The following is a 57,671-nucleotide window of genomic DNA, read 5'->3' as shown; positions in this document are numbered from 1 at the left end:
GAATTCATTCTGGGAAGAATTTTATCGTAAGAGAAATCTGAATATCCCTGAAGGAGAGCTGGGTTGCAATCCCAATGGCCTTGCAGGTTCGGATAAACTGGAAAGGATAGGAAAACTTTAAAATACCGGAAGAAGCTGAAGAGGCTTCTTTTTTTTATGTTAAATTTTTAAAAATATTAGTCTACTAATTTGGTGGACTAATATTTTTTTATATTTTTGTCACAGATTTAAATGCAAAGCGCAATATGATCTGAAAATGTCTAACCCAAAAATGTTTAGCGATGATTACACCTAATCCCGGCCTTCAGGTTTTACAAAATAAAGTGAACCTGCCTAAAAAAGAATTGTTACTGGAAATAGAGTTGAATGGCAAAATGAAATTTGAACATTTAATGAACACCATCTACAATCAACTGGGCATCTGTCATAGAGTGTTATCTGCTAATGTAGAGTACGTGAACGGGTATAGTTTTGGATCTGTACAGTTATATATAAATGTCAATTCAGATGATTATCAGCAGCTTGAAATCTATCTGAATAAAAATAAACTTATCAATACGACGGTAGAATATACCTGCAGAACATATTTTTAAGTGAGATTCATATAGTTTTAATTACTCAAAGTGTCCGGTATTGTACCGGGCACTTTTTATTTTGTATTAAAACCCATGATGACAAAATTCTCTTTTTTGGAGAGATGGCGAAAAATTCAAAGAATTTTTGACGGGGTGGTTAAAAAAGGCGGGTGGTAAAACAAAAAAAGCGTTCAGAACCTTCTGAACGCTTTTTAGTAGAATTATTGACTTATTCCTTTAATTAATACCCGAGATTAATAATTAAAAAAGGTTTTCTTATTGATAACCCTTCGACAGGCTCAGGGTGACAGCTCGAATATTAACCGAAATTTTTAAGCGTTGTCAGGCTGAGCCTGTCGAAGCTATTATTAAAAGGATTAGGTCAGTAAATAATTTAAATTCTTTCGATATCAGCACCGATTGCTCTTAATCTTCCATCAATATTCTCATATCCTCTGTCGATCTGTTCGATATTGTGGATTATAGATTTTCCTTCTGCAGAAAGTGCTGCAATAAGAAGTGCGTTTCCTGCTCTGATATCCGGGGAAACCATCGTTGTTCCTCTTAACGGAGCTTCCTGGTTCAATCCGATTACCGTAGCTCTGTGTGGATCGCATAAAATGATCTGAGCTCCCATATCAATCAATTTATCCACAAAGAATAACCTGGATTCAAACATTTTCTGATGCACCAGAATACTTCCTTTGGCCTGAGTGGCAACGACTAAAATAATAGATAATAAATCCGGTGTAAATCCTGGCCATGGCGCATCTGAAATGGTAAGAATAGAACCGTCAATGAATTTCTGGATTTTATAATGTTCCTGAGCCGGAATATAAATATCATCATTGCTCTGCTCAAGCTGGATTCCTAATTTTCTGAATGTATTCGGGATCACACCAAGCTGGTTCCAGTTTACATTTTTGATGGTAATTTCAGATTTTGTCATCGCTGCAAGACCAATCCATGATCCGATTTCTACCATGTCCGGAAGCATAGTGTGTTCTGTTCCTCTCAGGTAATCTACTCCTTCAATGGTAAGAAGGTTAGAACCGATTCCCGAGATATTGGCTCCCATTCTGTTCAGCATTTTGCATAACTGCTGAAGATAGGGCTCACAGGCAGCATTGTAGATTCTTGTTTTGCCTTTTGCCAATGCTGCAGCCATTACAATATTAGCCGTACCGGTTACAGAAGCTTCTTCCAGCAGGATGAATTTTCCTCTCAGTTCTTTCGCTTTTAAGGAATAAAAATATTCTTCTTCATCATAATTGAATTCAGCGCCTAATTCAACAAGTCCCTGAAAGTGAGTGTCCAGCCTTCTTCTCCCGATTTTGTCACCTCCCGGAGTTGGCATATAAGCTTCTCCATAACGGGCCAGCATGGGACCCATCAGCATAATAGATCCGCGTAATTTTGCTCCGTCCTTTTTGAATTCGTTGGATTTTATATAATCGAAATTTACCTGATCTGCCTTGAAAGTATAATCTCCCTGTCCGTTTTTCGTAATTTTTACCCCAAAATCTCCAAGAATTTCAATCAGTCTGTTCACATCATGAATGTCCGGAATATTTTTGATTCTTACTTCTTCGTCCGTCAGGAGAACCGCACATAAAATTTGTAGGGCCTCATTCTTGGCCCCTTGTGGAGTTATTTCACCCTGCAGTCTTTTTCCTCCTCTTATTTGAAATGTTCCACTCATTATTTTCTGTTTTTATGATTGTTGTTATGCCTTCTCTTGTTGGGCTGGTTTTTATTATTGTTGTTATTGCTGCTGTTCTTGTTGTTTCTGTTGTTATTATTGGTATAATAAATCTTACTTTTTTCAAGAGAATCAATTCCGGTAAGATCCAACCTGTTTTCAGACAGTTCTTTCAGATGTCGGAAAATTACATCATCTGTGACATGTTCTTTATTATAGACATTGTAAGACTTCTTCATATTATTGGCAATGACTTCAATAAGAGCTTCTTTTTCATCTCCGGGTTCCAGTTCAATTGCTTTTTCTATTAATTGAAGAATACTTTTTCCGTAAAATTTAAAATCACCCTGAAGTTTAGGGTATTCCATCTTTTTAGGCCTTTCCGCCAATTGCTCTCTTGTAGGGAATGGATACGGAGATTCTACATCCAGATCATAATCTGCAAGAATAAAAAGATGATCCCAAAGTTTATGTTTATAATTTTCTTCGTCACGAAGTTGTGGGTTTCTCTGACCCATAAAATCGATGATTGCCATAGCCATCTCATTCCTTTCCTCTTTGGTAGGAAGTTCTTTGCAGCGCTCAACCAACTGTTGTATTATTCTGCCATATTCCGGCATATGAAGCTGAGTTTTTTGGGTATTGTATTCCATAGTATGCAAATATATGGATTAAAAGAAAAATTGCTTCGAGAATCTGAAAAATTTATGATTTTTTAATGAAAAATTTAAAAGCTTATATTCTTGATTTATTAGTAATAATTAAAATATTTCCCATTCATTTGAATTTGTTTTTAATAAAATTGTATCTTGGTTAATAGATTGATAATTAGTTATTACGATGAGAAAAACATATTTTTTCCTTTCCCTACTGGCTTTAGCAGTAGCTTATTCATGCCAGAACAGTGATGAATTGATTATGGAGCCTGCCCAACAGCAGGAAGTTCATAATAAAACAGTGAATGTGACACACCACGACGGCCGTCCTTTCAGTACAGGAAAAAGTCAGGAATCCACGCAGGGTAAATTTGTTGCCGGCCCGGGAGGAGGTGTACTAATGCAGGGTTTTTACTGGGATGTTCCTGATGGTGGTAACTGGTGGAATACGGTTAAAGATAAACTGACCTCATGGTCTGATGCAGGAATTGGTGCAGTGTGGCTTCCCCCGGCATCGAAAGCACAGAACGGGGCATATTCTATGGGGTATGATCCAACCGACTATTATGATTTTGGAAATTTTAATCAGAATGGCAGTGTAGAAACACGTTTTGGTTCAAGAACAGAGCTGGAAGCACTGATTACAAAAGCTCATGCAGAAAATATGCAGGTATATGCAGATATTGTTATCAATCATAACAGTGGTGGACAGTCGGAAGCCAACCCTTTTACCGGAACCAATACGTGGACAGATTTCTCGGGGGTGGCTTCCGGAAAATTCCAGAGAAACTATAATGATTTTTATAAAAATGCCTATGGTAATAATGATGAGGGAGCTTTTGGCGGTTTCCCGGATCTGTGTCATGCCAATCCACATGTTCAGGACTGGCTTTGGGGAAGAGATGATTCTGTAGCAAAATATTATAAAAATGTGATGAAATTTGATGGCTGGAGATTTGATTACGTAAAAGGATTTGGCCCTTGGGTGGTCAATACCTGGAACGCAAAAGTGGGAGGGTTTTCTGTGGGTGAGCTATGGGATTCCAATGTAAATACGCTGGAGTGGTGGGCCAATAATGCCAACAGTTCCGTATTTGATTTCGCTGCTTATTATAAAATGGATGAAGCTTTTGATAATGGAAATTTGAATGTTCTGAATGATGATATGATGTGGAAAAGAAACCCATACAAAGCCGTTACTTTTGTGGCCAATCATGATACAGATATTATTTACAATAAGATGCCCGCATACGCTTATATTTTAACCCATGAAGGGTATCCTACTATTTTTTACAGGGATTATGAAGAATGGCTGAATAAAGAAAGACTGAACAATCTGATATGGATTCATAATAATAAAGCTACCGGAACCACTTCTATTCTCTATACGGATAATGATGAATATATTGCGAGACGAAACGGCTATAATGGCAACCCGGGACTTGTTGTTTATATCAACACTTCATCAAGCTGGCAGGAGAGATGGGTGGAAACCAATTGGAGCAGTCAGCAGATTAAAGATTTCACCGGGCATTCAGGCTGGTATCCGACAACACAGGGAGATAAATGGGTGAAAATCCAGTGTCCCCCGAATTCATATTCTGTATGGTCGCTTAATTTATAAGTAATGAGTATTTAATTATCCATCAGGCTTGTCATTCCGTAGGAGCTTCTATGGTGTATTGTTTTTACGCTAACTTGTCGGAGGCTCTTACGGACTGATATTTTTTATCTATGATAAAGCTATACCTGAATAAACTTCCTTCTCTGGTGCTGATCCGGCAGGTAACATTTCTGATTGGCAAGTTTCATTCTGTTTCTGGAAACAATATCATAGGCTTTGTCACTAAGGAATCCTGGTATGATTTTGCCTATAAAGGAGAGTGAATAGATTCCTCCTAAAAGTTTGGCAATCTGTAATATTGCTTTTGATTTAATCAGGTAATACTTTCCAGGTTTCCATAAATATATCGTATTGAAAACTTTTGTTTCCAGCCCTCTTTCTGACAGAAATTTCTGTCCGAAACCGGACTGAAGTGAAGCAAACATGAATTGGTCTTTCCTGTCCCGCTCCAGAATCCACTGTACCCAGAAATTGCAGACTCCGCAATCTCCATCAAAAAATACAATATATTTATCTTCCCAGTTTTCCACGACTTTATTTATTAAACATGATTCCTCTTTCTGTGTCTTCTTTTATCATTTTGAAGTATTGAACAAGATCTGCACGTTGTTCATCTGAAAGTTTGGCTGCCTGATGACCTAAATAATAAGACTCAAGCGGCATTTCTTTTTTTTCAACCATCTCAATACATTCTTCCAGTTTATGAAGTTGCCTTTGAGGTTCATATACTGCAAAGGTAGAAAAATTAAGACTTTTTCTGCCTTCATCAATGTGATTTTTTACCCACCAAGATGCAGGAGAAATATTGGCATACCATGGATATGTTGTTTCATTGGAATGACAGTCGTAACATGAAGTCCTGATGGTGCGGGCAATTTTCTCAGGAGTTTTTTTTACCTTCAGAAAATCCATTCCCGGGGTAAGCGGTGGATTTGTTTTATCAATAGGAAAAAACTGAATAATGATAAAGATAACGAGAATGACAACAATTATTTTTTTCATAAGGATTCATGTTTGGTACCTATAAAGATAGTTAATTTATTTTTACTTTGACAAAGCTGGAAGTTTGCAGTTCCAGATTGTATTATTGAAATTTTCTTTTTTCTGTTCATTTAACTTCCTGCTTCCTGATACCCTGTTCCCCCTCATCTCTTACATTGAGTTATTCTAAATAGAGAACAGCTGGCTGGACGAATTTAAAAAATTATTAACTTAATACCACATTTATGTCTCGGCTTTTGTACTGGTTGGAAATTTCTATAAATAGTTTTTAACTATCATTGAAATAAAAATTAATAGATTGTATTTATTGAATAAACGTTGTAGGTTTGTCATATTCTACAACAAGGAATTTAAACTGTATTAATCAATATAAAAATAAAATAAACGACAATGGAAAAAGATTTGAATGACATCAGTAAATGTCCGTTTCATAACGGAACAATGAAGAAGAATAATGTAGCGGGCGGTGGAACCCAGAATTCAGACTGGTGGCCGGATCAGCTCAGGGTAGATCTTCTGCGCCAGCATTCTTCCCTTTCTGATCCTATGGACAAGGATTTTGATTATGCCAAGGCATTTGAAAGCCTTGACCTGGAGGCGGTAAAAAAAGATCTTCATGCATTAATGACAGATTCACAGGATTGGTGGCCGGCGGATTTCGGGCATTATGGCCCTTTGTTTATCCGTATGGCCTGGCACAGTGCCGGAACGTATCGTGTAGGTGACGGAAGAGGTGGAGCAGGAGCAGGGCAGCAGCGTTTTGCCCCGTTAAACAGTTGGCCGGATAATGTAAGTCTTGATAAAGCAAGAAGATTATTATGGCCAATCAAGCAGAAATATGGCAGGAATATCTCATGGGCAGACCTTTTGATTCTTACCGGAAATATTGCTTTGGAATCAATGGGCTTTAAAACATTCGGATTTGCCGGAGGACGTGCCGATGTATGGGAACCGGATGCCGATGTATACTGGGGATCAGAAAAAACATGGCTGGGAGGAGACCTGCGTTATGCTCATGGCTCAGAAGGAGTGGTGGAAGGACATTCAGCGGTTCTTCCTACTGATGACAATGCAGATGGAGATATTCATTCTAGAAATCTTGAAAATCCATTAGCTGCCGTACAGATGGGGCTTATTTATGTAAACCCGGAAGGTCCGGACGGAAACCCGGATCCGATTGCAGCCGCTAAAGATATCCGTGATACTTTCGGGCGTATGGCGATGAATGATGAAGAAACCGTTGCTTTGATTGCCGGCGGACATACTTTTGGTAAAACACACGGAGCGGGTCCTGCAGATCATGTAGGAAAAGAGCCTGAAGCAGCCGGAATTGAACAGCAGGGGCTTGGATGGGCAAGTACTTATAAATCAGGAAGCGGAAGAGATGCTATTTCCAGCGGTTTGGAAGTAACCTGGACTGAAACTCCAACTCAATGGAGTAATTATTTCTTTAAAAATCTTTTTGAAAATGAATGGGAACTGACAAAGAGCCCTGCCGGAGCTCACCAATGGGTAGCTAAAGATGGAGCAGATATTATTCCTGATGCATTTGATTCTTCCAAAAAGCATAAGCCAACAATGCTTACGACAGATCTTTCTTTAAGATTTGATCCTGTTTATGAAAAAATTTCAAGACATTTTTATGAAAATCCTGAGGCGTTTGCTGATGCATTTGCAAGAGCTTGGTTTAAGCTGACGCACAGAGATATGGGACCACGTGCCCGCTATTTGGGGCCGGATGTACCACAGGAAGAGCTTATCTGGCAGGATCCTATTCCTAAAGTGGATCATGAATTGGTTGACGGAAACGATGTGGAAGCATTAAAATCAAAAATTTTGAATTCCGGATTAAGTATTTCTGAACTGGTATCTACAGCCTGGGCTTCTGCCTCTACTTTCAGAGGAAGCGACAAACGTGGCGGTGCCAACGGAGCCAGAATCAGACTGGAGCCTCAGAGAAACTGGGAAGTAAATAATCCTTCACAGTTGAATAAAGTATTAAGTGTACTGGAAGGCATTCAAAAAGAGTTCAACGATTCTCAGAACGGGGGTAGAAAAATATCACTAGCAGACTTAATTGTATTAGCAGGTAATGCTGCAGTTGAAGTGGCCGCAAGAAACGCAGGTCAGGATGTAAAAGTTCCTTTTACACCTGGAAGAATGGATGCTTCGCAGGAGCAGACGGATGTAGAATCAATGGGATATCTGGAGCCTGCCGCTGACGGATTCCGTAATTATCTGAAAAGAAAATACACGGTATCTACAGAATCTTTACTCATTGATAAAGCACAGTTGTTAACGCTTACTGCCCCGGAACTGACTGTCCTGATCGGAGGAATGCGTGCTTTGGATACGAATTTTGACGGGTCAAAACATGGAGTATTTACCAGCCGTCCGGGCGTTCTTACTAATGATTTCTTCGTAAACCTTTTGGACATGGGAACGCAATGGAAAGCAATGTCAGATGATAAAGAACTGTATATGGGAAGTGACCGCTCAACCGGTCAGCCAAAATGGACCGCGACCCGTGCAGATCTCGTCTTTGGATCCAATTCTGAATTAAGAGCCGTTGCCGAGGTGTACGGAAGCGCCGATGCACAAAGTAAATTTGTAAAAGATTTTGTAGCTGCATGGACGAAGGTGATGAATCTGGATAGGTTTGATATATAGAAAATAATTTTTTAGAGAGTAAAATCGGCTGCCCGAAGGGCAGCCGATTTTAATTTATGAGTATGAGTTAAGTTTTATTGATTTTACAAAATATTCTGGTAAAACAATTAAATAATTAGTGCAAATATCAAAAACAATCAAAATATTTGACTGAAAAATATTACAGAAAATGAATTCGATTGAGAATAAATTAAATCTATTAAGGGTTAGAAATGAGATATTTAAGTAGTGTAAAAAAAATCATAACTAAAAAATTGTAGTTGATCAGAAACTATTTTACTTTCGTAATTATAATCAGATATAAAAAGACTTATCAAGAAATATCCTTGGATCAGGTTGATGAATATTCTGAAGTGGCTGATATTCTCAATATAAAGTTGAAAAAATTAGGATCATTAATCAGATGCTACGAATTCAATAGTATTGAAGCAGTTTTTTTGAAGTTTTTCTATATAGAAAAATAACACGACAAGCTTTGTCGTTCTACAGGCATATCTTTGTTTTGTTAAAGAAAGTTAATGAATTTTCTTTGAGATAAAGATTAAAAAGTCCTAATTTTGAACGCGTTAAAAACATAACTATGAAACAATAATTTTACTCTATAATTTGGGTATTTCTATATACACAATAAATACAATCAACATTTAGTTAACATTAATAACACAAGTATGAAAAAATTCTACATGTGTGCATTGTTTCTATGCACTATTACGGGCATATTTGCTCAAGAGGTACTCTGGCAGAAAGATATAAAATCCAATTTTCAAGATTTTTTAAGCCAAGTCACCACAACAATTGATCAACAATATTTGATCACAGGGAGCTCAATTCAAAGCAACAAATTACAACAAGGAAACAAGCAAAGCAATGGCTATGATTTTCACTTAGTAAAACTCAATCAACAAGGAGAAGAAGTTTGGGAAAGATACTTCTCAGGACAAAACCATGATTATTTATCAGCTACAGTCACAACACAGGATGGCGGATTTCTTTTAGCAGGCACTTCTTATTCAGGGAAAGGGCTGGATAAAAAAGGGGATTCCAAAGGAGGATCCGATATCTGGCTCATTAGAATCAATGAATTTGGAGATGAATTATGGCAGAAAACCTTAGGCAGCTCTTCTGATGAAGAAGCCAGAGCGGTTATCCAGACTACAGATTTGGGATTCTTTGTAGCCGGAAATATACAGGGTTCTTCAAAAGGCTACGGTTCTAAAGATGTCTTTATCACAAAACTGGACAAAGATGGAAAAGAGCTCTCACAGCTTATTTTGGGAGGAAAAGGTTTAGATGAGGTAGAGAAAATGATTCCAACGAGAGATGGAGGAGCATTACTTGGAATGTATTCAAGAAGTTCAGCTGTACAAAGTAAAATGTATAATGTACAAAGTCCTCAAAATACATCCGACACCCGACATCTGACAACGGTACAAAAACAAAGCGACAACTTTGGCGAAGGCGATTACTGGATCGTAAAGCTGGATAAAAACGGAAAAATTGAATGGGAAAAGAACTTCGGAGGGAAAGGTGATGATCATTTGAGAACCCTTGCATTGACCTCAACCGGATTCATTATCGGTGGAGAATCCAGATCAGAAAGGTCAGGAAATAAAACGGTAGGACTGGAAGAAGGAACGGACCTTTGGCTCATTGCTTTAAATGACAGAGGCGATGAACAGTGGCAGAAATCTTATAATTTCAAAAATAGAGATATTCTTATGGGAATGAGTGTTCTTCACTCTGCAGATGACAAATTTTCCAAAGGAATCTTACTGGGTGGCTATACCCAGGCAGAAGGAAGAATAGAAAATGATGATGAAACCTTCTGGATGCTCTATCTTGACCAGAATGGAAATGAGCAGTGGAGAAAACATGTAAAGGGAGAATCCAGAAAGAAGGAAGAAAGGCTTTCCGATTTAAAGCTGAACAGAGACGGCTCTATTATTCTTGCAGGGACCAGTGCTGAAGAACTCGGTAAAGAAAACTGGAAAATTGTGAAACTGGGAGACAAACAGGTTGACCAGTTAATTGAGAAATACGATATCAAAATCTATCCAAATCCTGTTTCGGATTATGCTTATGTAGAAATCGGTTTTGATTTCAAGAATGCAGAGATTCTGTTGTATGATATGAGCGGAAGACAGCTGCAGAGTATTAAAACAAAGAACAAAGTGACTAAGATCAATACCCAGGCTTTGGTACAAGGAGCTTACCTGATCACGATAAAAACGGATACCAATAAAACGGCAAGCGCCAAACTAATTAAGAAATAACACGATGAAAAAAACTTTAACATTGTCAGGGATTATTCTTTCTGCTTTAATGTATAGCCAAAGTAATACTCCACAAGATTATACTACCAATACGAATGATGCTGGTAAGCACATTCCTAAGATATCTCCAACCAGCCCTGAATCATTTAAATTCAGCCAATATGGAAATGTTCCTATAGGAATGTTTACAGGTGCTCCCAATATTAATATACCAATTACAGAACTTTCAGTTGATGGAACCAGTATTCCCATTTCTCTAAATTATGCTTCCAACGGTATTAATGTGGATGAGATGAATGGCTCAGTTGGATTAGGCTGGACATTTATTTCAGGTGGAGTAATCACCAGAACCATACGGGATAGACCCGATGAAGAAAGTAGTTTTAATAGCGGGGATGTACCACTAACTGAAAATTTTGCTACACAACTGAATACGTACCTGACATTTTGTGAAAATGATGATTTCGATTCTGAACCTGATCTGTATACTGCCAACTTTGCTGGTTATAATGTGAAATTTGTGATCAATAAGGCAGGTAATATTATTATGATTGATCAGAAAGATTACCAAATTAAAAGAAATGATAATGGGAACTTATTTTCAATTATCCTGGATAATGGAGTACGATATAATTTCAATGCCGTAGAATATATACAAAACAGGACACTTAATACTGGAGTACACCAGCTTCCACAACAATATATACAATCATGGTATTTGAGCTCTATTGTTACTACTAATGGCCATACACTTACCTTTGAATATCAGGATGTGAATTATACGACCATTCTTTCACAGTCTCAAACGATGGCTTATACCAAAGATCAACAGTATAAGTTTGGAGGGCTAGAAAATGACCCTCTTATGAATACTCCTTTCTGCCCCCTTGAAACGTATACAATATCCCCTGATTTAGGACTTATTGTTGATTCAGAACAGTATGTAGTGGGTAAACAGCTCAAGAAAATATTTGATGCCAACAATAACTCTATTGTTTTCTCTTATGCAGTTCAGAATGGAGATTATTCAAGGCTCACTAATATAAAAAAGTATCATAATAATGTAGTCATAGATGATATTAGCTTTAATTATTTGACAACGAATTCTTCAAGAGTATTTTTAACAGAAATACAAAATAATAAAACGAATTCATCACATAAATTCACCTACAATAATCCTCAAAGCTTTCCTTCAAGATTGAGCTTCTCCAGAGATATGTGGGGATATTATAATGGAGCAAGTAATACTAGTCTTGTACCAAAATTGTTTGCAAGTACCGATGTATTAGCACCTCAATATGATGGAGCTGACCAGAGTGTAAATCCCTCTTATGGTCAATATGGACTATTAAAAACGATTACTTATCCAACAGGAGGAAACACATTATTCAATTACGAGAATCACGTCAGAAAAGAAAATGTTTTAATTTATGCGCCTGAAGTTTTTCTGGGAGCTTCGACAGTAAATAATTCAAATACTTATGATTCAACGCAGGAAATAACTATTACCCCAGCGAAAGCAGGTTATGTTCGTATTGGGCTATCCAATTACCTTAATCCATATGGCGATTGTAAAGACAGTCCTGATTTGGAAACGGATAAGCAAAAAGGCGAGGTATGGGTAAAAAATCAGGCAGGAAATTATATGCCTTTATATGAAAAAATACCCAATATAGGATTTTCACCTCTGGGAAACACAGCGGAATCTTCATTGAGTACCAGCCAAACTGCTTATGTGTATGTTGAGAAAAATCAGACTGTTAAAATTACCGTAAAAGCTTGGTTTGTTTGTTGTCAGGCACATATTCAAGTATATTATTATGATCAGGAAGATAAAAAAGTTTTACAAGATGTGCTAAAAGGAGGCTATAGAGTGAGTTCAACGGTTGACACCCCTGTTGACGGGCTTCCTGTGACCAGAAAATATAAATATATCAAGGATAACGGCGAGCATTCTATCAACATTACTAGGGACCCTGTATTTATTGAAGACAGGTCGGTAGGTTCTGTATGTTTAGGCTCTTTAAATTCACAGCCTACAATGTCCACCTATACGGCCATTACTTCATCCAATATAGGCAGGTTATTTTCCTTTAATCCTAATATTTTCTATGACACTGTGGAAGAACAAATAGAAGGGAAAGGAAAAACCATCCATCACTTCAGTTCCGAAACCGATTACTGGGGTAATCCTATTAAAGGAGGTTCTATTATCTCTGCTCCCTGGACGAACTCAGGCTGGAAGAATGGGAAAGAGTTATTAACCGTTTATAAAGACAATGGAGGGACGATCTTAAAAACTGTTGAAAATCTGTATGCTGAAGATCCCGCCAGAACATCTTATCTGGGAGGCATCAGCAGACGTAAAATTTATGAGCCTCTTGCCAATAATGGCATCTGGGATGCTGATTATCCACATATGGATGTTGTATATTATAAAAATATCAGTCGTTTTACCTATTTACAGTCTCAGAAAACAACGGATTACTTTAATGGTACACCTGTTGAAACTAAGGCAGAGTATTTTTATGGTAGCCCTTCTCATCGTCAATTAAAGAAACAGAAAAACATTATGCCTGATGGAGTAATTAATGAGACTGAGTATAATTATGCTTATGAAAAAGGCAACCAAAAACTTATCAATGCTAATATGATAGGAATTCCTTTGGAAACAACTGTGGTGAAAAAGATCAATGTAAATGATAATACAGGAAAAATTATTTCTAAAACAGAAACTAAGTATGATAATCCATTGAACTTACTTCCAAGCTCTGTTGTATCTACAGACTTACAAAACATTGTATCCACCGAAGTTACTTACGATAAATATGACAGTAAAGGAAACTTACAGCAGTACACTACAAAAGATGGTACTTCTACTGTAATCATTTGGGGCTACAACCAGACTCAACCTATTGCAAAGATAGAAGGAGCTAAATTAACAGATATTTCACAGTCGCTGATTGATTCCATTGTTACAGCTTCCAATACAGATGCTTCTGCTGTGGCTAATAATGATGAGTCTGCATTTTTATCAGTGTTGAATACCTTTAAAAACGCTCTGCCAAACTATCAGATTACTACTTATACCTATGATCCTTTAATTGGAGTAAGAAGCATTACCCCACCGTCAGGAATCAGAGAAAACTACATTTATGATTCTGCAGGCAGACTTCAGAAAGTAGTAGATGTAAACGGACAGGTGCTAAAGGAAATGAAGTATAACTATAAAAACTAAACACAATGAGAAAAATAATAATACCGATAAGTGCTTTGCTTATAACAGGCACTCTGCAGGCACAGCTTACTACGCTTCCTAATACAGAAAACTATATCCAGAGTAAAACATATCTTGATTATAATGGCACCACCGCTACAAAATCAATGGAAACTGTCCAGTATTTTGACGGGCTGGGAAGAGCTAAACAAATAGTCAATGTAAAAGCATCACCTCTGGGACGTGATGTAGTGACCCATATCGAGTATGACCAGTTTGGAAGGCAGGTGAAAGATTACCTTCCTGTTCCCCAGGGGAATACTTTAAATGGTGCCATTATTCCTAATCCTTTGAGCAATACAGCAGGCACTCCCTATGGTCCGGAAAAGATCTATTCAGAAAAGATCCTTGAGAACTCTCCTCTGGACAGGATTCAGCAGCAGATCCAGGTGGGGAATGACTGGAGTAATAAACCTGTTAAGTTTGAATATGCAGCCAATATAGGAAATGATGCCTACAAGTTTGTTCCTACAACAATATGGGAAAACGGAGCTACAAAAACGACGTTAACCGTATCTGCATATAGCAGTGCCAATCAGCTTTACAGGAATATGGTCACAGATGAAGACGGAAACAGGACCTATGAATATAAAAATGGACAGGGGCAAACCGTTCTGTTAAGAAAAATGATTTCTGATACAGAGTATGCAGACACTTATTATGTATATAATGAATATAACCAGCTGGCATTTGTTATTCCTCCAAAGGCTTTTAATCAGAGTCTGACAGAGGATCTGCTCAATACCTTGTGTTATCAGTACCGTTATGATGGAAAGGGAAGACTGGTTGAAAAGAAAGTGCCTGGTAAAGGTTGGGAATTTATGGTGTATGATAAGGCGGACAGGCTTGTTGGAACTCAGGACGCTGAATTAAGAGCAAAAGGACAATGGCTGTATACCAAGTATGATCAGTTTGGAAGAGTTGCTATTACGGGAATATGTACTGGAGGGGAAAGATACCAGGAGCAGGATATTGTTAATGGATATGCTTCTAACAATGTCAATAGAACAGATACTTCCTTTTTTGAAAGACAGGGAATGAATGTGTACTATAACAATCCTGACACTACCTATCCCAATGCGAGTAAATGGGTTACCTTACTGTCTTTAAACTATTACGATTCTTACCCTGCCTACAGCTTTAATCCTGCATTTCCTTCAACTATTCAGGGAGAACCTACACTATCTGACTCGCCTACTTCTGATGGAAGGAGCACTAAAGGGATGCCTGTCATGAGCTTTGTAAAGAACATTGAAGATGACAGCTGGACAAAAAACTACACCTATTATGACAGGAAAGGAAGAGCTATTGGAAGCCATTCTATCAATCATTTGGGTGGATATACCCGCACAGAATCCAAACTTGATTTTGCAGGATTAACACTACAAACCATTACCACTCATTTACGAAAGGCAGGGGAAACAGGAATCACTGTAAAAGAACGTTTTGTATATGATAACGGAAACAGGCTAAAAGAACATTACCATCAGGTAGACAGCAACCCTGAAGAGCTACTGGCTAAAAACAGCTATAATGAACTCTCCCAGCTGGTCAACAAAGAGGTAGGAAACAACCTTCAGAGTATTGATTATGCCTACAATATCAGAGGATGGATGACTGATATTAACAAAGCCCAGATGAGTCTTACGGATTTAGGAGGCAGGCTTTTTTCTTATAAAATTAAGTATACCCAGAAAGATGGTATCAGCAATCCTGATCCTGCACAATTTTCAGGTAAGGATGTACTGCCAAGGTATAATGGTAATATAGCAGAAGTAGACTGGAGATCTGTTGAAACATTGGGCGCAAACCCTTCATTAACCCCAAAAAGATACGGCTATGCCTATGATCCTTTAAACAGGCTGACGGCTGGATATTACCAGAATCCTAATAATCCGTACAGTAAAGAAAATATAGAGTCTTTACAGTATGATATGAACGGTAATATTACCTCCCTTTACAGAACTTCTGTGATGGAGAATGGAAGTACTACAGCTACCGTTATTGATAATCTTGCTTATACATATATTGGAAATCGGGCTGTCAAAATCAAGGATAATAGTAATAACAAAACGGGTTATGAAGGAACAGCAGGCTATCCGATTGAATATGATGCGAACGGGAACATGAAAAACATGCTTGATAAACAGATTTCAGAGATTAAATACAATCATTTGAATCTGCCTCAGGAAATGAGCATTGATTTTGGAACTTCTGGCACTGTTATCAATACCATGTATAGAGCAGATGGTACAAAGCTGGAAAAAACCTCTGTAAGTAATGTCGCAGGCTATAATAATGTTACGACCACTACAGAAAAGACAGATTATCTGGATGGCTTCCAATATTACAAAAAAGAGATCGTTACTTCAGGAGGAGATCCGGGAGGAGGTGGAATTGAAATGATGACAGCAAGAGCAATGGAACCTCAAGCTTTCTCATTGGAAAATAATATCGTTTCTCCCCCGCCAGCCAAAACTCCCGATTTACAGTTTTTCCCAACTTCTGAAGGATTTTATGATTATCAGAAAAATCAATACATTTACCAATATAAAGATCACTTAGGAAATGTCCGAGTGAGTTTTGGAAGAAACAGCACAGGTGCTCTTGAGATAACAGATGCTAATGATTATTACCCATTTGGTATGAACCATTTAAAGACGGGTAATGCTTATTTTGGGCAAGGAACTTATAAGAATTATAAGTACAACGGAAAAGAGCTTCAGGAAAGTGGAATGTATGATTTTGGAGCAAGGATGTATATGAGTGACCTTGGTAGATGGGGAGTTATTGATCCATTGGCAGAGAAAATGACAAGACATAGCCCTTATAACTATGCTTTTAACAATCCTTTGAGATTTATTGATCCTGATGGAAGAGAACCATTTAATGAGTATGATAAGAATGGCAAGATGATTAGTAATTTAGGTGGAAATAAAATAGATTTTTACCATCAAAGAAATGGAGACACTAAAGTAGTTAGTCGACAAACTGGAGCTTCAAATATTATTAAAGACGGAGAATCTATTATTAGAGGTTATACTCATAGAGGAAAAGATGTAGGATGGGACACTATAGCACTTGAATATTTTGGAGGAAGTGGACCTGCTCGCAGTCTATTTAGTGATTTTAATGATTCTAATGATGGACCTTTTGCTTCTCTAGATAAGGCATCGTCTCCATATTCTTCTTTAGCAAGAAAGGATGCAATGAATTCAAAAGAACCAAAAGGAGTTGTTAGAATGGATTATCTTCAAGCTAACCCCATCACAGCAAATTTTGATTGGTATGAGCAGATGTGGGGAAGATCAAATGTGTCTTGGTATAAATTAGGAGATGAAACACTTTTTTTAATGACTGATTCTAAGTCACAAGAGTCATTGTTTTATAGATTACCAGTAAATAATTTTGAAAGAACCGAAGGAAAGCTAAAAAGCTTTGGAAATACATATCAGACTTATATATGGACTGAAAGCAACTCCGAAATTCAAAAAAAAGTAATTAACCCAACCTCAAAGAACGTTTTTAAACAAGCTATAACACCACCATCTATACTAACAAGACCTAGATTTTAAATCGAACAACTTAAATTAATAAATATGAAGAAAAGTATAAGTTTAATTTTATTACCTTTTTTATTTTCGTGCCAAAATATTAGTAATGAAGATATATATGGAAAATATTCACCCATATCATACAAAAATACATATGACACTTTAACGATTAACAAGGATGGGGTTTATAACAGAGTAATTTACAATATAAAAGGGAAGAAAGTGTTGAATTACAATTCGAAATACAAATTAGAAGGTAACACAATAAAGTTTAATGATTTTTATTTAAATTTTGATAAAGATTTAATTGCCTTTCCAGAAGATGTGAATGATACTGATATGACTTATACTACTTTTTTTGAGAAAAAAGATAAGAATATTGTACTTTGCTTTGGCTACCATGATGGGGAGAATTGTTATAAAAAGATTATAGAATAAAAAAACACTGAGCAAAGTCCCCACTAGTGCGAATGTCTCGTTCGTTCTCAGATAATAAACAAAGAGGCTGTCCAAACTTTTCGGACAGCCTCAATTTTTGTTGATTTTATTCGTACCCCCTATACAAGAGGAGTATATGAATATTTGATTCTCAGACGGTATATCTGACTTTTCGGATACTCCCTTTTTTTATCTAATCTGAGATATAGATAATTGGTTTTTGTTACTGATCAATTGACCATTTATAAACTAATCATTGAAATTACTAAATTTATGGTGTATGGTAGAGCCCATACGTACTGCTATACCGAAAACAACTGTCTATTTATTATTAAATTTTGAGATTTCAATTTCCAAAACTTTTAGAAATTTAAAGTATTATAATAACTTTTAATTCCTACATTTCATTTTACTTACCTTTGCCCAACTCATCCAATAAATGAACAACCAATGCTATATATTGTATCTTATATTTGTAAAGAAAGACAATGGTAAATCCCCTCCCACAAAAATATCCCCACCCAATTTCTCTCAATAGTTCAATCATTCCTTTATAGAAGAATTTGTGACAATTTAACACCAAAAAATCTTTAATGAGTGTACGGACAGAAGTATCTATAGATAAACCAGAGGGTATAAGAGTTGTTTTCTTTGCTACCCCTCCCAACTATCAAACATGTTCTCATACAGTTCTTTTGTTATATGCGGTTTTTCCAGATCTAATTTTATTTTCCACTTACTATTTTGTACTGATGATATTTTTCAAACTGTATGTTTTTATTGACAGTTTTTGTTTGTGTGGCCTGTAGTTAAAAATATTTTAAAAACTTTAATTTTAAAGTTAAAATCTCTGTCAATTGGCATGAATATTGACTTTGTTAATGTGTCAAAGAACTGTTTCAAGTTCTTTTTTCTATATAGACTCTCACAATAATATATAAAAATGCCTAAAGTGCTACGAACACGATAGGCAACATCAATAAATTTTAATTACACTAAAAATTATCAACATGACAAATTTACAAAATTGTCTTGATTCTTGCAGTATCTATGTAGGAACGTATGCAAAGTACAACAACGGAAGTCTTTATGGTAAATGGCTCAATCTTTCTGATTATTCAGACTATGACGAACTACTTACAGCAATGTATAAACTACATTCTGATGAGCCTGACCCAGAATTTATGTTTCAGGACTACGAACACTGTGAACTGTTTGAAAAACTAGGATTGATTAGTGAGTGTCATTTATCTTCTGGAATTTACGAAATAGCCCAGCAAATAAACGATTCTGGGTATGATTTAGAAGTTTTTGAAGCTTATATTGATTGTGTTGGAAAAATCGATTTTCAGAGTATTTATGACGGTATAATAAACTATTATATGGGTGAGTTTTCAGACGATGAAACATTTACTCAGTACATATTAGAAGAAAGTATTCCTGAAAGCTTACCAAATTATATTTATATTGATTGGGAAGCTACAGCAAGAAATTTAATGTATAATTATTTTGAAAGTGATGGACATTATTTCAGTAGCTAAAATACAATTAGATTCAAATAGATTTAATGAAGTTCACTCTAAGCGTTTTTTAGAAAAACAGTGACCAAAATCGTGACCAAGTGACCAAAAGTGACTAAAATAAAAAAAGCAACTTGCTGTAAATTAGCGAGTTGCTTTTATTTGGTTTGTAGACCCACAGGGATTCGAACCCCAGATGACTGAACCAAAATCAGTAGTGTTACCGCTACACCATGGGTCTCTGTTTCTATGCCGCGAAATTATAGAATTTATTTTAAATATGAAAATCAAAATTAAAGATTCATTAACATAATTATTAAGATGGCGGCTTTATGTATTGATATCCAAAGAATTATTTTTCAGTAAAAATTTAAAAAAAATTACTTCTACTCGAAAATGATACATTCTCCGATGGATAATAACTTCCCGTCTCCTTCTTCCAGCTTCCATCCTTCAAAGTTCAGTTAAATAATAAAACCTTATCTTTGCAAAAAAATTGGGCTCCAAAAGTTGGAGTAACCCATTAATAACATATCCTGAGCATAGCAAAAAGGATTATTAAACATTTTTTTATGTCAAATATTGTCGCAATCGTTGGGCGTCCCAACGTAGGAAAATCCACGCTTTTTAACCGTTTATTAGAAAGAAGAGAGGCTATTGTAGATTCTACAGCCGGTGTTACCAGAGACCGTCACTACGGAAAATCTGACTGGAACGGAGTAGACTTTACCGTAATTGATACCGGAGGGTATGATGTAGGTACAGATGATATCTTCGAAGAAGAAATCCGTAAGCAGGTACAGTTAGCAGTAGATGAAGCCACTTCTATTATCTTTATGATGAACGTAGAGGAAGGGCTTACTGATACGGACCACGAAATTTACAGACTTCTCAGAAGATCCAACAAACCGATTTATATTGTTATCAACAAAGTAGATTCTGCGAAAGAAGAACTTCCTGCAACAGAATTTTACCAGTTAGGAATCGATAAATACTATACACTTTCTTCAGCCACAGGTTCCGGAACAGGAGATCTGCTGGATGATATCGTTAGAGACTTCCCGACCACAGAATATAAAGACCCATTTGAAGGGCTTCCTAAAATTACCATTGCAGGCCGTCCGAATGTAGGAAAATCTACCTTGACAAACGCTTTACTGGATGTTGAAAGAAATATCGTAACTGATATTGCGGGAACAACAAGAGACAGTATCCAGACTTTATATAACAAATTTGGACACGAGTTTGTATTGGTGGATACGGCAGGGATGAGAAGAAAATCTAAGGTAAATGAAGACCTTGAGTTCTATTCTGTAATGAGATCTATCCGTTCTATCGAGTATTCTGACGTAGTGATCATTATGGTTGATGCTACCCAGGGATGGGAATCTCAGGATATGAATATCTTCGGACTGGCTCAGAAAAACAGAAAAGGAATTGTGATCCTTGTGAACAAATGGGATTTGATTGAAGATAAGCAGACCAACACGATGCGTGATTTTGAAAAATCAATCAAAGATAAAATCGGTCAGTTCCAGGATATTCCAATCTTATTTGTTTCAGCTTTAACGAAGCAGAGAATCTTAAAAGCTGTAGAGGTAGCCATGCAGGTATATGAAGACCGTAAGAAGAAGATTAAAACTTCAAAACTGAACGAAGTAATGCTTCCGATCTTTGAAAACACACCGCCGCCGGCATTAAAAGGGAAATATATTAAAATCAAATACTGTGTTCAGCTTCCTACACCATCACCACAGTTTGTATTCTTCTGTAACCTTCCACAGTATGTGAAAGAACCTTATAAGAGATTTACTGAAAATCAGCTGAGAAAAGAATTCGGATTTACCGGAGTTCCTATTGAAGTATATTTCAGACAGAAATAATAAGAACAACTGTTCATAAAAACTCCGGCAAGCGAAGCTTGCCGGAGTTTTTATTTGAAATAACTTTTCATTTAGGGCTCTTTTTCATGGCAGCCATTTTTCATACACCAGTCTTACAGGACGATATCCCTGCGAAGCAAGCCACCGCTGCATTGTATCATTATTGCATAATGTATAACGGTAAATTTTCCGGATTTTATAGTCTGCATACCTTTCTTCAAATGCTTTATTGAGGGCAGAATAGATCCCCTGTTTTCTAAACTCTTTTTTTACATATCCTTCTGAGACATACAGATCATCTCCTTCTCCAAGTTCAAAATTACTGTCATCTTGTTCTTCAAGATAACCGAAAAGAAAACCTATTGCTTTTCCATCGGCTTCAGCAATAAGAAAAGTGCCATCATTTTCTTCCTCACATGTTGACATAAACCTGAGATAACTTTCTCTGATCTGGCTCCAGTCAGCGGTATTGTTATTCATTTCCTTTTCTGAAATATGGAGTTCACCTACCAGCTCATCGACAACAGCGAGGCTTTCGGCGATTTTTATTTTTCTGATGGAATAATTCATAATGATGTTTTTTATTTGTTGGAAGCCGGAAGAGGGAAGTTAGAGCTTCTGTTATGCAATCATAATCCTTGTTATTGATGAATAAAATAATTTTAATTGGAAAGATATTTATTTCTTTTCTGAGCCTGAATTACTTCCATCTTCCGGCCTTATGCTGCCAGTTCTATCACTTTCCTCTTAACGGACTGCCATACCAGGAGGTACTATCCGAAAGAACTTCTCCTTTCATGACCAGGGAAAGAGGATCAATATTAACATTGTTGCCAATTTCACTGTCATATAAAATAATTGTTCTTGAATTGATCGTGGTCTGCTTTCCGATTTTTACACTTCCGATTTTCATAATCCTGTCTTCAAAAAGATGAGTCTGGGGACCGCAGTCTTCATTCAGCATGGTTTCATCTCCGATTGAAACCATATCAAATTCCGTAATATCGGTGGTATTGAGCCATACTTTTTTCCCAATCTTTACCCCCAAAAATCTCATAAAGAATGGCAGCCAGAAAGTTCCACGCAGGAAATCAAGGAAAAACTGTACCGGAAGAGCTTCATAGACTGTTGTAATCCCTTCACTCAGCCATACTTTCATGCTGTACATAGGCATTTCAGTTTTTTTATATTTTCCTACTAAGATCCATTTCAGAAGTACAGTGAAGAAAAATGAAGGTAAGGCAACGATTCCCAGATAATAAAACGGAGACATTAAGATGAGATAGTGAATGTTTCCTTCCAGATAAGTACTTGTATAGGCAATGAAAAGTACACTGCAGATGATCACCACAGTCTGTGGAAGAATAATTCTGATTCCTTCCACTATGGCTCTTGCAAGCTTAAGTCTGAACGGCGGATTATAGGTGAGAGTATCCTGAAAAACATCAGATTTCTGTCTGGATGGCAGGCCAATAGGAGGAGAGCCGAACCAGTCTTTTTCAGTAGAGTTTTTCAGTTGTTCTTCGGACGGAGCTTTACTCAATACCCCGATCAGCATATTATCTTTCAGTTCATATCCCTGTGGGATCAGACCGCTGTTTCCTACAAAGCTGTTATTTCCTATCGTAGTTTTTGATAATATTAATTTTTCATTTCTTACATCATGTTCTCCAAGGATAACAGCATCTGCAATAAAAGAACCTTCCCCTATCTCTAAAAGATGATGGGAAACATCACTTGCTGTCGATATCTCTGAGTTTTTCCCCACTTTGGCTCCCATCATTCTGTAAAATTTACTGATATAAATAGAAGCAAAAAGAGGGTGTACAATAATAAGGGAGAGGTTAAAAATCTGATCCTTTATCCATTTTTTATAATACATAAAACTGTACACGGGATAGATGCCTGGTTTCATATTATACTGTAAAATCCTGGTCAGCACACTTACCACTCCGATAAACAATAAAATATAAACTGTAGAAAGTATCGGAGCCTGCCACAGATAATAGAAATTATAATCAGCTGAACGGTCATCCAGATAATACAGGGTATAGAGGGTTGGGGCTAAAGGTAAAACAATCAGCAGGGGAAAGAAGAATAAAGAGCATGCATACAATAAAGCAAAACGGTTTCTTTTTCGCGCAGAAGCTAGCTGGGGAATTTGAACTTCTTCACCGGATTTTATTCTTACTTTTTCTGCGGGGCTTCCGTTCCATACTTCTCCAAAACCAATTTTTCCCCCTTCATTAAGGCAGCTTAAATCCTGAAGTTCCCCGAATTCCTCAATAACGGTATCTCCACATACAATCACTGAAGACCCAAGATAGGCATGAGCCTTAATATGTACTTTTCTTATCCTTAAAATGCCATTTTCGACAGAAGCATTGTCAATACTGCAGCCGGAGCTGGTATTCACATTTTTATCAATCGTTACAAGATCTTCGGCTGCAATAGGCAGAAGGCTCAGCTGTGCGCTTGGATCTACCTTTACTCCAAGAAGCTTTAAGTATTTCGGATATAATGGAGTTTCTACAATGAATTCTGAAGGCATTAGCCGTTTAATGGTTTTCCAAAGCCACCATCTGAAATAATACCATCCCCATAGCGGATAATCTCCTTCTTTTATTTTTCCGATCACCAGCCATTTGGTAAGCACTATAATGATCGAATATACAGGTGGAATCAGTGTATAGAGTAAAACAGCACTCAGTAAGGCATAATGCAGTCCGTATCCGTTAAGCTGAAAATAATAATAGCTCAGATAAGGGAAGAAAATCTGAATACTTAATAAAGCAAATACAACCAGTAAACTAACTGTCTGGGCAATATTACAGACAATATACTGCCATGTTGAAACCCTGTGAAACGGTTCCTGACGGGATGTCGCCTGAGTATGCTTGTTTTTGAGAAACTCAGAATAAACTGACAAAGGACGGTTTTCATAAATCTCTTTCAGTGAAGCAGTAGGAATACCTGCTTTTTGACGAAGATGGGAAACGAGTGTGGCCGCAAGCAGGGAATGTCCACCCAGATCAGTGAAAAAATCCTGGGTAAGATTGATTTCTTTTCCTGGAAATACCCATTTCAGGGTCTGAATAAGTTTTTCTTCTATCGGCGCTTCAGAATCAATATTGATTTCTTCGTTTTTCTGATGACTTGAGAAACTTTCAGGAAGGGGAAGCCGTTTTCTGTCGATTTTACCACTTGGCATTCTCGGCATTTCTTTCATCAAAACAATAGAGATCGGAACCATGTATGGAGCCAGAAATCTGGCCAGTTCTTTGCGCATTTCATTTTCATCGAAAGAAGATTCGTCGCTCATGACTGCGTATCCCACAAGTTGCCCTTGCCCGTTAGAATCTTCTTTTACGGCTACTGCAGCCGAGGAAACATCATGAAGCCGGTTGAGCCGGGATTCGATCTCCCCAAGTTCAATTCTGTATCCTCGTAATTTGATCTGATCATCTATTCTTCCCTGAAAATCAATAAATCCATCTTCGCGGATGATAACGGCATCACCGGTTTTGTATATTCTGTCTCCGGGAAGATCTTCCGGAAATGGGTTGGCTAAAAACTTCTGTTCAGTAAGCTCAGGAAGATTAAAATATCCGTTGCTGACTCCCGGTCCTGAAATGACCATCTCCCCACGCTCTCCCCGTGGAACGATATTCATGTTTTCATCAATTACAGCAACATGATAATTGGGCAGAGGAGGGCCGATTGTCAGTTCCTGCTGCTCATTCAGTTGGGCCATATTGGATGAGACTGTTGTTTCTGTAGGACCATAGCTATTGATGAATATTCTGTATGGCTTGGCCCATTTTTCCTGCACCTGCTTTGTACAGGCTTCCCCTCCGGTATTGATAAATCTGACAGCAGGAACCTCATCAATAATGGCCAGAATACTGGGAACCGCATGAAGTACAGTAATCTTATTTTGGGTTAAAACATCACTGAGTTCATCAATTGCTTTTACAGTGGTGGCGTCGGCAATCCATATGGTAGCTCCTGCAAAAAGACTGATCCACACTTCTTCACACCACATATCAAAAGAAACAGAAAACCCCTGATACACCATATCAGTATCTCTGATTTCTATAAAATCCTGCTCAGAACGGATTAAATGACAAATGTTCCGGTGAGAGATCGGAATTCCCTTAGGGTTTCCGGTACTGCCTGAGGTAAATAATACATAGGCCCAGTTGTCTGGTGTATAATTGATAACAGGTGAAGGAACTGAATGCTGAGGCTGCGGTGCAATTTCTAAAGGCTGGCAGTGAATATGGGCATCCGTGTCAGAAAAATAAATCTTGACATTAATATCTGTAAATACCCTTTTTATCCTGTCTTCGGGCATTTCACGGTCTAACGGAATGTACGTCGCACCGGCTTTAAGAATTCCTAGTATGGCTACAGGAAGCTCAAGACTTCTCGGATACCATACCCCGACACGGTCGCCAGGCTGCACGCCGTGATCCTGAAGCTGCAGTGCGATGGCATTACTCCAGCTGTCCAGTTCAGCATAGGATATTTTTTTATCTTTAAATATAAAGGCTGTTTTATCTTTATATTTCTCAAAGGTGGGAATCAATAATTCAGGCAGAGTCTCTTCTCTGATAAACTCCGGACTGATCTTTCCTAAAATCAGGCTTTTCATCATTTAAAAAATTACTAAATAGAGTAGTGGGAATATTTTCATAAATATACATATTTCTCCTCAGGCTCAATCTTTCAATTCGTTTTTTAGTTGTAATTTTGCAGGAATTAATATCAATTAACTGAAATTAAAAAAAAATAAAATTTTCATGCTTACTATTTTATCGCAAAATTTTTCTCTTGTCAATGAATGGATCAACGAACTTAGAAACGTTGATATTCAGCATGACCGAATGAGATTCAGAAGAAATATGGAGAGAATCGGAGAGATTGCCGCTTTTGAAATCAGTAAAGGACTGGAGTACAGAGAAATTGAAATTCAAACTCCTTTAGATACAATAAAAAGCAGGGAAATTGCCGTACAGCCTGTTATTACAACAATCTTAAGAGCAGGAGTTCCGTTATTTGAAGGGATTCTGAACTATCTGGACAGAGCAGACTGTGGTTTTGTGGCAGCTTACAGAAAACACGATGCAAATGATTATTTTTCTATCAAACAGGATTATTTGACTTGCCCGAGTATTGAAGGAAGGCCTTTGATTGTGGGAGATCCAATGCTGGCAACAGGAGCCTCTTTAATTGAAGCCATCAAAGATTTGCTGACCCATGGAAATCCAACCCAGCTTCATATTGTAGCTGCCATTGCTTCAAAGCAAGGTGTTGAAACCATTCAGAATGCTTATCCTGAAGCCCAGATATGGGTAGGAGCTATTGATGAGCAATTAACAGCCAAAGGGTATATTACTCCGGGATTGGGGGATGCCGGCGATCTGAGTTACGGAGAAAAACTTCAGAGATAATTTAGGAAAGATTCCAGAAATCTTTCATTAAATTCAATAATAAATCAGGCCGTACTTTATCCATAGGATGTCTGGTATCCGGAAGTACGGCCAGTTTTGCATCAGGAAGGCTTCTGTAAACACTTACACTTTCTTCGATAGTGACCATATTATCTTGATCTCCCACCATAATCTGAGTTGGAATATTAATGGTAGAAAGATTGTTTTCCAAAGGAGGATTTTTACCCAACCCAATCATTAGCTCAGCAATAGCCGGAAGAAGTTTTTTCCATTTTGATCCATGCTGTGATTCTAAAAGGCGGGCATACTGCGGAACTTTTTCGAGGATGACATTAGGATTAAGCATTTTGATTTCTTTTAAAGCCTGCTCTTCAGCCCATTCAAACTTAGTTCCCAGGGTCATCATAGAATTTACATTTTCCGGACTTTTCATAGCATAACACAGTGCAATATAACCTCCCATACTGTGCCCGAATATCGATACATTGGTCAGATTATGCGCTGCACAATATTCGGATAATTCCTGAGTATACTTTTCGATACTGATTCCGTCTGCCGGAAGCTCCCGGTCTCCATGTCCTGAAAATAAGGGAGTATGTATTGTAAAATATTGGGATAACGTGTTCAGATAAGGGGTGAAAATATCGCTGTGGCCTAAAGCTCCGTGTAATAAAATAAGATTGGGCATAGTGGTTTAGTTTCCTGAAAATTAGGGAAAAGAATCGAATGATGAAAATAGATTGAATAAACAGTTTTTTTGAAAGCTTGAATAGACCCGGAACCCGCATCTCAGCATCAGATATCCATTGCCATTACCAAGACACTCACTTTATTATCTCCCGCATTTAATATTTCCCAGGCAACCGATGAAATGGTATTTCCTGTCGTAAAAACATCATCAATCAGAAGAATATGTTTTCCGGAAACAGGATGTGTGGCAGAGAAAGTATTGACTGTTTCCAACCGGTGTCTCTTGTTCTTTAAGGCTTGTGCTTTAGAATAATAATTTCTCCTGATTAATTCATGATCAAACGGGATGTTATACAAGTCAGATAGCGTTTCAGTGAATAAATGAAGCTGGTTGTAGCCACGGGTTCTCAGCTTCTTTGGGTGAAGCGGTACACTGACCAAAAGATCGGGTTTTTCATTGCCAAAATCCAGTCGTTCTGCAGTCCATTCTGCCAGAATCTTTCCTATTTTTTCCCTGCTTTGGTATTTCAGGTGGTGAATGATTTTACGGCTTAAACTTTCCTCTTCAAACTGAATTAATGCAAAAGAATTCTCAATAGGAAAAAGCAGACTGCATTTTTCCTTAACCGGATTATTCCCGAAATAATCGTAATGGGTAAAATGAATCTGATGAAAGCAAAGATCACATACCGGAATCTCAGGATCAGTAATTCGGTTGCAGTGAATGCAACGGTTGGGAAATAATACATTTAACATCATGAGTGTGCTTTGTACTAAGATATAAAATTATTGTTAATTTTTTGCTTCGCAAAATCAATAGTGAAATATTAACGCTAATTAAAATGTCCTTACGATCAGGCATTATAAAACACTATGGAAAACCTGCGAACTTTGCTTTTAAGAAAATATGTTACCAGTAGATTTTGAACAATATATAAACCCAGATCAGGTATTCTGAGCCTCTAGCTGTACACACATTCACAATTCATTATTCACCCATTAATTCTCAAATCTTTTTCTGATCTTTTCAACTGAGTTTTTCATACTCAGGTTAAAATGTTCCTTTTCCAGTCTTACCGGCGGTGCTTGCCTTACTTCACAGTCTGGAATACTGCAGGATTCACAGGTAACCCCTACATTGATGGTTTTTAAAGAAGGAGATTTAATGAAACCTATTTTTTTAATCGTTTGGGTATTCAGCAGAATTCCGAGACAGTAGCTTCTGTTGCTTCCGTCCGAAAAAGGATTTTTCTGTGAGGTGGAAATGACCAGGTAGCTTATTCCCTGATCTTTATAATGTGAAATCTGAGCATCAGTTAAGGTCTCATTTTCTTTTAAATGATCAAGATTTTTCACAGCAATCCATCTTCTGCAGTAATGTTCATTGGTGGCATTGGCATGAGGGGCCTGCTGATGGTTGAGATGGAGTTCTTTTAAAATCTGGATTTTATCAGAGTTTTTCTTTTTTACCAGACATAAATAGAACAGGTCTTTAATTCCCATTTCAGCCGAAAGAATATTGGTCAGCCGGTAATAAAACGTTTCAGGGGAGTGGGTAAAGCTGTTGATAAGGCTTTCAAAACTTTTCGGTTCCCATTTGTTCTGTTGAAAAAAGTCAGAAGACTTTTCAATGGCAGACTCTTTTGAAATTAACAAAGCTCCGGCAAAATAAGATGCATAAAAGTTGTTCAGGATTTCTTCAAAACTTCCGAAATCCAGCCAGGAGTATGTATTGGGGCGATTTTTTAATTCCAGCACATTGAAGCCGATTTCTTTGGCAAGGATAAAGGTCTTCTGATCTTTTTCCAGTTTTTGATTCAGGAGTAAAAGTTTTTTCTCAGGAATAAAAAGTGAGCGGAGATTATCCAGGGTTCCGTATTTTTCAAAATCTTCAGATTGAATCATATAGCCGAATTTTTCTCCAAGAATCTTTTCAAGAATATCAGACTTTAAATTTTTACCGGTTTGTAATTTATTTTCTTTGGTAAATAAACCCACTTTTTCTTCAATTTCCGGAAAATAATTGTCATACAGTTCCTGAAATGATCTTAATACAGCAAAATAAAACCTTTCTTTTCCAAGGTTATAATTCTGGGAGATTTCAATGAGCGCATTGATGAAAGCGGTCACCTTTTTAGGAGCATCACTGATGATGCTGATGAGATTGTTTTTGTTGATGCCGAACAGCTCCAGGGGGACTTCTTTGAAGAAATCAGATTGCAGGATTTCATTGAAAGGCGCTAAGCTTTTATCAAGTTTGGTTGAAACCAGATCGTCAAAAGTACAGCTCAATGCTTCAGAAAGCTGAATGATCTTATCGTGCTTGGGATATTTTTTTCCGTTTTCAATCTCATTAAGATAAGATTTTGATAACCCTGTCTTTACAGCAAGATCCTGCAGGGACCAGTTTTTCTTTTGTCGCTGCTGTTTCAGTTTCAGTCCGAAAACTGTTTTGATAAAGTCGCTTTCTGAATTCATTACTCAAATATAAATAATAGATGCGATTATTCGCATAATAATTTTTAAATAAATTTAGCGAACGTTCGCTATTTGTGAAAATTTTTATTTATGTTTGTAATATCAAATCACAAAATCAATAGGTTATGGAAACTAAGACTCAATTGGAAATAAAGGCACAGAAGCAGTTTGAAGGGATTTTCACCTCAGATTTGACAGATTTTCTGATAGCACTTCATCAGAATTTCAATCATAAGAGGCTTGCACTTTTAGAAGAAAGAAAAAACACACAACAGAAATTTGATTCGGGAAATCTCCCTCAATTCTTAAAAGAAACAGAAGAGATTCGAAAAGGGAACTGGGTGTGTGCGCCACTTCCGGCAGATTTGCTGGACAGAAGAGTTGAAATTACGGGACCTGTTGACCGTAAGATGATCATTAACGCCTTGAATTCCGGAGCGTCTACATTTATGGCTGACTTTGAAGACAGCAGCTCGCCGGTATGGGAAAACTGTATCCAGGGACAGATTAATCTTTCTGATGCTATAAACAGAAACATCGATTTTGTCAATGAAAAAGGAAAAGCTTATACTCTTAATGAAGACACTGCTGTCTTACAGGTCCGTCCCCGTGGCCTTCATCTTCCGGAGAAACATATTGAAATCAATGGAGAGAAAGCTTCCGGTTCGCTGATTGATTTTGGAATCTATTTTTTCAGAAATGCAAAACAGCTTTTAGAAAATGGAAGTGGTCCTTATTTCTATCTTCCGAAACTGGAACATTATAAAGAAGCCCGTTGGTGGAATGAGGTTTTTGTTTTTGCCCAAAACTATCTGGGGATTCAGGAAGGAACCATCAAAGCTACTGTTCTAATAGAAACCATCACTGCTTCATTTCAGATTGACGAAATTTTATTTGAATTAAAAGAACACAGTGCCGGTCTTAACTGTGGCAGATGGGATTATATTTTCTCTTATATCAAAAAGTTCAGAAACCTGCCGGAATTTATTGTTCCGGACAGGGATCAGGTGACCATGACTTCACCTTTCATGGGTGCCTATTCAAAAAGAGTCATCGAAGTCTGTCACAAAAGAAATGTACATGCTATCGGCGGTATGGCAGCACAGATTCCTGTAAAAGATGATGAAGAAGCTAATCAGAAGGCTTTTGAAAAAGTAAGAAACGATAAAGAGCGTGAAGTTAAAAACGGTCATGACGGAACCTGGGTGGCACATCCGGCATTGGTAGCCGTAGCTAAAGAAGTTTTTGACCAATATATGCCTTCCCACAACCAGATTGATAAAAAATTTGAATATCATATTACTGAAAGTAACCTGTTGGAAATTCCCAAAGGGGATATTACCGAAAAAGGAGTCCGAAAAAATATCAATATAGGAATTCTTTACCTGGAAAGCTGGCTCATGGGAACTGGTGCTGCGGCCATCTATAATCTGATGGAAGATGCGGCTACTGCAGAAATTTCAAGAACTCAGATCTGGCAATGGCTGAAAAATGAAGCGGTGTTAAGTGACGACAGAACATTGACCCGAAATATGGTTCTGCAGTGGGAAAAAGAAGAAATGGACCACATTGAAAAGTACGTAGGAGAGGCCTGTTTTAAGAACGGAAAATTCAATCTTGCCAAAGAACTTTTCAATGAACTGATCTTCTGTGAGAACTTTGAAGAATTTCTAACCCTGAAAGCATATCCTTTTATATAGTAAAATATAGGTTGCTGGTTTTATACTAGCTGGTTGAAGCCAGATCATCATTTAACAGTAACAATATAACCAGCATCTGGTAACAAAATTACTTTCAAACCTAATCAAACAAAATCCAAATATTATGAAAACAAGACAAGAACAAATCCAGGCTATTGAGCAAGATTGGCTGACAAACCCACGCTGGAACGGTATCAAGAGGCCGTATACAGCAGAAGAAGTTCTGAAACTTCGCGGCTCTTATACCATAGATTATACCATTGCGACAGAAATGTCCAGGAAATTCTGGAATAAACTAAATAACCAGAATTATGTAGCAGGGCTTGGTGCATTAACCGGTAATCAGGCGGTACAGGAAGTGGATGCCGGCCTGGAGGCAATTTATCTTTCAGGATGGCAGGTTGCAGCAGACGCTAATTTATCAGGAGAAATGTATCCCGATCAGTCATTATATCCGGCCAATTCAGTGCCTGCTGTTGTCAAGAAGATTAATAACGCCTTATTGAGAGCAGATCAGGTACAATCTGTGAACGGAACAGGTGATAAAGAATATCTGGTGCCTATTATTGCAGATGCTGAAGCAGGTTTTGGAGGTAATCTGAATGCTTTTGAGCTGATGAAGCAAATGATAGAGGCAGGAGCAGCAGCCGTACATTTTGAAGATCAGCTTTCATCTGCAAAAAAATGCGGACACTTGGGTGGAAAAGTACTGGTGCCAACCCAGGAAGCAGTGAATAAATTAATTGCAGCACGTCTGGCTGCTGATGTTTTGGGCGTTCCAAGCCTTATTATTGCAAGAACGGATGCTGACGCGGCAGATTTACTGACTTCAGATATTGATGACCGGGATAAAAAATTTGTAACCGGCGAACGTACTTCTGAAGGTTTTTATGTAGTAAGAAACGGAGTAGAGCAGGGGATAGACAGAGGTCTGTCTTATGCTCCTTACGCAGACCTGATCTGGATGGAAACTTCCAATCCTGACCTGGAGCAGGCCAGAAGATTTGCAGAAGGAATTCATGAAAAATTTCCGGGTAAAATGCTTGCTTATAACTGCTCCCCTTCATTCAACTGGGCAGCAAAGCTGAGTACTGAAGAAATGTCTACTTTCCGGGAGGAACTTGCTAAGATGGGCTATAAATTCCAGTTTATTACTCTGGCAGGATTCCATGCTTTGAATACCGCTATGTTTGAACTGGCTTTAGCTTATAAAGAAAGAGGCATGGCCGGATATTCAGAACTGCAGGAACGTGAGTTTGCCTTGCAGCAGAAAGGATTCAGGGCTGTGAAGCATCAGTCTTTTGTAGGGACAGGATATTTCGATGAGATACAGAATATTGTTACCAACGGCTCTTCAACTACGGTAGCGATGAAAGATTCTACAGAAACGGCACAATTCCATTAGCCATTTTTTTCCATATTTTTTGATGTTAAACCTTTCTCTTTTGGGGAAGGTTTTTCTCTGCTGAATATTTTTTAAGGCTATTTTAAAATCAATCCAACATTAAAATAATAAAGTAATAAATGTCAGAGAATAAGTAATGAAAATTTGAATTATATTTGAGGACGAAAAATATTATTAAAAATGAATTTAATCAAAGTACTTTTTATTACATTAGGATTAACACTTACTGCAAATGCTGCGAAAGCCCAACAGAAAATTGGAAGCGTGAACACTGATGATATTTTTGCAAGTTTATCTGAAGTAAAAACAATAAGTGCAACCGTTGATAACCTGACAAAAACCAAGCAGACAGAAATTGAAAAACTGATCGGAGATTATCAGACTAAACTGAAGGCAGCGCAGGATAAAGAAAAAACGCTTAGTGAAGCTAATAAAGAAGCAGTGACTAAAGAACTTATGGCTGCTCAGACCGAATTGCAGAATCTTGGTAAAAAAATTGAAGAATCAAGAGCTCAGGCGGCTAAAGATATCTCAGCAAAACAAAATGAATTGTTTACTCCATTACAGCAAAAAGTAAAGGCTGCTATTTCTGCAGCTGCTAAGGAAAGAGGTATCAATTATGTTTTTGATATAGCATCTCAGGAAACCAATAACCTCGTTTACAACGATGGAAGCGAAGATATCACAGCGCTTGTAAAAAGTAAATTGGGGGCTTCTGCTACAACTGCCAAGCCGGCTGGGAAATCTAAATAAGAAATTTCATCTGCTGAATATGAATACGGAATCAGGTCTGCTGATTCCGTATTTTTATGTATAAAGTATGAGGTAAGAGTAAGAAAGTTCTGTTTTAAAATGATAAATTTGAGTAAACTTTCAGGAGAATGAATTTAATGTACGAAAAGCAGATCAAAGTAACGGAAGAACATATTGATCAGAACAATCATGTGAATAATGTACAGTATGTGCACTGGGTAGAAGAAGTAGCAGCTGAACACTGGGATCTTTTAAAACATAAAACAGAATATATCAATGATGCATGGATGCTTCTGGATCACCATATCCAATATAAAAAACAGGTGTATCTTAATGATATTATTACCGTAAGAACTTATCCGATGGCTCCCGAAGGTGCCAAACAGCCAAGAAAAGTTGAATTTTACTGTAATGATGAGCTTGTGGTTGACTCAAGTACGCTTTGGATTCTGTTTGACCCGGAAGCTAAAAAGATCAAGCGACTGGAAAGCGACTGGCTGGAGAAGTTTTTTTAACCATATGCATCAAATCAAAACTGAATACATGAAACTCTTCTATTCATTCACTTCACTACTGTTGAGTGTAACAGGTTACAGTCAGGAAAATCCTTACCGGTTTTCAGATGACATAAAAAAGGAAGTGGCAGACTCCACCCAAAGTCAATCCTGGAGAAGTCAGATGGGAGCAACGTATTACTCAATAAGCGGACAGTATCAATCTGCACTGGAAAGCTGGGACATTACTTTCGGAAGGATGAAAAAGCTGACTGCTGCAGATAGTCTGAAATATTCAAAACTAACTCCTGCCAATGCTAAAGATTATATTTTAAAAAGAGCAAGGAATGAGCAGATTGTTATTATCAACGAAGCTCATCATAACGCCAGCCACAGAACGTTTGCCTCTTCTTTACTTCAGGGGTTATATGACGAGGGGTACAGGTATTTAGGAATCGAAACGTTAGCGAATGATTCATTACATATAGGAAAGTTTGCTACCCTCAGCAGCGGCTACTATTCCAAAGAACCCGAATTTGGAAATTTTATTTACAATGCCCTGAAAATTGGGTTTAAACTTTTTCCATACGAAGCTGAAGGAAATAACAAGGAAAGGGAAATTGGAGAGGCAAAAAATATCTTCGATTTTATGCAGAAAAACAAAGTCGGAAAATATCTGATCTATTGTGGTTATCAGCATGCTTTTGAAGGAACTCATAAATCCTGGGAAAAAACGATGGCGGGACGGCTTTCTGATCTTACAGGGATCAATCCGTTTACCATTGACCAGACTCAGTTTTCAGAAAAAAGTGATATGAAGTTTCATGAGCCACTGTTAAGGCTGATCAGGAATACTGTTCCTGTCGTTTTAAAAGATGAAAATCAGGGAATATATAATGGCGAAGACAAAGAATTGTATACTGACGTTAAAATCATTCATCCCATTACAAAATACGTTAAAGGCAGACCCAATTGGATGTTGACGGATAATAGAAAACTGTATAAGATTCCGGCTTCTGAAGTTTCAGAATATCCTGCTTTGATTTTTGCTTACAGAAAAGAGGAGTACGAACAAAAAGGAATTCCTGCTGATATCATTGAACTCAAGACTTCTAGAGACAACCGTTATTTGATCCTGGATAAAGGAAATTATGATATTGTTATAAAAGATCGAGAATATAAAGTCATGAACAGATTCGAAAAAACGATAAAGTAATAATGGTATTGAAAATCTGTTAAAAAAATATTAATATTACTGTAATAGAAACAGTCTTTTCTGTGTTAAGCGGTTTTGTCATATCTTTGCAGTATGATACGTATTACAAAAATTTTTACATTCGAAACTGCTCACGTGCTTTATAACTACGATGGGAAATGTAAAAATATGCATGGACATTCCTATAAGCTGTTTGTGACAGTGAAAGGAAAGCCGATTAATGATATTGATAACCCTAAAAATGGGATGGTGGTAGATTTCGGAGATATCAAAAGTATCGTAAAATCTGAGATCGTAGATGTATGGGACCATGCAGTTCTTGTCAATGCATTGTCTCCCCACAAAGAATTGGGGGATGATCTTGAGCAGAAAGGACATAAAGTAATCTATTGCAGTTTCCAGCCAACCTGCGAAAACATGCTGTATGCCATTGCAGCCAAAATAAAATCAAAACTTCCCGAAGGAATTTCTTTAGCTTATCTTAAGCTTCATGAGACAGAAAACTCTTATGGAGAATGGTTTGCAGAAGATAATCAGTAATTTTACCCCACAAAACTCAGAAGGTGTTAAAAACAACAATTAACTTAGAACCTGGAAAAAAAGTATATTTCGCTTCAGATCAGCATTTTGGTGCTCCTACACCAAAGGAAAGTAAAGTGCGCGAAGAGAGGTTTATACGCTGGATGGACGAGATCAAAGAAGATGCTCAGGTTTTGTTTTTAATGGGGGACCTTTTTGATTTCTGGCATGAATGGAAGCATGTTATTCCTAAAGGATATGTCCGGGTACTTGGGAAAATTGCAGAACTTAAAGACAGGGGAATTCATATTTATTTTTTTGTCGGAAACCACGATCTGTGGATGAAAGATTATCTGGAAGAAGAAATCGGGTGTACCGTATTCTATCAGAAACAGTATTTTGAAATGGGAGGGAAGCAATTCCTGTTGGCTCATGGAGATGGATTGGGGCCTGGTGACAAAGGATATAAAAGAATGAAAAAACTATTTACAAATCCTGTAGCACAATGGTTCTTCAAATGGCTTCATCCGGATATTGCGATGAAAATTGCATTATATCTTTCCCAAAAAAATAAAATGATCTCCGGGGAAGAAGACAAGGCATTTCTGGGAGAAGATAAAGAGTTTTTGATCATTTATTCCAAAGAAAAGCTGAAGACTCAGAAGATCGATTACTTTATCTATGGACACAGGCACCTGCCTATGGTATTGGATCTGGAACCGAATGCAAAATATATCAATCTTGGAGACTGGATTTCCTATTTTACTTATGGAGTATTCGAAAAAGATTTTGAACTGAAAATTTTTGAAAAATAAAAGCAAAAAAAATTACCTCTAAAAGAGGTAACTTTCGAACGGGTGGAAGCCCATTCTTGTTTTTAATCCATATTCCGGATAAGTAATTGCAATAAGTTTACCAAAATAGGTTCAGCACATTAAAAATTATTAAATAAATAATATTTTATCACTATAATTGCTTTGTAGTGAGGGATTAAGAAATTCAAAAAGTTATGGAACTGAAAAATATATTCAACATACAGACGGAACAGGATTTCCTGAATGCAGCATTGAAAACATTTCGTTATCAATATGAAAATGTTGAAATATACAGGAAATTCGTTGACTATCTGAATGTTAATCCCGATGAGGTGGATGAGTTGATGAAAATTCCGTTTCTTCCTATCGAAATGTTTAAAAATCATCAGATTCTGGATAAAAATAGTACTGCAGATCTTTTTTTTCAAAGTTCGGGTACCACTCAGATGAATCTTTCAAAACATTTCATTGCAGATACTGAGCTTTATGAAGAAAGCATTTATAAGAGTTTCACACAGTTTATAGGAAAACCGGAAGATTATATTTTTCTGGGTTTACTGCCAAGCTATCTTGAGAGGCAGCATTCATCACTGATCTATATGGTAGATTATCTGATGAAAAAATCTGCCATGCCTGAAAACGGATATTTTCTTTACAATCATGCTGAACTTTTTGAGCTGTTGAACAGGCTGCAGGGTAGGAAAGTTATTCTTTTCGGAGTTTCCTTTGCTCTTCTTGACTTTCTTGATTATTGTCATCACGAACATAGCAAGGAGTCTCTCAATTTTCCTGAAAATTTAATCGTGATTGAAACCGGAGGAATGAAAGGGCGAAAAGAGGAAATGACAAAGGATGAGCTTTTAAAAACTCTCCAGGAAGGTCTTAATACAGATAAGATTTATTCCGAATATTCTATGACGGAACTGCTATCACAGGCCTATTCCCTTGGGAATAACGAATACGAATGTCCAAACTGGATGAGGATCATGGTTCGTAATGCAGAGGACCCTTTAGCTTATGAAAAAGAAGGCCGGACGGGAGCAATCAATATCATTGATCTTGCCAATACCCATTCCTGCTCATTTATTGCAACGCAGGATTTAGGAAAAATAACGGGAGATAAGTTTCAGGTATTGGGAAGAATAGACCATTCTGATATCAGGGGATGCAGTCTGCTGGTTAGCTAACCTGAGAAAACAATTGTGAATCGTCAATTCGCTTCGCTTGTCAATTTTTAATTAGTGTCTGAAATTTTGCTTTAAAATCTGGATTTCATCATCATAGAGATAAATGATTTGCAATTTTTGCTGAGTGAAATGCCTTTGCGAAGCTTTAAACAACAAACAAATAAAAGCTTTGTGAACATTGCGTTACAACATTTACCATTAATGAATTGTATTATCATTAATACTTTTTACATTGTACATTGTACATTTTACAGTCATAACAATGATTAAAATAGAAGAACTTATACACGCCTATATTCATACCTACTGCGATTTTGAAAAAGAAATTGTGCTGACCAATTATTTTCAGGCAGATTGGGAAGCAGATATTCTGATCATTGATGCAGAAGGCGGCAGTCATGAAATTGAAATCAAACTTTCAAAAAGTGATTTTAAAAATGATTTCAAAAAATCATACCTGAATAAAGATACCGGAGAAAAGTTTCTGAAACATGATAAAATTTCCTGTGGAGATTATATGTGCAATTCTTTCAGTTTTTTACTTCCGATGGGAATGGTAGATGCTGAACTTATCCCGGAACATTGCGGAATCATTGAATTCTATCATAATGTAGATACCTGGGAAACCGAATTTTACCAGATCCGCCAGCCTAAAAAGCTTCATGAAGATTCTTACTGGACACTGAATGATAAAGATCTTTTTATAAGAAAAATAGCATTGAATCTTCTTCAGCGTAAAATGGAAATCAAAGGAAAACACGAAGAACTGATCTTTAAAAATCCCTTTGACATCAAAAAGCTGAAATAAGGGAAGAACAATTTATCAGAAATCATAAAACAAAAAATCCTGCCGCCTGACAGGATTTTTATCATTGAATGGTATTTAAGAAATTAATCAGCAATTTCAGCAGTGTCTCTCTGAAGCAGGAATTTGTAGATCAATCCTCCTACAACTCCTCCCAGTATAGGGGCTACCCAGAACAGCCAAAGCTGTGACATAGCAATTCCACCCATAAAGACTGCCTGAGAAAGTGATCTTGCCGGGTTTACGGAGGTATTTGTAATCGGGATAGAGATCAGATGGATCAAAGTAAGAGCAAGACCGATGGCAAGACCGGCAAATTTACCGTTAGCCCATTTATCCGTAGCTCCCATGATCACAATAAGGAAGAATGCTGTTAATAAAAACTCAGCCAGGAAAGCTGCTCCCATGCTGAAAGCTTTTCCATTGTAAACGGCTTCACCGTAAAAGTTCGTAGCAAAATCTCCGGGTTTCGAGAATTCTACTGCTCCGGCACCGTTGAGGATCGTATACAGACAGCCCGCTGCAACAATTGCTCCTAAACACTGGGCCACAATGTAAGGAATAAGGTCTTTTGCAGGAAACCTTCCACCTGCTAAAAGCCCGAAGGATACTGCCGGATTAAAATGCCCTCCTGAGATATGCCCTACAGCATAAGCCATGGTAAGAACAGTAAGACCGAAGGCCAAAGCAACTCCTAAAAGTCCGATGCCAATATCTGGAACACCGGCTGCAAAAACAGCGCTTCCACACCCTCCGAAAACAAGCCAAAATGTGCCGAAAAATTCAGCAAAAAGTTTTTTTATCATGTTGTTTATGTTTAAATGTATCTCAAATGTAAAATTTAAATCTTAAAGTAAAAAGTTAAAACTGAAAAAATATTTCAAAAAACAGGGAACAAAAATTACAAAATCAATAATTTGGTGTAAAGTTTGTTTGGGATTTATTTAGAGAGTGTTATAGTCAGTATTGAAAGAGATATCATAAATGTTTTATCTTTCATTTGTAATTTAAAAGGATGGTGAATGAGAAAATTTCTTTGTGTGGTCTTTGTACCTTTTATTTATAGTTTACATTATGCACAGGCAGCAAAAAAATCTTTTCCATGCTATGATCTTGCTGCTGTCTTGAAGGTTGAACCTACTCCCCTTTATAAATCTCATCTTGATGCCTCAAAGAGCTTCGGAATTCAGCTGCTGAAAGATTCCAAAATGGTGCAGAAGTATATCAATAACGGGAAGTTCCACAAGATAAAAAAATCAGGTAAGGGGTATCAGGTCCAAAGACTGGATTACAGCAGGGCTTATATGGTTTCCAAAGCAAAAACAACACTGGAGAAGATTGGAGCCAGGTTCCATAAAGAAACAAAAGGCGGGACCTTTACCGTTTCATCCATTACCAGAACTCTTGAAGACCAGTGCAGGCTGAGAAGAGTAAACGGGAATGCCTCATTAGGAATTAGTTCCCACAACTATGGTAACTCTTTTGATATCTCTTATGTAAGATTCAATAATGTACTGAAGTATAATCCGAAAATGGAAGCTGCTCTGGAAAAAGTATTGAAATATTATGAAAAAGCCGGTAGAATCTGCTATATTAAAGAAAAGCAGCAAAGCTGTTATCATATCACTGTGAAAAATTATTAATAAAAATCCTCTTGCATAGCATATTTAGTTTGCATATTTTTATACAACCAAAAAAACTATGCTTATGACAACGTTAAACATTGTAGACTACATGCTGCCTGTGGAAGAATGCAGAGCGGCAGCCAATGAGTGGAAATCCTGTTTTTCTGATTTTTCAAAACTGCAAAGCCTTATCCCTACGAACTATGTTTTTAATATCTCAAGAGAACATCTTGAATGGATGAAAGGCTTTAGTAATTATAAAGACTTTTGTTCAGCAATAGGAGTATACAAAGGGCGTTTGATAATGATTCTCTATCCTATGAACGAAAAAGGGGATAAAGTAGATGTAAAAGAATACCCATACAGCTTCCTTACTGAATTGGATCATGATCTGAGACTTCAGGAAATCCAGGAATATACCGTTGTTAAAAATGCAGTGCTTTCCAAAAGTTTAGAAAAAACTGAGAAAGATTCCAATATGGCTTTTCCGGTTTCCAGTACACCAATTCTTGAGCAGGATGTAGCCGTAAATGCTATTGAACGTTGGAGAAATGAAGGGATGGACTGGTTTTACAAAGAATGCAGAGAAAATGCAGGAAACGGGATTTTTAGAAAATTCTATGTTCCTACAGCGGATCTTTGCCTTGATAACCAGGGGTTAGCAGGAATTACCTGTTCTTTTGGTCTTAAATACAATGATATTTATGGTAAAATGCTGGTAACTCTTATCTTTATCTCTTTCCTTGAAAATCTTAAGGATGCAGAAAATGGAGTACAGACTATTTCAAATACCTACGACTGGGCAAAGCCATGTCCTCCTATCTGCCGTATTCCGGATGTGGATGTTGGATGTGAATTCTAAAAAGTTACACTGAGGAATGGCTGAACTTTATAAGGCAATTTTATTCCTGAACTATGGGCTGCTCCTATCGGTTATAATATTGGGAGCAGTAAAATACCGTATATTATATCACAAAGAAAAGCAGTATTATTATTGTATTGCTTTTCTTTTTTTTATTGAGCTGCTGAATCTGGCTCTGCCTTACCTCTTCAGGCTTAATGATACTTCATTCCTTTATCCTTTATATATTGCAGGAGAATTTTTTCTACTGACGGCCTTATTTATCAGAAAACTGGATTGGCCGAAATCTGTACTTGGAGCTGTAGGTCTGCTGGCTGCGGGTTTTATGATTTCCCAATATGGTTTTGGGTATCCTGCAAATGCCGATATTGCAAAAGTGATTTCCAATATCATTATTATCTGTCTTTCAGGGTTTACATTGATTCGTGAGATTAAAAATACCTCTGCACAGAACCGTTTTCTCCTGGTGGATGCCAGTATTTTTTTCTATTATTCTGTTTCGGTGTTTATTTTTATCATTCAGCATCAGATTGCCAATCTGTCGGAAAACGATTATTATACTATTCTCAGTGCCAATAATATTCTTTCGAGTATCTTGTACTGTTCATTTTTATACACTTTTTTAAAATTAAAGAAGTAACTTTAAATATCAATCTGCTGATCCTTATAATTGTTACCATAACAGTTATAGTATCCTTTATTCTATTAGCTTACAGAGCCTTTATCATCAGGATTATAAAGGAAAAGAATGTACAGCATGAGGCAGAAGTTCAGCACCAGAAAAAACTGGTACTGGAAAACATCAAGGCCCAGGAAGAAGAAAGAAAAAGAATTGCGGTTATGATTCATGATGATATCGGAAACCGTCTCAATATTCTTTCCTTATGGCTGAATAATCTCGATACACAGGGTGACGAGCTGATCAAAAAAAATATCTACGGGCAGATGTCTTCTCTGATTGATGCTGCAAGAAGTATTTCTCATTCATTATACCCTGTTAATCTGGAATCGGTAGGGCTGGTATTATATGTTGAAGAACTGATCGCCAACCTTTCTCACAAAATAAATATTTCCCTGCAGGTTATGCCGGGATATGAAAAAAAAGATCTTTTTGTAGAAGTGCAGCTGTACAGGATTATTCAGGAATTTACTACTAATGTGATCAAGCATTCGGATGCAGCGGATCTTTGGATCTATATCAAAGATTATCCTGAAAATATGGCGGTTGTTATCTCAGATAACGGACAGGGGTTTGAATATGAAGAGGTGAAAAAGGGTATGGGAATCAAAAATATAGAATCCCGTATCAAATCGATGAACGCCACACACAAATGGAAAAAAACCTTTTTAAATAAAGGAAGTCGTTTAATTATTAAAATTCCAAAATATCATGAGTTCCCAAATCAAACTAGCACTGATTGATGATGAACAGCTGATCCTTGAAGGGGTAAGAATGTTGCTGTCCAATGAAAAAAATATCTCGGTGTGCCTTACTGCAGATAACGGCCCGGATTTTATAGAAGACCTCGGAAAACTTTCAGAAGATGAATTTCCTGATATTGCCCTTGTGGATGTTCAGATGAAACCAATGAATGGCTTTGAGCTGGTAGAAATTCTGAAGGAAAAATATCCTGATCTTAAAATTATTATCCTGTCATCCCATTACAAAACATCTATTCTGGGATATATGGTCAAGTTGGGAGTGTCGGCATTCCTTCCCAAAAATTCAAATAAAAAGACATTTATTGAGGCCATCACCATGGTAGATAAAAACGGAGTCTTTTTCACGGCTGAAGATCATCAGATGCTGTTTACCTATATGAACAGTTCTGCCAAGAAGAATTCTCTTTTTGACACAGAAGATGAGCTTTCTGAAAGAGAAAAAGATGTCGTAAAACTGATCTGTCAGGAATTTACCAATAACGAAATAGGCGAAAAACTCTTTATCAGTCCAAGAACGGTAGAAAGCCACCGTCAGCGTATCCTGGAGAAGATTGGAGCCAAAAATACAGTGGGAATCGTTATCTATGCTATTGTCAACAATATATACACGCTTGAAAAAATATAATATGATTCCGTAGAAATACGGAATTTTTTATTTGGTACTTTTCACTCTAGTCAGGCTTATTTTTCTTCTGTTATTTTGAATTGTCTCTTTTAGAGGTTTTTAGTTAAAAAACACAAACAGGATCTGTAATAAAAAATTAAAGTAAAACATGAATAGCAGAGTGATTTCCGTCGGGATTTTCTTTGACGGTACAGGAAATAATGGAGTAAATATTCTTTCACCGGACAAACCGCTGAACAATAATGAAAGCTATTATGGCACATTTACCAACATCTATAAATTATACAGTTTATTCATTGGAGATGAAAAAATTTATATCGAGGGAATTGGTACCGTATCAGGGAGTGAAGATAATAATTTTGCGATGGCAACCTGCGCAAATCCGCCTTATGGTAGCGGTTATTCATCAGATGATAAACTTCAGAAGGCAGAAGATTTTGTGCAACAGGTTACCCATGATCAAACCATAGAATACCATTTCTATATTTATGGATTTGGAAGAGGAGGAATGCTGGCCAGAACTTTCTGTAATCAGCTTTTGAATTATTATGCGCCGGATCATTGCCGGATCAAATTTTTGGGAGTTTTTGATACCGTAGAATCCAAGCCATTTAATACCTATGCTCTGAATATACCTGCCCAGGTAGAGAACGCTTTCCATATCTGTGCAGTTAATGAGAGCCGTTTTTTCTTTCCGCTAACCGGGTTTTTTGAAAATTCAAAGACTATGCAGGATCAGAAATCTGAACATCAGTCATCCGTCTGGAAAGAAATTTTTGTGCCGGGAGATCATGCTGATGTAGGAGGCGGTTATTTGGAGGGACCACAGTCTGTTTATATTTCTACAGACTTTATGAATATTGATGACCTTCATCATTATGTTTCAGATATCAGAAGTGCAAAGATGAGTGCTGAAGGAGATAAAATATGGGATGCTCTGCTTTCAGGTTACGGAGTAGAGACTGTTAACGGACTTTCACAGGCATATGTCTGTAGGGATAAGGTATATAATGAACTTTCGAAAATATATGGAAAACTGATGATGGATGAAACCAATACGACAGGATCTGTTTTCAGTATAGAAAATCAGGCTTATTTTGGAACAGATTATAACAGGCATTCTTTTCTCAATCGTTTTTATATAAAAATGAAAGAATATATAAAAGATCTTTCAGGAAGCAGGAAGCCAATATATGATTTTGGAAAATTTGCAGACTATATCCATATTTCATCAAACTTTGGATTATATAGTAAAAGTTTCCGGTACAGGTCACAACAGGAAGTGAATATTGAACTAATCAATCACGGATTGAATGTTTCCAGTAATACCTCTGTTGATCAGAATAGCCAGACAAGGCTTTCTGAAGAACTCCATTTGCCGGAAGACAGCTTTGTGGCAGATTTTCTTTATGGAACCAATGTACCCAATAATGATCTTTGGATTCGTTCCATTGTAAAAATACCTGCTTCAGTTCCGTTAAATGAAATTAGAAATTAATTACAGTGCTTCTCAGTTTTAAATTTAGGTTAGGGGACATCCATTAAGGTGTCTCCTTTTTTCTTAAGATTTTGGCCGTCAATTGAGTATAATTACCTAATTCTGAATTTGGTGTATTATACTGTAGTTTCCGGTTTTTGATTCTCGTTACTTTGATCTGTTCATTTCATAGAGCTTCAAAATAGAAAATTGAATAAAGGTGAAAATTGAAAAATCTAGCACTAATAAAGAGTAGGAATACCAAAGATTAAAACAATGGAAAAGACACTAATTCAAAGACCCGGAACCAGAATATACTCAATTAAATTTGATTTCACATCAGCTGATCAGAAACAAATTTTACAATATCTGCAGGAAAATGCCTGTCAATTAATGGGATTTAAAGGAGCAACAGGCCCAAATCAGATTTCTGTAGGAGTGCCGGCTTGGTTTGCCATCAACTTTGGGCATATGTTTGGTACAGAAGAAATTTATTGTGAACCCGAATATAAAGTATATGTTTTCAATAGAGCAGTTATTGAACCTGGTACAACCATTCACATGCAGGCATTATCACAGGAAATTCCTTTAGGAACAGCCATAAGCTTTCATTCTGACGGTTCATTTTCGAGAGGAGAGAGTACTCCTGAAGGAATAATCACTGTAAAAAATGAAAGACATCCGGGGGCTCCTAATGTTATAATAGGGCTTGCTGCAAAAGTAAATGGAGTATTTCAGCCTTTCTGTGCATTTACATCTTCTTCACAGAGACAGGTGAGTATGAAACCTAATGAAAAGATAGTCTTATTTGCTTCTCAGGCAAATATGCATTCCGGAGATATTGTGTTAAATTCAATGGCACCAGGGGGAGCGTTTACTTTCAGTGCTGAAAATATGCAGTACGATTTACAGATTATCCGAAGAACTTATGGGATTGCAAATGCACCCGGAGCAGCTCCTGTAGACAGTATACCTGCGGGGCAGTCCTTGATACAGCTCCTCAATACATAAAATTATATAACAAATCACCAAAACCCAATAATTATGAAAGTTTCAGAATGGCTTAAAAAAGCTAATAAGCTTTTGCAGACTTGCGAAAATGAAATCAGCATCAAAAACGGCAGTAAAAAGATGACAATGGCTCAGGCTACTACTTTAAACGAGCTGCAGCATGAGATAGGATCTCACCACGGAATCAGACAGGTAACTTATAAAGAGGCAGCCCAAAGTCTGGTAGAAATGATTGCAATGGTAGAGTCCGGAAGGAAAACCCCGCCACTCACTCCAGGATAAACTTCTGCAACATCAGTAACGTTAGAAATAAAAACGGTCCAAAACGGACCGCTTTTATTATTTCTGGGCTATTCATTTCTTTTTCCGTATTTTTGCCGGCGAAAATTCATTATTCATTACTAATTATTAATTAAGATGCTTTCGGTTCAAAGTTTAGGATTACATCATTCAGGAAATTATTTATTTCAAAATGTCAATTTCACCATTAAAAAGGATGATAAAGTAGGTCTGGTAGGAAAAAATGGAGCGGGGAAATCCACTTTATTGAAAATGCTTTCCGGAGAAATTAATTTCTACGAAGGTGAAGTGGTGACAGAAGGAAGTATTACCATTGGATTCCTGAAGCAGGATCTTGATTTCGTAAAAGGAAGGACGGTTTGGGATGAAACCATGCAGGCTTTTGAACAGATCAATGCCTGGAAAAACGAGCTTGAAGAAGTCAATCATCAGATGGCCGTCAGAACGGATTACGAAAGTGATTCTTATACAGATCTGATCAATAAAATGACCGAACTGAATGATCTTTTGATGAACCATGATGCCTATAATCTTGAAGGGGACATGGAAAAAGTTTTATTTGGTTTAGGATTTAAAGCAGATGACTTCCAAAAGATTACCGATGAATTTTCAGGAGGATGGAGGATGAGAATCGAATTGGCAAAATTGCTTCTTCAGAAGAACGATATTATGCTTCTCGATGAGCCTACCAACCACCTGGATATGGAATCCATCATCTGGCTTGAAAACTTCCTTAAGGAATATCCGGGAGCTATTGTTCTGGTAAGCCACGATAAACAGTTCATGACAGCTGTATGCAACCGTACTTTCGATATTAATAATAAAAAGGTTGACGATTATAAAGCCAACTATTCCAAATATCTGATCATGAGAGAAGATCGCCGTGAGAAACTGATTCAGGCTAAAAAAAATCAGGATGCGGAGATCAAACAGATGGAAGACAATATCAATAAGTTCCGTGCCAGTGCTACAAAAGCATCTTTCGCGCAGTCACTTATTAAGAAATTAGATAAAATAGAACGTATTGAGGTTGATAACGAAGATGTTTCAAAATTCAACATCCGTTTCGTTCAGTCTATGGTTCCCGGGAAAGTGATCTTCGAAGCGGTAAATCTTGGAAAGGCTTATGGGCAGAAACAGATTTTTGACAATGTAGATTTCATCGTTCAGAGAGGAGACAGGATTGCTCTTTTAGGACAGAATGGTCAGGGAAAAACTACGCTGGCTAAAATTCTTGCAGGAGATATCAAGGATTATTCCGGAACATGGAATCTTGGACATAATGTCAATATCGGATATTTTGCGCAGAATCAGGAAGAGGTTTTGACCCCTAACAAAACGGTTCTGGAAGAAGCTGAAGATGCAGCAACCGAAGAAACAAGACCTAGAGTAAGAGACTTATTAGGATCTTTCCTTTTCCAGGGAGATGCTGTTTCTAAGAAAACAAAAGTGCTTTCCGGAGGAGAAAGAAACCGTCTGGCACTTTGTAAACTATTGCTGCGTCCTTTCAATACACTGATCATGGACGAACCTACCAACCACCTTGATATCCAGTCTAAAGAAATTATCAAGCTGGCATTGCAGAATTTTGAAGGAACTCTGATTGTGATCTCGCACGACAGGGAATTCCTGCAGGGGCTTTGTGATAAGATCTATGAATTCCGTGACGGAAAAATGAAAGAGTTCCTTGGAGACATCAACGAGTATCTTGAGTACAGACAAAAGGAAACCATCAGAGAGATTTCTGCAGAAAAAGCCAAACTTCATAACGAAGTAAAGACAGAACCTAAGAAAGTGGAAGAAAAACCTGTTGTGAGCAGTACCCAATCTTCCAATATTGTCAGTAAAGAACAAAAAAATATTCAGAATAAAATCAAGAAAGTAGAAGAAAGAATTTCTGAGCTTGAAACAAAAGTAGAAGAAATGGAAGCTTCTTTTGCTAAAGAAAATCCTTCAGATGAAACCCTGGAACAATACAATAAATTCAAGGAAGATCTGGAGACAGCACTGCAGGAGTGGGAATATCTCGGAACCCAACTTGATTAATCAAAAATATACATGCTTCATAAATTAGAAATTATGGAGCATTTTTTTTGTAACAGAATGCTGTTCATCTCTACTTATTATCAGTAGTTGCAAAGTAATTTAATAAAACTTTAAGGAAACAATTAAATTATTTTCATAATTTTGAACCATGATTATTAAAGAAAGCAGAAATTTAAAGAGTTTTATCTCCAAGCTGTTGTTTGGAGTATATTTCCTTGCGCTGCTTTCTCAAAGCTTTCACCATCACGATTCTGTAGACTATTTTAAGGCTTTTAATCTTAAAAAAACGGAGAATACGGTGACGAAGGCTGTTACTAAAGAGAAAGCTGGCGACTGTCTGGCCTGCCACTTTTTGGTGACCGGACATACACTGGCTCCTGAAGAATTCAGCTTTACTTTTGAGCATTACAGCCATGAAGTAAAGCAAATCATCGCCATTCAGGAGAAAATATGGTCTCAGACCAAATTCACTTTTCAGCTTCGGGGACCGCCCGCATTTTCATAATTCATAGATTCTTATTGGGTTTAAAGTTCTGTACTTTAAAGTTTAATGTTTGATGTTCGAAGTTTAAAGCTGTTGGAAATCATTTGGTAACGGCTGTTATTAACGGTTTCAGTGACTAATTTTTAATTTCTCATCATCAATACATTGTACTTTTTACATTGTACATTCTACAATTAAAACAAACCCTTCCCACAAATTTTAACGAAAAATGTACCTTATTGATAGGTACGCAATCAATCTATTTACAATGAAATTGATATATTGCCTGCTGCTGATCTTTTGCGGATCAGTATTTACAAGTGCACAAAAAACATATACTGTAGAGGGAACCGTTCAGGATTTTCATGATAAGACCATGCTGGAAAATGCAGTCATCAAAATCGGAAACTTTACAGCCAAAACAAACAAGAAAGGTAAATTTTCTTTTGACAAAATTCCTGCAGGGAAGTATACGCTCATTGCACAACATCCTGATTGCAATGATTATACTGAAAATATAGGAGTTGATCGGGATGTTCAGTTGGTCATTACCCTGGAACATCATGTCAAAGATATTGAAACCGTTACCATCCATGGAAGTCATAAAAACAACGGTTCACTGGTAGTGAAAACGCTCAATAAATCTGATATAGAGAAAAACTCTACGGATAATCTGGGGAATTTATTATCTAAAATTTCAGGAGTGACGGCTTTGAAAACCGGGAATAATATTTCAAAACCTGTTATTCACGGGCTGTATGGAAGCCGAATCAGCATCCTGAACAATGGAGTACGCCTTGCTGAGCAGGAATGGGGAGTGGAACATGCCCCGAATGTTGATATTAATAATTTTCAGCATATCGATGTAATCAAAGGAGCTTCTGCTTTGAAATATGGAAGTGATGCTATTGGTGGAGTCGTGGTAATGGAGCCGGAAATTTTCCCCAAAAAGGATACTATCAAAGGCTCAGTCGGTCTTACCGGAATTTCCAACGGAAGAGGTCTTGGGCTTGATGTAGATGTTGCTAAAGTCTGGAAAAACGGATGGGCTGTAAAATCTGGCGGAAGCATCAAGAAACTGGGAGACCAGAGTGCACCCAATTATAATCTGAAAAATACAGGAATGGATTTTTCTTCCTTCAATTTCACTGTTCAGAATAATACCTATGAAAGAGGGATCTCTTTTGACTATTATCTGACAAACCAGAATATAGGAATTTTAAGAGACTCACACGTTTCCACCTCTGAAGATTATGACAGGGCGATGAATGCCAATCCTCCAATCTATTCAGGAAAATTCAGTTATGATATTGATAACCCAAGACAGGTTATTGAACATCATATTGCAAAAGTTTCTGCTTTCAAGAGATTTGAAAATATAGGGAAATTGTCTGCTACGTACAGTTATCAGTACAACCACAGACAGGAATATGATATAAGAAGAGGAGATTTAAATGATACCCCTTCACTGGATTTGGCGTTGATGACGCACCAGTTCAATATTAATGATTTATTAGAGAGAGAAAAGTGGTCTTTGGAAACCGGAATTGATGCAGGGTTTCAAAACAATTATTCAGATCCTGCAACAAAAGCGAGACGTCTGATCCCGAATTATGATAAATATTCGGCAGGTGCTTATTCTGTTTTTAAATATAAAATTTCACCTGAATTCAATTTTGAAGCAGGAGCGAGATATGACTTCACCCGTTATGATGTAACCAAATGGTATGATAAAAGTGACTGGGATCAGTTATATGCCAATGCTTATCCACAATTCTACGTGAAAACAGATCAGAACAGAGTTTTGACACGCCCTCAGCTTAATTATAATAATGTCTCTTTCAATGCAGGGCTGGAATACCGTCCCAATGCCAATTTTGATCTGAAATTTAATTATGCAAAAGTGGGAAGATCTCCGAATGTTGCTGAATTATTTTCAGACGGGCTGCACCATTCTGCAGGTATTATTGAAACCGGATACATGGGCTTGAAAAATGAGCAGGGACATCAGTTTAATTTAAATGTAGACTCAAAATTAAATGTTTTAAAAGGATTGAATGTTTCTGTAAACCCATATTTCTTCATCACTAAAAACTTCATTAATGAAATTCCCGTTGGGATCAAAGGAACAATCAGAGGGGTATTCCCGGAATGGGTATATCAGCAGATTGATGCAAAAATGTATGGAGTGGATCTGGATATCAACTGGAAACTTACGGATGACCTTACTTATGTAGGAAAAGGAAGCTACGTATACGGGCAGGACGATACCCATAACGAGCCGTTGATCCTGATGATGCCTCCAAATTTTTCCAATGCATTACAGTTTAAAAAGCAGGAATGGAACAGCTTCTATTTCACTGTTGAAAACCAGACATTTTTAAAACAAACCAGATTCCCGATCCGAAATGCACCATTGGAGCTTTTTGTGAATGGTGAGTTGGTGGATAAGGAAATCGATTTCAGTACGCCGCCAAACGGATACTCACTTTGGAATATCCAAACGGGAATCAATATCAGCAAAAATCTTTCTGCGGGACTTATTGTAAATAATCTTTTCAATACTTCATACAGAGAGTATCTGAACCGTTTGAGATTCTTTGCAGATGAGGCAGGAAGAAACTTTATTTTAAACTTTAGATACAGATTCTAAAGATTTCAAAAAACATTTAATCAAAATTTCACAATTTTAAATTCTTAACAATGAACAAACTATTCAATACTAAAAATATTATCAAATTATTAGCTGTTTTATTCATCACTGTTACTGCTGTTACATCTTGTCAGAGAAACGGTTCTGCAGAAGAAGATGACCTTCCTCAGGAAGAACTTACGAATATCGTGTTACTGGTAACTGATGATGCAGCAGGAACCACTCAAAGTTATGATTACAGTATCGGAGCGGGAGGAACGCCTACTATTCCGCTTACAGATGGTAAGACTTACACTGTTCAGGCAAAATTCAGAAACGGAAATGAAGATGCTACCCAGGAGATCATTGATGCTAAAAACGAACATTTTTTAATTTTTGATTTTCCAAAATCCAATATTACCGTAGAAAGAGTAGATGGCAGCGATCTTAGAAGTGATGGGAAAAGAGTTGGATTGAGAACCAAATGGACTGTCGTGAAAGCTGTTGACGGAACGGCTCCGTTTTTAAAACTGACGCTTATTCACTCTCCTCAAAGTGTAAACGATGCTAAATCAGGTACTGCCTGGGGAAGCGTCGTAGGAGGAGAAACCGACGCTGAGGCAAAATACAACCTAAGTAATTAGGACAATTAATCTTGTTTGGACCGCCGGAATAATCCGGCGGTTTTTTATTTAACAATTTTTGGCGTTATAAGTTGATTTTAAATGGGTGATTTTCATAAAAAATTCCTATTTTTGCAACCTAAAATTTTAATCAATAATGAAGGTTACCGCACAAAACCATGATGACGTAAGTGCATTGCTTACAGTAACATTGGAAAAATCTGACTACAAAGAAAAAGTAGAGAAGCAGTTGATTAATTATGCTAAAAATGCGCAAGTTCCTGGATTCAGAAAAGGGAAAGTGCCTTTGAGTATGGTTAAAAAACAATATGAAGCAGGTATTGCATTTGAAGAAATCAACAGACAGGTTTCTGATGCATTGAACAACTATGTTAATGAAAACAAATTAAGATTAGTTGGTCAGCCTATTCCTCAGCCCGTAAACGAATTAGATTACAATGCTGATCAATTAGAAGTTGCTTTTGAAGTAGGATTTGAGCCTGAATTCACTATAGATTTAGCTAAATATGAAGCTCCTCACTACAAAGTAGAAGCTTCTGACAAAGAAATCGGTAAGAGCATTGAAAACATGCAGAAGCGTTTCGCTGAGCAGGTTCCTCAAGATAAAATCACTAAAGATTCTTACATTGCTTTAGAAGTTTCTCAGGTTGTGGAAGAAGATGCTGAAGGAGAGCACCACCACCACCCAAAAAACCTTACTATTACCGCTGAAAACAAAGAAGCTTTCAAATTGGTAAAAGGTTTGAAAATGGATGGATCTGTAAAAGTAACAAAAGAAACGCTTGCAGGTGACGAAGAATTAGCTAAAGAATTAGGATTCAGCAAAGAAGAAGTTGAACACCTACACCACAATGAAGTAGAAGTAAAAGTAAAAGATTTCTATTCATTAAACTTAGCTGAGCTTAATCAGGATCTATTCGATAAAGTATACGGAGAAGGAAATATCAAGTCTGAAGAAGAGCTTAAAGATAAAGTGAAAACTGAATTGGATGAGTATTTCCAACAGAATGCTGATGTTCACTTTGTGAATAAAGTATTGGAACAGGTGACTGAGAAAGAAGAAGTGAAACTTCCAGAATCATTCTTAGTGAAGTGGTTATTATTCTCAAACCAGAACATTCAGTCTGAAGAGCAGGCTAAAGAAATTCTTGAAGCTGAGAAAAACCAGTTGAAATATCAGATCATTGAAGGTAAATTGATGACTGAGAACGAAATCAACCTTGATTATGCTGACGTATTGGCTCAGGCTGAGCAGCTGGTAAAAAATCAGTTGGCAATCTACGGAATCCACCACTTAGGTGATGAAGAGATCCAGAAATATGCTGTTGAAATGCTGAAAGATCAGGAGCAGGTAAGACAAATTTCTTCTGAAGTAGCTATGGCTAAACTAAAAGATGTAATTCTTGAAAAAGCAAGTAAAAAAGAAACTAAAATTTCTCACGACGAATTTTTAGAAGAACTTAAGAAGTAATTATACCCGGATATAAATATTTGAAAACCGTCATTTTTTGGCGGTTTTTTTATTATATATCTATACCTTAAAATTAATCAGTTATCATCACCAGGTACTTATCAATTACGATTCATCATTGATCATTCATTACTCATTATTTATTTGTATGTCCGCCAATATTCCTATATTTACTTTTTAAACTTTATTATAAATATGAAAAAGATCATCATTCCGTTTTTTTGTGCTGTACTTTTCTCAGTACCTGCAGCAGCTCAGAAAAAGGGAGCTGCATCTGCTAAAACAGAAGCTGTAAAATCAAAACTGACACCTAAAGAAGTTGTTGATAATTATTTCAAAGCATTAGGTGGGAAAGATAAACTGGACGCTGTAAAATCTACGATTACTGATAATACGGTTGGTGTGCAGGGAATGGAAATTCAAATGACTACAAAGAAATTAGGAAATAAATTCAAATCTGTACAATCTTTCATGGGGAAAGAAATGATTCAGCTGTTTGACGGAGAGAAAGGGTATTTTGATCAGATGGGAACTAAAACAGATATTCCTGCTGACAAGATTGCTGACCTGAAAAAAGGAAAACCCATTGATGCGTTAGCTTTTGATGCTTCTAATTTTCAGACTGTATCAACAGAAAAATTAAACGGAAAAGACTATAATGTACTGTCTTCTGATAAAGGAAAGTTTTATTTTGATGCAGGAACCGGACTTTTATATAAAACAGATGCCGGAGAAGGAAATGCTACCATCAAAAGTTATATGACTGTAGACGGAATACAGTTCCCTGCAGAAGTAGACGCTGAAGGCGGAGGTCAGAAAATGACAATTAAAACTACAAAAGTGGTGATCAACTCCGGAGTTACGGATGCAGATTTTAAATAAAAACTCTTTTTTAAGATATAAAAAACCGGGAATTACCCGGTTTTTTTAATATATTAATATTTTTAACTCAAATTTAACTATGAAATAAATTGTGCAATTTCTTCACCTTGTGAATAATTGATACTTTTAGCGTGTAAATAAAATCAAATACCATGAGAAAAGTATTATCTTCATTTGCGGTCATCTTTCTGATGTCCTCGAATGCCTTTGCACAGAACATTCCGGTGGATCCTTCTGTGCGAATCGGTACCCTTTCCAACGGAATGAAGTACTATATCAAAAAAAACACATTACCTGAGAAAAAGGTGGATTTCCGCCTGGCCATCAATGCCGGCTCCATTCTTGAAGATGAGAATCAAAGAGGATTGGCCCATTTTATGGAGCACATGAACTTCAATGGAACTAAAAACTTTCCGGATAATAAGCTGGTTGACTTCCTGCAATCTATCGGAGTGAAATTCGGACAGCACCTTAACGCATATACAAGCTTTGACGAGACGGTTTATATGCTTCCGGTTCCCTTAGATAAACCCGGAAATCTGGATGCCGGACTGAAAGTAATGGAAGACTGGGCATTCAATGCAACACTTTCTGATGAACAGATCAATAAAGAAAGGGGAGTTGTGCTGGAAGAATTAAGATTGGGGCTTGGAGCAGATAAAAGGATGATGGATAAATATCTTCCGAAGTTTTTGTACAAATCACAATATGCAGAAAGGCTGCCGATCGGAAAAAAAGAAATTTTGGAAAACTTCAAACCCGATGTGATCCGAAAATTCCATCAGGACTGGTACAGACCGGATCTGATGGCGATTATCGTAGTAGGAGATATCAATGTAGATGAGATCGAAAAAAAGATCAAGGATAATTTCAGTAAATATAAAAATCCTTCAAATCCAAGAGAAAGAAAATCTTTTGATCTTCCCAATCACAAAGAAACTTTAGTAGCTATTGAAACAGATCCGGATGCTACCAATTCTATGGTACAGTTTATCATGAAAGATGCTGAGGCCTACAAACCGGATGTAACTATTGAACAGTACAATCAGAGCCTTATAGAAAACCTTTCAACCACAATGTTGAATAACAGATTGAGAGAACTGATCAATTCTACAAATCCACCGTTTACTTTCGGATCAGTATATCATGGAGGAACGTATGCAAGAAGCAAAGAAGCCTTCCAGGGGTTTGCCATGGTAAAAGAAGGAAATCAGCTGAATGCATTGAAAGTTCTGTTAGAGGAAGTAGAAAGAGCCAAAAGATTCGGTTTTACACAATCTGAACTCGACAGAGCAAAATCTCAGGTCCTTTCCAACCTTGAAAGATCTTATAACAACAGAGATAAAACAGAAAGTGATATGCTGGTAGGAGAGTATGTAAGAAACTTCCTGGAGCAGGAGCCGATTCCTGGAATTGCGTGGGAATATGAAGATACCAAATCTTTCTTACCGTCCGTTACCTTGGCGCAGACCAACGAAGTCATCAAGAAAATGGTGAAGGATGACAGCAGGGTAATTGTGATCACCGGCCCTAAAAAAGACAATATAACCATGCCTACAGAAGCAATGGTTCTGAATACATTTGATGCAGTGAAAATGGCAGATCTTAAACCTTATGAAGAAAAGGCTACCATTAAAAATTTAGTAAAACCTTTCAAATCTGAAGGGAAAATTGCGAAAACAGAAACGGATGCCAAATTAGGGACAACAACCTGGACTTTAAGCAACGGGGCTAAAGTAACTTTCAAGAAAACAGATTTTAAAGATGATGAGATTGTATTTACAGCGAGAAGTTTAGGCGGAAATTCTATTATTCCTGATGCTGATTTTAATAAAACGCAGTTTGCTTTCTCAGCATTGTCAGAAGCTGGTGTTGGTGGATTTTCCAAAGCAGATCTTACCAATTATCTTGCCGGTAAACAAGTAAACGTGAATCCAATGGTAACTGCTCTCTTTGAAGGGGTTTCCGGAAGGACTACCCAAAAAGATTTGGGAACAGCGATGGAACTTATGTATGCCTATTTTACAAATCTGAACTATAATCCTGCTTCTTTCAATGCTTATAAAGAAAAGCAGTCTGCCATGCTGAATAATCTTTTGTCTAATCCACAGACTTATTTTGCGAGCGAACATGCCAAATTCATGAATCAGAAAAACCCTAGATTTATAGGTCTGTTCCCAATGGAGAAAGATTGGGCGAACACCGATTATAAAAAAGCATATGATATCTATAAAGAAAAATTTGCCAATGCAGGAAACTTCCATTTTTATTTTGTAGGAAATATTGATGAATCGAAATTCAAAGACCAGGTGCTGCAGTACATTGCAAGTCTTCCTTCATCAGGAAAGGCTGGTATGTTCAAAGATACAGGATACAGACAGATGACCGGAGATTATACCAAGGTGTATAAAAAAGGTAAAGATCCGAAGAGTATGGTAACCATTTCTTATGCAGGAGAAGCTCCTTATAATGAAAAAGAAGCATTGGCTTTATCAGCTCTTGGAGAAGTGGCAACCATCAAAGTGATCGAAAAACTGAGAGAAGATGAAAGCGGCATCTATGGCGGAGGAGCAAGAGGAGGAATGAATAAAATTCCTTACAATTCCTACAATTTCAGCATCAGCTTCCCTTGTGGCCCTGAGAATGCTGAGAAGCTTACGAAAAGCGCTATTGCTGAGCTTCAGAAACTGATTGATAAAGGACCTGAGCAGAAAGATCTTGACAAATACAAGGAAGGAGAATACAATGACAATAAAACAGAACTGAAAGATAATATGTTCTGGATGAATGCTATTGCCAAGAATCAACTGGACGGAAGTGATAAGTACGATATCTTGAATTATCAGGATAAAGTAAAAGCGCTTACAGTAAAAGACCTTCAGGATGTTGCTAAAAAATACCTTACAAAAAGTAGAATTGTAGCGACTTTGATGCCGGAAGACGGATGGGAAAATGCTAAAAAAGAAGAGGCTAAAAAGGTAGAAACTGTGACGGTAAAAGCAGGAGCTGCCAACTAGTCAACTTTTTGCTGACAATAAGAAAACCGCAGATTTTTCTGCGGTTTTTGTTATTTAATTCAAATACGTATCAGGTTAAGAACCATATTCTTTTTTCCATTCATCAGCTGCTTCACTCAGAACATTGTAGAATTCTTCGCCGTATTTTCTGATCAGCGGAGTTTTTAAGAACTTATATACAGGAACCTGAAGCTCTTTTCCAAGGGTACAGGCATCGCTGCATACATTCCACTCATGATAATTCAATGCAGTAAAGGCAGAATATTCCGTAACACGGATCGGGTAGAGGTGACAGGAGATCGGTTTTTGCCAGTCTACAGCACCATCTTCATACGCTTTTTCAATACCACATTTGGTAATTCCTTTTTCATCGAATGTTACATAGGCACATTCGCGGTTCTCCACCATAGGAGTAACATACATTCCGTCGTGCGGATCAGTAGTCCATGTTCCCTGTTCT

Annotated in this window: 47 protein-coding genes and 1 tRNA gene (2 of these 48 only partly in view); 35 read left to right on the top strand and 13 right to left on the bottom strand. The window is 37.2% G+C overall.

The window, feature by feature from the left end:
* Together AC3FI7_RS12115 and AC3FI7_RS12110 are read left to right on the top strand one after the other, a co-directional pair.
* Positions 1-121 carry the end of a YiiX/YebB-like N1pC/P60 family cysteine hydrolase gene (locus AC3FI7_RS12115; protein ID WP_491460200.1) on the top strand. 557 nt of this gene lie to the left of the window's left edge, so 121 of the gene's 678 nt are visible here — the last part of the coding sequence; its start codon lies off the left edge, out of view; its stop codon occupies positions 119-121.
* A gap of 160 nt (positions 122-281) precedes the next feature.
* Positions 282-593 carry an NIL domain-containing protein gene (locus AC3FI7_RS12110; protein ID WP_142723966.1) on the top strand — a complete coding sequence of 104 codons (312 nt, stop codon included), beginning with the start codon at positions 282-284 and terminating at the stop codon, positions 591-593.
* A gap of 376 nt (positions 594-969) precedes the next feature.
* Here the strand turns inward: AC3FI7_RS12110 and murA are convergent, their stop codons facing one another.
* A complete protein-coding gene (gene murA / locus AC3FI7_RS12105; RefSeq protein WP_142723967.1) occupies positions 970-2,277 on the bottom strand; it encodes a UDP-N-acetylglucosamine 1-carboxyvinyltransferase in 1,308 nt (435 codons plus the stop codon).
* Positions 2,277-2,930, bottom strand: coding sequence for a DUF4290 domain-containing protein (locus tag AC3FI7_RS12100; protein ID WP_343659662.1), 654 nt, complete (start codon positions 2,928-2,930; stop codon positions 2,277-2,279). Before AC3FI7_RS12100 ends, murA begins: the two co-directional genes overlap by 1 nt.
* A gap of 187 nt (positions 2,931-3,117) precedes the next feature.
* On the opposite strand from AC3FI7_RS12100, the gene AC3FI7_RS12095 reads away from it, so the two are divergent.
* Complete coding sequence (locus AC3FI7_RS12095; protein ID WP_142723971.1) at positions 3,118-4,557, top strand: alpha-amylase; 1,440 nt, start codon at positions 3,118-3,120, stop codon at positions 4,555-4,557.
* 119 nt (positions 4,558-4,676) lie between these two features.
* Here the strand turns inward: AC3FI7_RS12095 and AC3FI7_RS12090 are convergent, their stop codons facing one another.
* Complete coding sequence (locus AC3FI7_RS12090) at positions 4,677-5,087, bottom strand: thiol-disulfide oxidoreductase DCC family protein (protein ID WP_491460199.1); 411 nt, start codon at positions 5,085-5,087, stop codon at positions 4,677-4,679.
* 4 nt (positions 5,088-5,091) lie between these two features.
* On the bottom strand, positions 5,092-5,559 hold the full coding sequence (locus AC3FI7_RS12085) for a heme-binding domain-containing protein (RefSeq protein ID WP_142723974.1): 468 nt from the start codon (positions 5,557-5,559) through the stop codon (positions 5,092-5,094).
* Between the two features lie 390 nt (positions 5,560-5,949).
* On the opposite strand from AC3FI7_RS12085, the gene katG reads away from it, so the two are divergent.
* The 6 genes from katG to AC3FI7_RS12055 all read left to right on the top strand — a co-directional run bounded on the left by katG (position 5,950) and on the right by AC3FI7_RS12055 (position 19,312).
* Entirely contained in the window at positions 5,950-8,229 is a 2,280-nt protein-coding gene (gene katG, locus AC3FI7_RS12080) for a catalase/peroxidase HPI (protein WP_142723975.1), read from the top strand.
* Positions 8,230-8,897: 668 nt separating this feature from the next.
* Positions 8,898-10,502, top strand: coding sequence for a T9SS type A sorting domain-containing protein (locus tag AC3FI7_RS12075; RefSeq protein WP_491460198.1), 1,605 nt, complete (start codon positions 8,898-8,900; stop codon positions 10,500-10,502).
* A 4-nt stretch (positions 10,503-10,506) separates the two neighbouring features.
* Complete coding sequence (locus tag AC3FI7_RS12070) at positions 10,507-13,740, top strand: hypothetical protein (protein ID WP_491460197.1); 3,234 nt, start codon at positions 10,507-10,509, stop codon at positions 13,738-13,740.
* Positions 13,741-13,745: 5 nt separating this feature from the next.
* Positions 13,746-17,354, top strand: a complete 3,609-nt coding sequence (locus tag AC3FI7_RS12065; RefSeq protein WP_491460196.1) for a DUF6443 domain-containing protein — start codon at positions 13,746-13,748, stop codon at positions 17,352-17,354.
* 24 nt (positions 17,355-17,378) lie between these two features.
* The gene (locus AC3FI7_RS12060; protein ID WP_105703970.1) at positions 17,379-17,771 is read left to right on the top strand and encodes a hypothetical protein; all 393 of its coding nucleotides are present in this window, start codon (positions 17,379-17,381) and stop codon (positions 17,769-17,771) included.
* Positions 17,772-18,781: 1,010 nt separating this feature from the next.
* Positions 18,782-19,312: an antirestriction protein ArdA gene (locus tag AC3FI7_RS12055; protein ID WP_491460195.1), complete on the top strand. Its 531-nt coding sequence runs from the start codon at positions 18,782-18,784 to the stop codon at positions 19,310-19,312.
* 149 nt (positions 19,313-19,461) lie between these two features.
* Here AC3FI7_RS12055 and AC3FI7_RS12050 read toward each other — a convergent pair.
* Positions 19,462-19,532 (bottom strand) — tRNA-Gln (locus tag AC3FI7_RS12050).
* A gap of 331 nt (positions 19,533-19,863) precedes the next feature.
* On the opposite strand from AC3FI7_RS12050, the gene der reads away from it, so the two are divergent.
* The gene (der, locus tag AC3FI7_RS12045; protein ID WP_002976791.1) at positions 19,864-21,174 is read left to right on the top strand and encodes a ribosome biogenesis GTPase Der; all 1,311 of its coding nucleotides are present in this window, start codon (positions 19,864-19,866) and stop codon (positions 21,172-21,174) included.
* An 84-nt stretch (positions 21,175-21,258) separates the two neighbouring features.
* Here der and AC3FI7_RS12040 read toward each other — a convergent pair whose 3' ends face one another.
* Positions 21,259-21,744 carry a GNAT family N-acetyltransferase gene (locus AC3FI7_RS12040; RefSeq protein WP_491460194.1) on the bottom strand — a complete coding sequence of 162 codons (486 nt, stop codon included), beginning with the start codon at positions 21,742-21,744 and terminating at the stop codon, positions 21,259-21,261.
* 166 nt (positions 21,745-21,910) lie between these two features.
* On the bottom strand, positions 21,911-25,834 hold the full coding sequence (locus AC3FI7_RS12035) for a Pls/PosA family non-ribosomal peptide synthetase (RefSeq protein ID WP_491460193.1): 3,924 nt from the start codon (positions 25,832-25,834) through the stop codon (positions 21,911-21,913).
* Positions 25,835-25,979: 145 nt separating this feature from the next.
* Here AC3FI7_RS12035 and upp point away from each other — a divergent pair, with 145 nt between their 5' ends.
* Positions 25,980-26,630 (top strand): uracil phosphoribosyltransferase, encoded by a 651-nt coding sequence (gene upp, locus AC3FI7_RS12030; protein WP_142724999.1) that lies wholly within the window; start codon positions 25,980-25,982, stop codon positions 26,628-26,630.
* Between the two features lies 1 nt (position 26,631).
* Here upp and AC3FI7_RS12025 read toward each other — a convergent pair whose 3' ends face one another.
* The 3 genes from AC3FI7_RS12025 to AC3FI7_RS12015 all read right to left on the bottom strand — a co-directional run bounded on the left by AC3FI7_RS12025 (position 26,632) and on the right by AC3FI7_RS12015 (position 29,798).
* Positions 26,632-27,318 (bottom strand): alpha/beta fold hydrolase, encoded by a 687-nt coding sequence (locus AC3FI7_RS12025; RefSeq protein ID WP_491460192.1) that lies wholly within the window; start codon positions 27,316-27,318, stop codon positions 26,632-26,634.
* A gap of 107 nt (positions 27,319-27,425) precedes the next feature.
* Entirely contained in the window at positions 27,426-28,079 is a 654-nt protein-coding gene (locus tag AC3FI7_RS12020) for a ComF family protein (RefSeq protein WP_142724997.1), read from the bottom strand.
* A 240-nt stretch (positions 28,080-28,319) separates the two neighbouring features.
* Positions 28,320-29,798, bottom strand: coding sequence for a helix-turn-helix domain-containing protein (locus AC3FI7_RS12015; protein ID WP_142724996.1), 1,479 nt, complete (start codon positions 29,796-29,798; stop codon positions 28,320-28,322).
* A 125-nt stretch (positions 29,799-29,923) separates the two neighbouring features.
* Between AC3FI7_RS12015 and aceB the strand changes: the two genes are divergently transcribed.
* From aceB to AC3FI7_RS11970, 9 genes are all read left to right on the top strand, one after another.
* Positions 29,924-31,498, top strand: a complete 1,575-nt coding sequence (gene aceB, locus AC3FI7_RS12010) for a malate synthase A (protein ID WP_491460191.1) — start codon at positions 29,924-29,926, stop codon at positions 31,496-31,498.
* A 124-nt stretch (positions 31,499-31,622) separates the two neighbouring features.
* Positions 31,623-32,903 carry an isocitrate lyase gene (gene aceA / locus AC3FI7_RS12005; protein ID WP_491460190.1) on the top strand — a complete coding sequence of 427 codons (1,281 nt, stop codon included), beginning with the start codon at positions 31,623-31,625 and terminating at the stop codon, positions 32,901-32,903.
* 180 nt (positions 32,904-33,083) lie between these two features.
* On the top strand, positions 33,084-33,656 hold the full coding sequence (locus AC3FI7_RS12000) for an OmpH/Skp family outer membrane protein (protein ID WP_142724993.1): 573 nt from the start codon (positions 33,084-33,086) through the stop codon (positions 33,654-33,656).
* 128 nt (positions 33,657-33,784) lie between these two features.
* A complete protein-coding gene (locus tag AC3FI7_RS11995) occupies positions 33,785-34,171 on the top strand; it encodes an acyl-CoA thioesterase (protein WP_142724992.1) in 387 nt (128 codons plus the stop codon).
* Positions 34,172-34,199: 28 nt separating this feature from the next.
* Positions 34,200-35,366, top strand: a complete 1,167-nt coding sequence (locus tag AC3FI7_RS11990) for a hypothetical protein (protein ID WP_491460189.1) — start codon at positions 34,200-34,202, stop codon at positions 35,364-35,366.
* Positions 35,367-35,459: 93 nt separating this feature from the next.
* Positions 35,460-35,906 carry a 6-pyruvoyl trahydropterin synthase family protein gene (locus tag AC3FI7_RS11985; RefSeq protein ID WP_002976816.1) on the top strand — a complete coding sequence of 149 codons (447 nt, stop codon included), beginning with the start codon at positions 35,460-35,462 and terminating at the stop codon, positions 35,904-35,906.
* Positions 35,907-35,929: 23 nt separating this feature from the next.
* Entirely contained in the window at positions 35,930-36,700 is a 771-nt protein-coding gene (locus AC3FI7_RS11980) for a UDP-2,3-diacylglucosamine diphosphatase (RefSeq protein ID WP_343659612.1), read from the top strand.
* A gap of 194 nt (positions 36,701-36,894) precedes the next feature.
* Complete coding sequence (locus AC3FI7_RS11975; protein ID WP_491460188.1) at positions 36,895-37,887, top strand: LuxE/PaaK family acyltransferase; 993 nt, start codon at positions 36,895-36,897, stop codon at positions 37,885-37,887.
* A gap of 262 nt (positions 37,888-38,149) precedes the next feature.
* Positions 38,150-38,695, top strand: coding sequence for a hypothetical protein (locus tag AC3FI7_RS11970; RefSeq protein WP_491460187.1), 546 nt, complete (start codon positions 38,150-38,152; stop codon positions 38,693-38,695).
* An 83-nt stretch (positions 38,696-38,778) separates the two neighbouring features.
* Here the strand turns inward: AC3FI7_RS11970 and aqpZ are convergent, their stop codons facing one another.
* Entirely contained in the window at positions 38,779-39,495 is a 717-nt protein-coding gene (gene aqpZ, locus AC3FI7_RS11965) for an aquaporin Z (RefSeq protein ID WP_034696881.1), read from the bottom strand.
* Positions 39,496-39,714: 219 nt separating this feature from the next.
* Between aqpZ and AC3FI7_RS11960 the strand changes: the two genes are divergently transcribed.
* The 3 genes from AC3FI7_RS11960 to AC3FI7_RS11950 all read left to right on the top strand — a co-directional run bounded on the left by AC3FI7_RS11960 (position 39,715) and on the right by AC3FI7_RS11950 (position 41,819).
* Complete coding sequence (locus AC3FI7_RS11960) at positions 39,715-40,335, top strand: DUF5715 family protein (protein WP_491460186.1); 621 nt, start codon at positions 39,715-39,717, stop codon at positions 40,333-40,335.
* Positions 40,336-40,399: 64 nt separating this feature from the next.
* Positions 40,400-41,179: a hypothetical protein gene (locus tag AC3FI7_RS11955; protein WP_228451274.1), complete on the top strand. Its 780-nt coding sequence runs from the start codon at positions 40,400-40,402 to the stop codon at positions 41,177-41,179.
* A gap of 16 nt (positions 41,180-41,195) precedes the next feature.
* Positions 41,196-41,819: a hypothetical protein gene (locus AC3FI7_RS11950; protein ID WP_491460185.1), complete on the top strand. Its 624-nt coding sequence runs from the start codon at positions 41,196-41,198 to the stop codon at positions 41,817-41,819.
* A 65-nt stretch (positions 41,820-41,884) separates the two neighbouring features.
* Here AC3FI7_RS11950 and AC3FI7_RS11945 read toward each other — a convergent pair whose 3' ends face one another.
* Positions 41,885-42,028: a hypothetical protein gene (locus AC3FI7_RS11945; RefSeq protein WP_491460184.1), complete on the bottom strand. Its 144-nt coding sequence runs from the start codon at positions 42,026-42,028 to the stop codon at positions 41,885-41,887.
* Between AC3FI7_RS11945 and AC3FI7_RS11940 the strand changes: the two genes are divergently transcribed.
* From AC3FI7_RS11940 to AC3FI7_RS11885, 12 genes are all read left to right on the top strand, one after another.
* Positions 42,020-42,601, top strand: a complete 582-nt coding sequence (locus AC3FI7_RS11940; RefSeq protein WP_343659606.1) for a sensor histidine kinase — start codon at positions 42,020-42,022, stop codon at positions 42,599-42,601. The two genes, AC3FI7_RS11945 and AC3FI7_RS11940, sit on opposite strands and share 9 nt — an antisense overlap.
* Complete coding sequence (locus AC3FI7_RS11935; RefSeq protein WP_142724984.1) at positions 42,570-43,247, top strand: response regulator transcription factor; 678 nt, start codon at positions 42,570-42,572, stop codon at positions 43,245-43,247. Before AC3FI7_RS11940 ends, AC3FI7_RS11935 begins: the two co-directional genes overlap by 32 nt.
* A 148-nt stretch (positions 43,248-43,395) precedes the next feature.
* A complete protein-coding gene (locus tag AC3FI7_RS11930; protein ID WP_343659604.1) occupies positions 43,396-44,745 on the top strand; it encodes a phospholipase effector Tle1 domain-containing protein in 1,350 nt (449 codons plus the stop codon).
* A gap of 255 nt (positions 44,746-45,000) precedes the next feature.
* Positions 45,001-45,735, top strand: a complete 735-nt coding sequence (locus AC3FI7_RS11925; protein WP_491460183.1) for a hypothetical protein — start codon at positions 45,001-45,003, stop codon at positions 45,733-45,735.
* 33 nt (positions 45,736-45,768) lie between these two features.
* A complete protein-coding gene (locus AC3FI7_RS11920; RefSeq protein WP_142724981.1) occupies positions 45,769-46,017 on the top strand; it encodes a hypothetical protein in 249 nt (82 codons plus the stop codon).
* A 135-nt stretch (positions 46,018-46,152) separates the two neighbouring features.
* The gene (locus AC3FI7_RS11915) at positions 46,153-48,081 is read left to right on the top strand and encodes an ABC-F family ATP-binding cassette domain-containing protein (RefSeq protein ID WP_142724980.1); all 1,929 of its coding nucleotides are present in this window, start codon (positions 46,153-46,155) and stop codon (positions 48,079-48,081) included.
* A 148-nt stretch (positions 48,082-48,229) separates the two neighbouring features.
* Positions 48,230-48,586: a hypothetical protein gene (locus AC3FI7_RS11910; RefSeq protein ID WP_491460182.1), complete on the top strand. Its 357-nt coding sequence runs from the start codon at positions 48,230-48,232 to the stop codon at positions 48,584-48,586.
* 247 nt (positions 48,587-48,833) lie between these two features.
* Positions 48,834-51,218, top strand: coding sequence for a TonB-dependent receptor (locus AC3FI7_RS11905; protein WP_491460181.1), 2,385 nt, complete (start codon positions 48,834-48,836; stop codon positions 51,216-51,218).
* A 50-nt stretch (positions 51,219-51,268) separates the two neighbouring features.
* A complete protein-coding gene (locus AC3FI7_RS11900; protein WP_142724978.1) occupies positions 51,269-51,841 on the top strand; it encodes a hypothetical protein in 573 nt (190 codons plus the stop codon).
* Between the two features lie 136 nt (positions 51,842-51,977).
* Complete coding sequence (locus tag AC3FI7_RS11895; RefSeq protein WP_142724976.1) at positions 51,978-53,312, top strand: trigger factor; 1,335 nt, start codon at positions 51,978-51,980, stop codon at positions 53,310-53,312.
* A 195-nt stretch (positions 53,313-53,507) separates the two neighbouring features.
* The gene (locus AC3FI7_RS11890) at positions 53,508-54,194 is read left to right on the top strand and encodes a hypothetical protein (RefSeq protein ID WP_142724975.1); all 687 of its coding nucleotides are present in this window, start codon (positions 53,508-53,510) and stop codon (positions 54,192-54,194) included.
* Positions 54,195-54,346: 152 nt separating this feature from the next.
* Positions 54,347-57,211, top strand: a complete 2,865-nt coding sequence (locus tag AC3FI7_RS11885; protein WP_343659591.1) for a M16 family metallopeptidase — start codon at positions 54,347-54,349, stop codon at positions 57,209-57,211.
* Between the two features lie 75 nt (positions 57,212-57,286).
* On the opposite strand, the gene AC3FI7_RS11880 is transcribed toward AC3FI7_RS11885, so the two are convergent.
* Positions 57,287-57,671: the 3' portion of a DUF3109 family protein gene (locus AC3FI7_RS11880; protein WP_142724972.1), read on the bottom strand. The gene runs 200 nt beyond the window's last position; the window shows 385 of its 585 coding nt (coding positions 201-585); its start codon lies beyond the right edge, outside the window — the gene reads right to left on this strand; its stop codon occupies positions 57,287-57,289.

This window comes from Chryseobacterium sp. TQ-BC-N36, assembly GCF_058382295.1.
This window is presented reverse-complemented; position numbering and strand designations above follow the sequence as displayed.

Excerpts from the sequence above, each read along its gene's own strand:
- AC3FI7_RS12110 (WP_142723966.1), top strand. The coding sequence starts at position 282 with ATGATTACACCTAATCCCGGCCTTCAGGTTTTACAAAATAAAGTGAAC.
- murA (WP_142723967.1), bottom strand. The coding sequence starts at position 2,277 with ATGAGTGGAACATTTCAAATAAGAGGAGGAAAAAGACTGCAGGGTGAA.
- AC3FI7_RS12100 (WP_343659662.1), bottom strand. The coding sequence starts at position 2,930 with ATGGAATACAATACCCAAAAAACTCAGCTTCATATGCCGGAATATGGC.
- AC3FI7_RS12095 (WP_142723971.1), top strand. The coding sequence starts at position 3,118 with ATGAGAAAAACATATTTTTTCCTTTCCCTACTGGCTTTAGCAGTAGCT.
- AC3FI7_RS12085 (WP_142723974.1), bottom strand. The coding sequence starts at position 5,559 with ATGAAAAAAATAATTGTTGTCATTCTCGTTATCTTTATCATTATTCAG.
- katG (WP_142723975.1), top strand. The coding sequence starts at position 5,950 with ATGGAAAAAGATTTGAATGACATCAGTAAATGTCCGTTTCATAACGGA.
- AC3FI7_RS12075 (WP_491460198.1), top strand. The coding sequence starts at position 8,898 with ATGAAAAAATTCTACATGTGTGCATTGTTTCTATGCACTATTACGGGC.
- AC3FI7_RS12070 (WP_491460197.1), top strand. The coding sequence starts at position 10,507 with ATGAAAAAAACTTTAACATTGTCAGGGATTATTCTTTCTGCTTTAATG.
- AC3FI7_RS12065 (WP_491460196.1), top strand. The coding sequence starts at position 13,746 with ATGAGAAAAATAATAATACCGATAAGTGCTTTGCTTATAACAGGCACT.
- AC3FI7_RS12060 (WP_105703970.1), top strand. The coding sequence starts at position 17,379 with ATGAAGAAAAGTATAAGTTTAATTTTATTACCTTTTTTATTTTCGTGC.
- AC3FI7_RS12055 (WP_491460195.1), top strand. The coding sequence starts at position 18,782 with ATGACAAATTTACAAAATTGTCTTGATTCTTGCAGTATCTATGTAGGA.
- der (WP_002976791.1), top strand. The coding sequence starts at position 19,864 with ATGTCAAATATTGTCGCAATCGTTGGGCGTCCCAACGTAGGAAAATCC.
- AC3FI7_RS12040 (WP_491460194.1), bottom strand. The coding sequence starts at position 21,744 with ATGAATTATTCCATCAGAAAAATAAAAATCGCCGAAAGCCTCGCTGTT.
- AC3FI7_RS12035 (WP_491460193.1), bottom strand. The coding sequence starts at position 25,834 with ATGATGAAAAGCCTGATTTTAGGAAAGATCAGTCCGGAGTTTATCAGA.
- upp (WP_142724999.1), top strand. The coding sequence starts at position 25,980 with ATGCTTACTATTTTATCGCAAAATTTTTCTCTTGTCAATGAATGGATC.
- AC3FI7_RS12025 (WP_491460192.1), bottom strand. The coding sequence starts at position 27,318 with ATGCCCAATCTTATTTTATTACACGGAGCTTTAGGCCACAGCGATATT.
- AC3FI7_RS12020 (WP_142724997.1), bottom strand. The coding sequence starts at position 28,079 with ATGATGTTAAATGTATTATTTCCCAACCGTTGCATTCACTGCAACCGA.
- AC3FI7_RS12015 (WP_142724996.1), bottom strand. The coding sequence starts at position 29,798 with ATGAATTCAGAAAGCGACTTTATCAAAACAGTTTTCGGACTGAAACTG.
- aceB (WP_491460191.1), top strand. The coding sequence starts at position 29,924 with ATGGAAACTAAGACTCAATTGGAAATAAAGGCACAGAAGCAGTTTGAA.
- aceA (WP_491460190.1), top strand. The coding sequence starts at position 31,623 with ATGAAAACAAGACAAGAACAAATCCAGGCTATTGAGCAAGATTGGCTG.
- AC3FI7_RS12000 (WP_142724993.1), top strand. The coding sequence starts at position 33,084 with ATGAATTTAATCAAAGTACTTTTTATTACATTAGGATTAACACTTACT.
- AC3FI7_RS11995 (WP_142724992.1), top strand. The coding sequence starts at position 33,785 with ATGAATTTAATGTACGAAAAGCAGATCAAAGTAACGGAAGAACATATT.
- AC3FI7_RS11990 (WP_491460189.1), top strand. The coding sequence starts at position 34,200 with ATGAAACTCTTCTATTCATTCACTTCACTACTGTTGAGTGTAACAGGT.
- AC3FI7_RS11985 (WP_002976816.1), top strand. The coding sequence starts at position 35,460 with ATGATACGTATTACAAAAATTTTTACATTCGAAACTGCTCACGTGCTT.
- AC3FI7_RS11975 (WP_491460188.1), top strand. The coding sequence starts at position 36,895 with ATGGAACTGAAAAATATATTCAACATACAGACGGAACAGGATTTCCTG.
- AC3FI7_RS11970 (WP_491460187.1), top strand. The coding sequence starts at position 38,150 with ATGATTAAAATAGAAGAACTTATACACGCCTATATTCATACCTACTGC.
- AC3FI7_RS11960 (WP_491460186.1), top strand. The coding sequence starts at position 39,715 with ATGAGAAAATTTCTTTGTGTGGTCTTTGTACCTTTTATTTATAGTTTA.
- AC3FI7_RS11955 (WP_228451274.1), top strand. The coding sequence starts at position 40,400 with ATGACAACGTTAAACATTGTAGACTACATGCTGCCTGTGGAAGAATGC.
- AC3FI7_RS11950 (WP_491460185.1), top strand. The coding sequence starts at position 41,196 with ATGGCTGAACTTTATAAGGCAATTTTATTCCTGAACTATGGGCTGCTC.
- AC3FI7_RS11940 (WP_343659606.1), top strand. The coding sequence starts at position 42,020 with ATGATTCATGATGATATCGGAAACCGTCTCAATATTCTTTCCTTATGG.
- AC3FI7_RS11945 (WP_491460184.1), bottom strand. The coding sequence starts at position 42,028 with ATGAATCATAACCGCAATTCTTTTTCTTTCTTCTTCCTGGGCCTTGAT.
- AC3FI7_RS11935 (WP_142724984.1), top strand. The coding sequence starts at position 42,570 with ATGAGTTCCCAAATCAAACTAGCACTGATTGATGATGAACAGCTGATC.
- AC3FI7_RS11930 (WP_343659604.1), top strand. The coding sequence starts at position 43,396 with ATGAATAGCAGAGTGATTTCCGTCGGGATTTTCTTTGACGGTACAGGA.
- AC3FI7_RS11925 (WP_491460183.1), top strand. The coding sequence starts at position 45,001 with ATGGAAAAGACACTAATTCAAAGACCCGGAACCAGAATATACTCAATT.
- AC3FI7_RS11920 (WP_142724981.1), top strand. The coding sequence starts at position 45,769 with ATGAAAGTTTCAGAATGGCTTAAAAAAGCTAATAAGCTTTTGCAGACT.
- AC3FI7_RS11915 (WP_142724980.1), top strand. The coding sequence starts at position 46,153 with ATGCTTTCGGTTCAAAGTTTAGGATTACATCATTCAGGAAATTATTTA.
- AC3FI7_RS11910 (WP_491460182.1), top strand. The coding sequence starts at position 48,230 with ATGATTATTAAAGAAAGCAGAAATTTAAAGAGTTTTATCTCCAAGCTG.
- AC3FI7_RS11905 (WP_491460181.1), top strand. The coding sequence starts at position 48,834 with ATGAAATTGATATATTGCCTGCTGCTGATCTTTTGCGGATCAGTATTT.
- AC3FI7_RS11900 (WP_142724978.1), top strand. The coding sequence starts at position 51,269 with ATGAACAAACTATTCAATACTAAAAATATTATCAAATTATTAGCTGTT.
- AC3FI7_RS11895 (WP_142724976.1), top strand. The coding sequence starts at position 51,978 with ATGAAGGTTACCGCACAAAACCATGATGACGTAAGTGCATTGCTTACA.
- AC3FI7_RS11890 (WP_142724975.1), top strand. The coding sequence starts at position 53,508 with ATGAAAAAGATCATCATTCCGTTTTTTTGTGCTGTACTTTTCTCAGTA.
- AC3FI7_RS11885 (WP_343659591.1), top strand. The coding sequence starts at position 54,347 with ATGAGAAAAGTATTATCTTCATTTGCGGTCATCTTTCTGATGTCCTCG.